The organism is Mycobacterium europaeum, assembly GCF_002102155.1.
GTDB classification, from domain to species: domain Bacteria; phylum Actinomycetota; class Actinomycetes; order Mycobacteriales; family Mycobacteriaceae; genus Mycobacterium; species Mycobacterium europaeum.
Genome location: NZ_LQOU01000020.1, coordinates 57,672 through 113,949 on the forward strand (window position 1 = coordinate 57,672; position 56,278 = coordinate 113,949).

A 56,278-nucleotide genomic window follows, 5' to 3' on the forward strand; every position below is an offset into this window, starting at 1 on the left:
AGCGCGCCGAGATGCCCGTCCTGGAAGATCCACACCAGCGCACCGAACGCGGCGGTCAGCGACAGCATGTTGCACGCCAGCGCCTTGGCCGGCAGCAGCACGCTGCCGGTGAGCAGGAACAGCAGGGCGAAGGTGATCGCGGCCATCAACCCGAGCACCAGCGGAAGGCGGTCGGTGACCGCGTCCACGCTGTCGCGGTTGACCTGGGCGACGCCGCCCATCGCGACGGACCGGCCCGCGGGCCCGGGCACCTGGTGCAGCCGCTTGAGCTGGGCGTCGCTGGCCGCGGAGAACAGCGGCGCCGTGCTGCTGACGGTCAGGAACGCGCTGCCGTCGGCCAGGCCGGTGGCCCCGGCCGGCGGCCCGGTCCGGTTGCCGCCGACGAACGTCCCGCCGGGGGCCGACACCGCCTCCACGTCGGGCACCCGCGACAGGTCGGCGGCGTAGGAGTCGAGGTCCGCCGGTTTCAGGCCGCGCGCGTCGGGCACGACGACCGGCACGGACGTCGCGGAGTCGTCCGCGAAGTCGTTGCGCAACTGGTCGCCGACCTGGTGCGACGAGGCCGAGCGCGGCAGCACCCGGTCGTCCGGGAAACCCCATTTGACGCCCATGAACGGCAGCCCGAGCAGGAGCAGCAGCGCCACGACGGTCAGGCCGATCGGCGCCCAGCGGCGCATCACCAGCTTGCTCGAGCGGTACCAGAACGTCTCCTCGACCGGCTTGCGCACCGGCTCCGGACGCCGGAACACCCGGCGCAGCAGCCGGCGCACGTCGAGCGCGTCGAGCCGGGGGCCCAGCAGCACGATGGCGGCCGGGGTGAGCACGATCGAGGCGGTCGCGACGAAGGCCACGGTGGCCACGCCGGCGTAGGCGAACGACTTGAGGAAGTACATCGGGAACGCCACCGTCGCCGACATGGACAGCGCCACGGTGACCGCGGAGAACAACACCGTCCGCCCGGAGGTGGCCATGGTCCGGATCAGCGCCTCGTCCCGGTCGCAGCCCTCGGCCAACTCGTCGCGGTACCGGCTGACGATGAGCAGCGTGTAGTCGATGGCCAGCGCCAGGCCCAGCGCGGTGCTCAGATTGAGCGCGAAGATCGACACCTCGGTGGTGAAGGTGATCAGCCGCAGCACCGTCATGGACCCGACGACGGCCAGCGCGCCCAGCGCCATCGGCAACGCCGCCGCCAGCAGCCCACCGAACACCCAGATCAGGATCAGGAAGCTCAGCGGCAGCGCGATCATCTCCATCACCAGCAGGTCCGCCTGGTTCTGGGTGTTGATCTGCGCGTACTGCATGGCCGCGCCGCCGGCGCGAACGGTGACGCCGTCACGGTCGTGGACGAATTGGTCCGCGATGGTCTGGGCGTTGCTCTGCGCGTAGTTCTCGCCGCCCTTGAGGTTCACCACGATCAGCCCCGACTTGCCATCGCGGCTGAGCAGGTCGGCGGCCCCCTGGGGCGGGACCGTCCAGGGTGACGATGCGTTGTACACCAGCGGTGACTTCTGCAGCTGGTTGACCAGGCCGGTGCCTACGGCGCGGGCCTGTGCGCTGTCGCTGCCGCCGGGAGCGGTCACGACGATCAGCATCTGCTGACCGCTCTGGCCGAACTTGTCGGTCAACGCCTGGATCGCGTGGGCGGACTCGGAGTGGGGATCCTGGAAGCCGCCGGGAGACAGGCTCTTGGCGACCGGGATGCCGAAGATCGCGGCGGCGGCGAAAACCAGGACACCGATGGCGATGATGCGGCGGGGCGCCGCGATGGCCATGCGGGCGATCCCCTGCAGCATGTCAAGCCCTTCCGCCGCCGGTGCTGATCGCGCTGGCCGCTGGCGTACCGGCGACAACCTAACAAACGCTAGTTTCCACGCGTCAAACAGATTCACCTTCAAGCACGCGCGGCGCCCACCCCGGGGTTCAACGGGGGCGTTTCAAACCGGGCACACAGTAAGAGTCCGGCCAGAAACTTGGCCGGCGATTAAGCAGGTCATGGGGCTGAACGCCACGGTTGACCGCCCGGAACCTACCCGCCGGTAAATTGCCAACATTTTCCGAATCGTGACTCAAGGATTCCTTAATGGTGGCCCATACGCTCAGTGTCATGTGGATCGACGACACAAGTGCCGACGTCATCAAGGTTGACTTCGAAGCCCTCTACCACGGCGACGTCCTGGTGGAAGGCGAGACCTCCGAGCAGTTCGAAGAACTGCAAGCGGCGAGTTGAGCTGACATGAGTATGCTCGCGCGGCTGTTGATGGCCGAACCCGCTGTCAGTCGATGGTTCCGTCGATAAGGTCTCTCTCCGATACGAAAGCCCCCCGCTTCGCGCGGGGGGCTTTCGTGTTCGGGGGACTCAGCGGGGCGCCATGCGGATGGCGCCGTCCAGCCGGATGACCTCGCCGTTGAGCATCGGGTTTTCGATGATGTGCACCGCGAGCGCGCCGTACTCGTCGGGGTCACCGAGCCGGGCCGGGTGCGGCACCTGCTTGCCCAGCGACTTCTGCGCCTCCTCGGGCAGCGAACCCAGCAGCGGGGTCTTGAACAGCCCGGGCGCGATGGTCACCACGCGGATGAGCTCGCGCGACAGGTCGCGCGCGATCGGCAGCGTCATGCCGACCACGCCGCCCTTGGACGCCGAGTAGGCGGCCTGGCCGATCTGGCCCTCGAACGCGGCGACCGAGGCGGTGTTGATGATGACGCCGCGCTCCTCCCCGATGGGCTCGGTCCTGGCGATGCGCTCGGCGGCCAGCCGCAGCACGTTGAACGTGCCGATCAGGTTGACCCCGACCACCTTCTTGAACGCGTCCAGCGGGAACGGGCCGTCCTTGGACAGCGTCTTGATGGCGTTGCCGATGCCCGCGCAGTTGACGTTGATGCGCAGCGGGCCCATCGACTCGGCGATGTCGAGCGCCTTGCCGACGGCGGCCTCGTCGGTGACGTCGGCCTGCACGAAGCGGGCGCGCTCGCCGAGTTCCTGGACGGCCTCTTCGCCCCGCAGGTCGATCACCACCACCTGCGCGCCGGCGTCCAGCAGCCGCTTGGTGGTGGCCAGGCCCAGGCCCGAGGCGCCCCCGGTGACGACGGCGACGGCGTCCTTGATCTTCATGCGAGTCCTTCCCTGAGAGTCACGTTGCGTCCAGCCAACCAGTTGGTTGGCGACTATACCCAGTCGTTCAACACGGCCGCGACGTCGGGCAGCGGCGCCGCCGGCGGGCGGGGCACGTCGGGCGTGGTGCGCGAGAACCGCGGGGCGGGCAACGGCTGCAGACCGCCGTCCACGTCGTAGAAGGTGTTCCGCTCGGTGATGTGCGGCTCGGTGTGCACCTCGCCGAACGCGAGCACCGGCGTCACGCAGGCGTCGGAATCGGCGAACACCTTCGCCCAATGGTCGCGGTCATGCCCGGCGAAGGCCGCGGTCAGCGCCTCGCGCAACTCGGGCCAGCGGCTGACGTCGTTCTGCGCCGGCAGGTGGGCGGCGTCCAGGCCCAGCCCGGCCAGCATGGCCGCGTAGAACTGCGGCTCGATGGCGCCGACGGCGACATAGCGGCCGTCGGCGCACTCGTAGGTGTCGTAATACGGCGCGCCGCCGTCGAGCATGTTGGTGCCGCGCGCGTCCGACCACATGCCCAGCCCCCGCATGGCCCACATCATCTGGATCAGCACGCTGGAGCCGTCGACCATGGCGGCGTCGATCACCTGTCCCTTGCCGGAGGCCTGCCGCTCCCACAGCGCGGACAGGATCCCGACCAGCAGGAACATCGAGCCGCCGCCGAAGTCGCCGACCAGGTTCAGCGGCGGCACCGGTCGCTCGCCGGCCCGGCCGATGGCGTGCAGGATCCCGTTGAGCGAGATGTAGTTGATGTCGTGGCCCGCCCGCTGACTGCGCGGGCCGGTCTGTCCCCAGCCGGTCATCCGGGCGTAGATCAGCCGCTCGTTGACCGCGGCGCACTGTTCGGGCCCGAGGCCGAGCCGCTCGGTGACGCCGGGGCGGAAGCCCTCGATCAACACGTCGGCCCTGGCGACCAGCTCGAGCACGACGGCTCGGCCCTCGTCGGACTTGAGGTCGACGGCCAGGACGCGCCGGTTGCGCAGCATGGCGTCCTTGGCGACACCGCCGGGACCGCTGGACGGTCGGTCGATGCGCACCACGTCGGCCCCCAGATCGCCCAGGATCATCGCCGCATGCGGCCCCGGCCCGATGCCGGCCAACTCGATGACCCGAAGTCCCTTCAGCGGTCCAGCCACGACCCACCGACCTTTCGTCTACTCTGACGCCCGTTGTTGTTGGCATCTTCGCAGCCGGCCCCAACGGGCGCGCAGCCCGGTCACTTAGGGTGAGCCCATGCCGCAATCCGCGATCGACACCCTGACCCCCGTCGCAGGCCTATCCGTCACGCTGTCCGACGGCGTGCTGGCGGTGACCATCGACCGGCCCGACAGCCTCAATTCGCTGACCGTGCCGGTGATTACCGGGATCGCCGACGCGATGGAACGCGCGGCGACCGACCCGGAGGTGAAGGTGGTGCGCCTCGGCGGTGCGGGCCGCGGCTTCTGCTCCGGCGCGGGGATCAGCGCCGACGACGTGTCCGGGACCACGCTCTCGCCGGACGAGATCGTGTGCGAGATCAACCGGCTGATCCGGGCGATCGCCGCCGTGCCGCACCCCGTGGTCGCCGTGGTCCAGGGACCGGCGGCCGGCGTGGGCGTCTCGCTGGCGCTGGCGTGCGACATCGTATTGGCTTCGGAGAGCGCCTTTTTCATGCTCGCCTTCACCAAGATCGGCTTGATGCCCGACGGCGGCGCGTCGGCGCTGATCGCCGCCGCCGTCGGCCGCATCCGGGCGATGCACATGGCGCTGCTGCCCGAACGCCTCCCGGCCGCCGAGGCGCTGTCCTGGGGGCTGGTCAGCGCCGTCTACCCCGCCGACGAATTCGAGGTCGAGGTGGACAAGGTGATCGCCAGGCTGTCGGCGGGCCCCGTCGCCGCGTTCGGCAAGACCAAGCTCGCGATCAACGCCGCCACGCTCACCCAGCTGGATCCGGCGTTGCAGCGCGAATACGAGGGGCAGGGCGTCCTGCTGCGATCCCACGACTTCGTCGAGGGCACAAAGGCTTTCCAGGAGCGCCGCGCCCCCGAGTTCACCGATCGCTGACGGCGTGGCGCTTACCGGCGGCCGATGCCGGTAATCCTCCCTCGCGTCGGGCCCCGATAATTGGAAGCGACGGACGGAGAATCCATGGCTGGACAGGTGCGGTGTCTGGTGACCGGGGCGACCGGCTACATCGGTGCCCGGCTGGTGCCGCGACTCTTGGACGAAGGCCACCCGGTGCGCGCCCTGGCCCGCAACCCGGCGAAGCTGGCGGACGTGCCGTGGCGGCAGCAGGCGGAGGTGGCGCGCGGCGACCTCGGTGATCTCGATTCCCTGATCGCGGCGTTCGACGGAATCGACGTCGTCTACTACCTGGTGCATTCGATGGGCTCGGCGAAGGATTTCGCCGACGAGGAGGCGCGCGCGGTGCGCAACGTCGTCACCGCGGCCCGTCGCACCGGCGTGCGGCGCATCGTGTATCTGAGTGGGCTGCATCCCGAGGGCCGCAAGCTCTCGCCGCACCTCGAGTCGCGGGCGGCGGTGGGCGACGCGCTCATCGCCTCGGGCATCGAGACGCTGGTGCTGCAGGCGGGCGTCGTCGTCGGCTCTGGGTCGGCGTCGTTCGAGATGATCCGCCACCTCACCGACCGGTTGCCGGTGATGACCACCCCGAAGTGGGTGCACAACAAGATTCAGCCGATCGCGGTGCGCGACGTGCTCTACTACCTGGTCGCCGCGGCGACGGCGGCGGTGCCGGCCTCGCGCACCTGGGACATCGGCGGACCCGACGTCTTGGAGTACGGCGACATGATGCGCGTCTACGCCGACGTCGCGGGGCTGGGCAAGCGCTATCTGATCGTGCTGCCGTTCCTGACGCCCACGATCGCCAGCCTCTGGGTCGGTACGGTGACGCCGATCCCGCCGGGCTTGGCGCGCCCCCTGATCGAGTCGCTGGAATGCGACGCGGTGATGCGCGACCACGACGTCGACAGCGTCATCGCGCCCCCGCCGGGCGGTCTGACCGACTACCGCCGGGCCGTCGAGCTGGCGCTCGCGCGCGCCGCGCGGGGTGTCCCGGAACCCTCGTGGTCGTCGTTGCGGTCCGAGCCGGCCGAGGCGCTGCCCAGCGACCCGGAGTGGGCGGGGGAAATCGTCTACACCGATGCGCGCACCGCCCACAGCCCCGCCGAACCCGCCGCGGTCTGGAAAGCGGCGGAGGACGCCGTGACCTCGCGGACGGGCTGGAAGCTCGAGGAGCGTGCCCCGGGGACACTGTTGCGGCTGCGCTCCACGAAGCGGGCGCCGGGACGGGAATGGCTCGAGATCACGGTCACGCCGCAAGACGGCCGCGGCAGCCGCTACTCTCAGCGGTCCATCTTTTTGCCGAGGGGCATCCCGGGGCGGGTGTACTGGTTGTTCGCGCGGCCGGTTCACGCCGCCCGGATGCGTGCGCTGGCCCGCGAGGTCGTCGGCCCGGCCCGATAACCGCCGTCAGACCCCAAACATCGGGGGCAGCACGAGGACCATGATCAGCCCCCACACCAGGTGGGTGAGCATCGGCGCCAGGACGCCGCCGGTCGCCCGGCGCTCGAATGCGCATACCGTCCCCAGGATGACCGCGGCGAAGCCGAGCATGGGGTTGCCGCTGGCCAGCGTCGCGCCGGTGTAGAGGACGGTCGAGATCAGGACGGGGTGATAGCGCCCCAGGGCGTTGTAGAGGGCGCCGCGAAAGAACACTTCCTCGGCGACGCCGTTGACCAGGGTGATCGCCACGATCACCGGATACCACCCGTGGTGGGCGTATTCCAGCACCCGGGTGATCAACTCCGCCACCGGCGTGATCTCCCGGGCGATCAGCCCGCCCGCCACGAAGACCGCGCCGAGCAGGAGGCCGATGGTCGTCCCGGTGATGACCGGGCGTTGATTGCGGCCGCGCCAGCAGATGCCGCCGAGGTGCAGCGGGCCGGAGATGAGCCCGCCGGCGAACCACACCCCCGCCAGCGCCAGGGTCAGCCAGTAGAAGCTCGACTCCCCCGGGTGGCGCCGCAGCGAGAACCCGAGCATCGCGGCGCCGATGACCAGCGTGACCGTCACGATGACGCGCCGGCGTCGCACGACGGCGGGCGATTCGTGGTGGGGCACAGCGACTTTGGTGAGCGCGCGCCACCACTCGGACAGCACGCCGGTGTTGGACGGGGCGGTTGACTGGCTCATGCGGGATGCACCTTCGGGGTCAGGGCGATCAGGAGGTCGAGGCCGGTTCGAAGCGCGCCGGCGAGCGGACCGGGGACCATGCCCACCAGCCCCAGAGCCGGCCGCACGACGGGCGGGGTGAGGCGGCGGGCCAGGTGGCGGATGCGCCGCACGTCACCGCCGGCCCACGCGGGGTCGGTGTCGGCGAGGTGATGGGGATCGGCCAAGGCGTTGACCGGGGACGGGCGATTCGGCTGATCGGCCAAGGCTAGGGCAATGGCCCGGTCCACGCCGAGCAACCCACCGGGCGGGTCGGCCACGCGATCGCGCAGGCCGCGCTTGGACGCCACCATCGGATGATCGAGCGATTCGACGAGATCGCCGGCCAGCCCCGGCGGTACGGGCAGGGCGACGCCGGTGATCAGCGACGCCAACGCCGTGTCGACCCGGCCCACCGGCACCCCGGCGTGCCACCGGCCGGAGATGCGCGTATACGCCTTGAGCAGCTCGCGGTAGGACGTCGTGTCCGGGCCGCAGATGTCGTACGCGCCCGCCGGCACCAGGCCGGGGTCGGCGGCGGCGACCAGGTAGTGCAGGACATCGCGGATCGAGATCGGGTCGATCGGGTTGTCCATCCAGCTCGGTATCGGGATGAGCGGAAAACGGTCACCGACGTAGCGCATCATCTCGAACGAGGTCGATCCCGCGCCGATGATCATCGCCGCGCCCAGCCACACCACCTCCGGCCCGCCCGGAACCGTCAGCGCCGCGGCCACCTCGGCCCTGCTCGTCAGGTGCTCGGACAGCACCTCGTCGGCGGGCACGAATCCGCCCAGGTAGACGATGCGCCGCACACCGGTGTCCCTGGCCGCCGCCGCCACGTTCGCGGCCGCGGCGTTGTCGGCGTCCCGGAAGCCCGGCTGCCCGATGGCGTGCACCAGGTAATACACCACGTCAACGGGCCCGCATTCGGCGAAGGCCGCGCGGGTGGCGGCGGGATCAGCGGCGTCGAGCGTCACCGGTGTGATCTCGCCGAACCATCCGAACCGGCTGAGGCGCGCGGGGTTCCGGGTGGCGGCCAGGACGTGGTGGCGGTCCGCCAGCAGCGCCGTGACCAGCCGCGACCCGACATAGCCGGTGGCGCCTGTGACCAGGATCCGCATACCTTCGACACTAGCCCGGCGACGATGCGCGTAAACCTCGCGGGCGCGGGGCCTCTCCGCGCGCGCGTAACGCCACGGCGGCGTTCGGCCCGGAATTTCGCCCTGTCGTTACGCTCGCACGCGGGAGGTGCCCACAGCTCGCGGCGTTGAACCCCCGTGTCGGCGGCACCGTGGGTACAAGGAATCCTCGTCAAGAGATAGTGGAGACATGTATTACCTGTTGGTCCTGGCGGTCGGCATCGAACGCGTCGCCGAACTGGTGGTGTCCAACCGGAACGCGCAGTGGTCTTTTGCCCAGGGCGCCAAGGAATTTGGTCGCCCGCATTACCCGGTGATGGTGCTCGTCCATACCGCGCTGCTGGTCGGCTGCATCGTCGAGCCGTGGGCGCTGCACCGGCCGTTCATCGGATGGCTGGGCTGGCCGATGCTGGCGGTGGTGGCGCTCAGCCAGGGCCTGCGCTGGTGGTGCATCGCCACACTGGGCCGGCGGTGGAACACCCGGGTGATCGTGCTGCCGAACGCCCCCCTGGTGCGGCAGGGCCCCTACCGGTGGCTGCACCATCCCAACTACGTTGCAGTGGTGGCTGAGGGGTTGGCGCTGCCGTTGGTGCACACGGCGTGGCTGACCGCCGCGCTGTTCACGCTGGCCAACGCGGCGTTGCTCAGGGTGCGGCTGCGGGTGGAGAACTCGGCTCTGGGCTACACGTGAGCGAGTACGACACCGATCTGTTGGTCGTCGGCGGCGGACCGGGTGGTCTGGCCGCCGCACTGCACGCCCGCCGGCATGGGCTCTCGGTGATCGTCGCCGACCCGCGCGAGGGTCTCATCGACAAGGCGTGCGGTGAGGGCCTGATGCCCGGCGGCCTCGCCGAGCTGATATCCCTCGGCGTCGACCCGGCCGGCATGCCCTTTCACGGAATCGCCTACGTCAGCGAACACCGCCGGGCGCAGGCGCGGTTTCACCGCGGGCCCGGCCGCGGGGTGCGACGGACCACGCTGCACGCGGCGCTGGCCGCACGCGCGAAAGAGCAAGACACCGAACGGCTTCGGGCGCGGGTGACCACCGTGCAGCAGGACGCTCGTGGGGTGACGGCCGCCGGTGTGCGCGCGAAATGGATGGTCGCGGCCGACGGACTGCACTCACAGGTCAGGCGGTCCGTCGGGATCGCGGCGACGGCCGGAACACCGCGGCGCTACGGCGTGCGCTGGCATTACCGGATTCCGGCCTGGTCGGAATTCGTCGAGGTGCACTGGTCGCGGTGGGGCGAGGCGTATGTGACGCCGGTGGAGCCGGATCTGGTCGGCGTGGCGATCCTCTCCCGCGGCCGGCCCGACCTCGCCTGGTTCCCCGGGCTGGCCCGGCGATTGGCGGGCGCGGCCCGCGGGCCGGCCCGGGGATGCGGCCCGCTGCGGCAGGTGGTGTCCCGCCGGGTCGCGGGGCGGGTGCTCCTGGTGGGCGATGCGGCCGGCTACGAGGACGCGCTGACCGGCGAGGGCATCAGCCTGGCGGTCAAGCAAGCGGCCGCCGCCGTCGCCGCGATCGTCGACGAAGCGCCGGAGTCGTATGAGCCTGCGTGGCAACGGATCACCCGCAGCTATCGACTGCTCACCCGCGGGCTGGTGCTGGCCAGCACCCCGCCGGCGGCCCGCCGCGCCATCGTGCCGGTCTGCACGCTGCTGCCCGGCGCGTTCCAGCGTGGGGTGAACGTCCTGGCGGGCTAGTCCTGATGGTGGCGACCCGCTTCGCCCGGCTTCGCTGATTGTGGCGACCCGCTTCGCCCGGCTTCGCCGCGCTCGCAATCACCACGGCCGCGCTCGCAATCGCCACGGCCGCGCTCGTGATCGCCACTAAAGCGCCTTCCAGACCGGCTCGCGCTTCTCGGCGAACGCCAGCGGCCCCTCCTTGGCGTCCTCCGACCGGAGCAGGTCGCGCACCTCGTTCATGGTGCGCGCCCAACCGGCTTCCTCGTCGGTGACGACGCCGTCGTCGACCCCGTAGGCGATGCGCTTGCTGGCCTGCACCGACAGCGGCGCGTTGACGGTGACCCGCGCGGCCAGGGCCAGTGCGGCCTCCAGCACCGTGCCCTCCTCGACGACCTGGTTGATCCCGCCCCATTCGAAGGCGTCGGCGGCGGTGATCGGCTCGCCGGTCAACAGCAGCTCCATCGCCACTTTGCGCGGCAGCTGCTGCACGATCCGGAAGACGCCGCCGGCGGCCGCGATGAGCCCGCGTTTGACCTCCGGCAGGCCGAACTGGGCCCGCTCGTCGGCCACCACCAGGTCACTGGCCAGGGCCAGCTCGGTGCCCCCGCCGAACGCGGTGCCGTTGACCGCCGCGATCGTGGGCTTGTCGATGAAGTGGTGCACGTAGCCGGCGAAACCCCACTCGCCGTGGTCGGGGTGATACAGGTTCTCCCGGCGGGAGATCGCCTTGAGGTCGGCGCCGGCGCAGAACGACTTGTCGCCGGCGCCGGTGATCACCACGGCCCGCACCTCGGGGTCGTGCTGCGCCTCGTCGAGCGCGTCGCCGACACCGACGCTCACAGCGCCGTTGACCGCGTTGCGGGCCTCGGGCCGGTTGATCGTGATCACCATGACGTTGCCGCGGCGTTCGACCAGCACCGCCGGCTGGTCGGCCGGGGCGTCCGTCACAGGAGCTCCACGATGGTGGCGTTGGCCTGGCCGCCACCCTCGCACATGGTCTGCAGGCCGTAGCGAATTCCCTTGTCCCGCATGTGGTAGAGCAGCGTGGTCATCAACCGCGCACCAGAACCACCGAGCGGGTGGCCCAGCGCGATGGCACCGCCGTTGGGGTTGAGCTTGTTCTCGTCGGCGCCGATGTCCTTCAGCCACGCCAGCGGAACGGGCGCGAACGCCTCGTTGACCTCGTAGGCGCCGATGTCGCCGATGGAGAGGCCGGACTTCTTCAGCGCCTTCTGGGTCGCCGGGATGGGCGCCGTCAGCATGATCACTGGGTCGGCGCCGGCCAGTACCGCGGTGTGCACCTTGGCGATCGGCTTGAGGCCGAGTTCCTTGGCCTTCTCGGCGGACATGAACAGCAGGGCGGCCGAACCGTCGGTGATCTGCGAGGAGTTTCCGGCGTGGATGACGCCGTCTTCCTTGAACGCCGGCTTCAGCGACGCCATCTTCTCCATCGGGGTGCCGCGGCGGATGCCCTCGTCCTTGAGGACTGTTGTTTTTTCGTGGCCATCGGCCACTTTGATGCCGACGATCTGGTCGTCGAACGCACCGGAATCCTGTGCCGCGGCGGCCTTTTCGTGTGATCCGAGCGAGAACTCATCGAGGGCGAGTCGGTCGAAGCCCCACTGCTCGGCGATCATTTCCGCACCGATGCCCTGGTTCGGCGTCCGGTGGTAGCGGTCCTTGAAAGCCTGGGGGTACGGGTTGCCGCCGTTGGCCAGCGACGATCCCATCGGCGTCCGTGACATCGACTCGACACCGCCGGCGACGACGACGTCGTAATGTCCGGCGACCACGCCGGCCGCGGCGAAGTGGATGGACTGCTGGCTCGACCCGCACTGGCGGTCGACGGTCACGCCGGGCACGGTCTCGGGCCAACCGGCGGCCAGCAGCGCGGTGCGGCCGATGTCGAGGGCCTGCTCACCGGCCTGCATCACGCAGCCCCAGATGACGTCGTCGACGATTCCCGGGTCGATACCCGCCTTGTCGACCAGCCCGTTGAGGACCTGCGCCGACAGGTCGGCCGGGTGCACCCCGGCCAGTCCGCCGTTGCGCTTCCCGAGCGGTGAGCGAACTGCCTCGACGATGACGGCTTCGGCCATGCTTGTGTCTCCTTTGACGCGTGGAATTCAGACGAAGATCTTCCGTCGATTGTCAACCAACGCGTTGGACGGTCACCTGCCGGGGTCGCTCCTGCGGGAATGCGGCGGGTGCATGCCGCCCCACGCGGGACCGGTGCAGGAGGCTCGGCCGGGACTCAATGGGTGTAGGGCACGGGGCGGGCGTTCGCGTAGCCATCCCACCACCCGAACAAGCTATTCAGGTCCTGACCGCCGTGGACGTTGAGGAGCAACAGTTCCTGATCCCGTGTCCACTCGATATCGGGGGCGCCTTTGAAGGTGCCGCAGGAAATCTGGCCAGCGGTCTCGCCGGGGCTCGCCGTGTAGTGCCACTGCCCCGGCGAGCCGTCCACACCCGGGCACGGCACCGGCGCGTAGTCAGCCCCACGGCTGGCCAGGTCATTCTGGAAAGCACTGTTCATCGAGTCCAGGTCGGCAAATCGCGTGAAGCGCCCGACCGTCGGAGCCCGGAGTCCGGCATTTTGGTCGCAGTCCAGACTGGCCACCGACCCGGGGGGCGCGTTGCTGGCCGGTTTGCACGCATTGCCCGTGAATCCGAAGGGCAACTCGTCGACGATTCGTTGCTCTTCGGGACTGAACGGAAGGGCGCCTGCGGGCGCAGCGCCGACGTGCGTGGTGAGACTCAAACCGCCGAGGAGAGTCAGCACGCCGAAGGCGCTACGTGCGACCTGCCATGAAACCGGCGGCCGGTGGGAGCGTGCCCATGAGAGCGCGAAACCGAATCGTGGACTATTCATGGGTGTATTGGACCACTTGACCCGAAGGCTCGCACTAGGAACCGAAGCCGTCTCTGCCAGGACGTTGGGCATTTCCGGATGCGGGCCGCGTCCGTCACGTCGCCACCGTCTGACATCCCAGCAGGCGCACCACTCGGGGTGGTCAGACCGGGCATCGTTCAGGCGGTCCAGCGGGCATGCAATCTCGGGCCGCTGGTCGGCGAGGGCAGCGAACACGAATGGGCGGCCCGCACGCAATGCCAGAACGTATTGACTTGCCCCACCGTTCCTTACCTCACCCGGCGGGGTAGGCCACCGACTTGATCTCGGTGTACTGGTCGAACCCGGCGACGCCGTTCTGGCGTCCCACGCCGCTGTACTTGTAGCCGCCGAAGGGTGTGTCGGCGCCATACGGTGCGCCGCCGTTGACACCCATGAAGCCGGCCCGGATCCGCCGCGCCACGGCCAGCGAGCGCTCCAGCGACCCCGACATCACGTTGCCCGCCAATCCGTACTTGCTGTCGTTGGCGATCCGGATCGCGTCCTCCTCGTCGTCGAACGGGATGACGCACAGCACGGGCCCGAAGATCTCCTCCTGGGCGATCGTCATGGAGTTGTCGACGTCGGTGAAAAGCGTTGGCCGGACGAAGAATCCCTTGTCGAAACCGGTGGGTGCGTCGGGGCCGCCGACCAGCGCCGTCGCGCCCTCCTCCACGCCCTTGCGGATGTAGCCCATCACGCGGTTGCGCTGCACCTCGGAAATCACCGGGCCGCACAGCGTTCCGGGGTCCTGCGGGTCGCCGCACGTGACGTTCTCGTAGATGCTCTTGAGAATCTCCACGCCCTCGTCGTAGCGCGACCGCGGCAGCAGCATCCGGGTGGGGTTCGCACAGCCCTGCCCGGCGTGCATGCACGGCGCGATGCCGATCGCGCAGGCCATCCCGAAATCGGCGTCCTCGAGCACGATGGTGGCCGACTTGCCGCCGAGCTCCAGGAACAGCCGCTTCATGGTCGCGGCGCCCTTCTCCATGATCCGCTGGCCGACCACCGTCGAGCCGGTGAACGAGATCAGGTCGACCTTGGGTGAGAGCGTGAGCTCTTCGCCGACAAAGTGATCCGATGCGGTGACGACGTTGACGACGCCCGCGGGAATGTCGGTCTTCTCGGCGATCAGCCGGCCGAGCCGGGTCGCGTTGAACGGCGTGTTGGGCGCCGGCTTCAGCACGACGGTGTTGCCGGTGCCCAGCGCCTGTCCGAGCTTGTTGAGCGTGACCTCGAACGGGAAGTTCCACGGCACGATCGCGCCGACCACGCCCACCGGCTCGCGCCAGACCTTGCGGGTGGTCAGCGTGCCGGTCAGGCTGATCACCTTGTCGCCCAGGTCGGTCTCCCAGGCGTATTCGTCGATCAGCCTGGCGGGGTAGCGCAGCCCGTCTTCCAGTGGGGCGTCCAGCTGGGGGCCGAACGTGATCGCCCGGGGCGAGCCCACCTCCAGGATGAGCTCCTCGCGCAGCTCTTCCTTCTCCGATTCGATCGCCTCGTGCAGCTGCAGCAGGCAGCGCTTGCGCAGCTCGCGGTTGGTCGACCAGTCGGTCTCGTCGAAGGCCCGCCGGGCGGCGTCGATCGCCCGGTGCATGTCCTCCCTGGAGGCGTCGGCGACCTCGCCGAGCGGCTCCTCGGTCGCCGGGTTGATGTTGGTGAAGGTGCCGGCTTGGCCGTCGACGAGCTTGCCGTCGATCATCATCTTCGGCTCGAAACGAACCTTTACAGCCTCGGTCATAACTGTCACTCTCTTTGAATCGCGAAGGGGCTACGGAGAGCCTTACCGGAAACTAGCCGATTGGCAAGCTGCAACCTCTGCGGGGCTGGTCATCGGGGGTCGAAAAGCACCGGCACTGACGTCGGCGAGCGGAAGACCTGCCCGCGGATGTGTGGGTCGTCCGCGTCGGGGTCCAGCCGCAGGTTCGGCAGCCGGTCCAGCAAAAGGTTGACGGCGGTGCGCATTTCCAGCCGCGCCAGGTGCATGCCGAGGCAGACGTGCACGCCGTGCCCCCAGCCCAGGTGCGCCCTGGGCGAGCGGAAGATGTCGAACGTGTCCGGATCGGGGTAGCGGTCTTCCTGCCGGTTGGCCGCACCCAGCATCGGCATGACGGTCGAGCCGGCCGGGATCGCCACCCCGGCGAGTTCGGTGTCGCGGCTGGCCACCCTGGTGATGGTGAGCAGCGGCGGTTCCCACCGCACACCCTCCTCGATGGCCTGCGGCAGCAGCGACCGGTCCGCGCGGATGGCGGCCAGCTGCGCGGGATCCGACAGCAGCGCCAACAGCAGGCTGCCCAGCGACCGGTAGGTCGTCTCCACCCCGGCGGGCAGCAGCAAGCGCAGGAACGAGTAGATCTCCTCGTCGTCGAGCTTCTCGCCGTCGATCTCGGCCTGGGCCAGCGCGCTGATCAGATCGTCCTTGGGTTCGGCCCGCCTGGCCCGCAGGATCGGCGCGAAGTACTCGCACAGCGCCGCCGAGGCGGCAAGGCCGCGTTCGGGATTCAGGATCCAGCTGAGCAACGAGATGGACCATCGTTGGAACTGGGGATAGTCCTCCTCCGGCAGGCCCAGCAGGCCCGCGATGATCCGGCTCGGGTAGTCGAAGGTGAATTCCTTGACCAGGTCGGCCTTGCCGTTCGCCGCGAACCGGTCGATCAGACTGTTTCCCACGCGGCCGACCAACTCGTCCTCCCAGCGCGCCAAAGCCTTCTGCGAGAACGCCTTTGACACCAGCGAACGCAACCGGCCGTGCACCGGCTCGTCCATGCCGAGCATCACGCGCTCCCCCAGCACGGGGCCGAACGCCGCGATGACCGCCGCCGACGAGAACGTCTCGTTGTCGCGCAGCATCTGCTGCGCTTCCTCGAAGCGGTAGACGATGAAGACCGGTTTGGACTCCTCGTGCGGCATCCCGGAAACATCCAGGCGCTGAACGGGCTCCTCGCGCCGCAACCGCGCCAGCTCGGTGTACGGGTCGCGGACGTCGCCGGAGACGGCGTCGTCGAAGGCGCCGAAGTCGTCCAGGTCGTCGAAAAGCTGTTCCATCAATGCTCCCTCACTTCGCTTTTCGGGCCGCCAGGCGCTGCAGGATCGGCTGCGGCACAATCCGCGCGACGAACACCATCGCCTTTTGACCCGTTGTCAACGGCCACGCCCCATCCCGCATCGAACCCTGCCTCGGTATGCCCAGCACGATCCGCGACACGTGGTGCATGCCGGATGCCGGAAGAATCCTGTTGGCGGCCAGCAACATCGAGGCGTCCGGTCCTACACCGCGGCGGCGGAACGGCGCGTGGTCATCCAGCGCCTTGAGCAGACCGTCGGTGAACCGCTCGGGTGGCCGGGCCAGTTTCATCGCAAAGCGCCCGCGGCTGTTCATGGTGTGGTGCAGCCGCGCGTACGGGCCGCCGAAATCGCGATTGTCGGTGGTGCCCGCGTCGGTGATGATCTCGGTGTCATACGTGCCGGCGACCAACACGGTGACACCCAAACCGAAGGGCGCTATCTCGCACGCCATCGATTCCCCCCACCGCTCCAGCGCGCCCTTGGCCGCCGAGTACGGCGCGGTGGCCGGCTGCCCGCGCACCCCCGCCGCGCTCGACACCAGGACGATGCGTCCCCGTCCCGCCGCCCGCATCGACGGCAGCAGCGCCTGGGTGAACGCGACGGGGCCCAGGACACTGGTGGCAAACATGCTCTGCCACAACGCCATGTCGGTCTCCTCGACCATCCCGGCGGCCGAGATCCCGGCGTTGTGCACCAGCCCGACGGGTGCGCCGGCGGCTTCCCCGATGGCCTTGGCCGCCGCCGCGATCGACGCCGGGTCCAACAGGTCGAGCTGCACGCCGATCAGCCGGTCGTCGCCTTCCTCGGCGCCCGTAGCCTCCCGGAGCAACGGGAGGCCGCGGTCGGGGGTCCGCATCGCCGCGACCACCCGCCAGCCTTCGCGGTACAGGCGCACGGTCGAGGCAAACCCCAGACCGCGGGAGGCACCCGTGATGACGGCGGTGCGCGGCTCAGCCATGCGCGCCCGCGGTTGCGCAGGGGCCACTGCCCGGCGGCGGCGGATCCACCTGGGGCCGCCCGTTTGGCTCCCCGCTCGCCCAGGTCGACCAGATGCCGACCGAGTACGGGCCCTGGGCGCCGGCCTTCTCGTAATAGCCCTGCGGGTCATACACTTTGGCCTCCGGGTAGGGCCACGGGCAGGCCACCGAGGTCGCCGCGTGGCTGACCTTGATGACCCAGAACCACGCCCCGTAGGCGAAATAGGACACGTTGATGATGGCGAACATCACCAGGAAGGTGCCGAGCACCGGACGGGTCGGGAAGATCCTGGCCTTGGCGGCCAGTTTCTCGGCCACCGATTTACCGGTGTCGTCGCGGTAGCACAGTATCGCCGCGGGCACCATCACGAAGGTCACCGAGAACGACTCCCAGATCAGCGGGAACTGGAACGTCGTGCCGGTGAACACCGAACCCCACGGAATCACCTGGGAGTAGATGTACATGCCCATGTGCACGAGCTGGATCTCCAGCCACGCGTCGAAGACGAAGCCGATCGCACAGGTCAGCAGGCCCAAGCTGATCAGCGGATGCCGCGACACGAAAGCCTCGGGCCCGTTGCGCGCCTGCAGTTTGCGCAGGATCCAGACCGCCGGGAAGTACGGACCGAAATAGAAGGTGACGTAACCGAATACGACGAACGGCTCGACGGTCGGCGACAGCGACACCAGCGGCCAGGATTCCGGCCAGTGGATGAGGTCGGGGTTGTACACCGCGAACGGGGCCCAATTCATGATCGGGTCCTGCCACACGATCAGCGTGGTGCACAGGAACATCAGCATCACCGGGCTGCCCGGGTTGCGGCGCCAGCCCCTGACGAACACCACGAGCAGGACGAGCAGCATGATGACGGTGGAGATGTGCAGGAAGGTGATGTAGTCCAGGCCGAAGATGAACTTCACCGGGCGGGGGCGGCCGTGCACGTTCGGGTTGGCGACACGCGGGTCCAGGGCCACGCGGCAGTTCGCGATGAAGAACAGCGCGAACGCCGCCAGGGCGGCGCCGGCGACCCAGCCGCGTCGCTCGCCCGCGCGCGGCCGCGCCGGGTCGCGTTGCGCGGCAAACGGTGTGGATTGATCAGTGCTCATGGCGTCGGCGCCCTCACTCTCCGAAGCGATCGACCAGGCGGGAGTTGACGCCGTCGGCGTCCAGCGTGCGGGCCACCAGGTACCCCGCGCCCATCCACGCGCGACGAGTCCATTTCCCGAAGGAGACGCGGGTGCCGGGGGCGCCCGATGCGGCGGGCATCATCTTCACCCGCTCCAGCGCCTCTTTGACCCCGCGCGGGCTCAGCGGGTGCGCGTCGGTGAACGCGCGGACCAGCGTGGCGGCGACGTCGTGGTTGACCACGGGCACGCAGTACTCGGGGCGCCTGCCGCCATACTTGTGCGCGTACCGGTCCAGGAACTCCTGGCCGAGCCGGTTCTCCTCGTCGTACTGGTCGACACCGACCCAGCCCATGAACGCGTTCCACATGATGGGGTTCACCCAGGCGTTCTGGAACGCGGTGGTGGTGAATCGCGGCGGGTCCCAGTCGGCGGCCTGCAGCGCGGGGTTGATGAACACGATGCCGAAGCCGAAGCCCAGGTGCACGATCGCCTCCGCCTTGGCGTCGTGCAGCGTCCGGACGGCCTCGTTGATGTCTTGCGCGGTCTGGGCGATCGCCGCTTCGGCGACGATGCGAACGCCGTTGCGGCGGCACGCGGTTCGCAGGTTCTTCAGGTAGCTCTCGCCGATCAGGTTCTGCTCGACGAGGACGCCGATGTCGGTGAGCCCGCGTTTGGCGACGAGGTCGGCGATGAAGATCGGCTCGTCGGTCATCGATCCCTGGGGGAAGGCGAATGTCCATTCCCCCAACCAGTCGTCGGTGCCGGTGACGCTGATCGCGGGTACCTTGAACCGCTCCTCGATCGCCTCGCGGGTCGGGACGCAGTTGTCGGTGATGTGCGGTCCGAACACCACCAGGCAGCCTTCGTCGACGAGCTCGCCGAACGCGTCGATCACGGCCTTGACGGACCCCTTGGGCAGGCCCTCGACCTCGCGGTAGATCATCTGCACCGTGCGATCGATCACGCCCTGTTCGTGGGCTTCTTGGAAGATGAGGTCGAAGCACCGGGTGAAGTCGGCCTTCATCTTCTCGGGAAACCCCGGCGGCAGCGTGAAGTCCATCAGGTAACCGACCTTGATCGGCTCAGCGCTGCTTTCGTAGGACATCCGACCTCCCGGTGAGACACTCGCGCCGACAGTTCATTTCGTCGCCCCGCCCAGATAGATCTCGATCATCTCGGTCAGGGCCCTGCCCACCGCCGCGTCGTCGGTGAGCGGGCCGGCGATCGCCGCCCCGGCCGCATCCGCCATGGTCAGCCCCTCTGCGACGAGCCTGCCCGCCGCGATCAGCACGCGGGTCGACGCGACCTCGCGCAGGCCGCCGGTTTCCAGCCGGCGGATGGCTTGCCCGAACCGCACCAGCTCCGCGGCGGTGGTGCCGTCCACGCCCGCCTCGTGCGCGACGATCCCCTCCTCGACATCGGCTGGGGGAAAGTCGAATTCGATGGCGACCATCCGCTGCCGGGTCGAGTCCTTGAGGTCCTTCAGCACGCTTTGATAACCGGGGTTGTAGGACACCACCAGCCCGAACCCCGGCGCCGCGTCCAGCGTGACGCCGAGACGCTCGATCGGCAGCTGCCGCCGGTGATCCGCGAGCGGATGCAGCACCACGGTGGTGTCCTGCCTGGCCTCCACCACCTCGTCCAGATAGCAGATCGCCCCCTCGCGCACCGCCCGCGTCAGCGGGCCGTCCACCCACACGGTCTCGTCGCCCTGTAGCAGGTACCGGCCGACGAGGTCGGCCGTGGTGAGGTCGTCATGGCAGGCGACGGTGATCAGCGGGCGGCCGAGATCGTGGGCCATCGCCTCGACGAATCGGGTCTTGCCACAACCCGTCGGCCCCTTCAGGACGAGCGCCAGGCCCTGGCGGTAGGCCGCCTTGAAGACGGCCTCCTCGCCGCCGATCGCCCGATAGTAGGGCCGCACCCCCTCCGCCTCGGGGATCGCGCCGTTCCGGCACGCAAGCCCGGACTCGTTGGCCATAGCTTCCCTTCTGCCCCCACGGTGAAATGGAGCCTATCGCGGAACAGATGTTTGTTTCAAGAGCTCTGACTTGCGTGTTTGGGCTTCGTATCTGAAACACGCGGGTGCCGAGGCATCGTGCGACCAACCTCCGCCGAGCGCAGTGCGGAGCGGAACAGCGGCCCGATCACGGCGGCGAGTTGGTCGGGGCGCGCGACCGTGGCGTGCGCGGCGCTGCCGAACACCCGGCGCACCGACGGCGCGTCGGTCCCGGCGCCGATGGTCAGGCAGGCGCAGCCGATGCCGCGCCGGCGGGCCTCGGCCAGGGCGCGGCGCGCGTCGGCGGCGCCATAGGCCCGCTCATATCCGTGGTCGTAGGCGAGCCCGTCGGAGAGCACCACCAGCAGCCGCCGTGTCGTGCCCCCGCGGGCATCCAGCACGGCCGACCCGTGCCGGATGGCCGCGCCGAGCCGGGAGTACCCGCCGGGCTCAAGGCTGTTGAGCCGCTTCATGACCCGGGTGTCGAGGTGCTCGTCGAACCGCTTGACCGGCACCACGCTGACCGCGCCCCGGCCCTGCGAGTAATAGGCGTAGAGCGCGACCCGGTCACCCAGGTCGTGCAGCGCAACCGCGAGGTTGGCGGCTGCCGCGCGTTGTTGCTCGTGCACCGTTCGCCCCACCGTGCCGGGCTCCGCCGCCGACCCCGAAACGTCGAGCAGCAGCAGCACCGACAAATCACGCCTGCGGCGCAGGCTGTCCAGGTACACCGCCTCGTCGGGCATCGAACCGGCCAAGACTTCGACGTGGGCCTCGACCGCCGCGTCGATGTCGATGTCGTCGCCCTGCGGCTGCCGGCGGTGTCGGTGCAGCCCCATGCCCAGCCGCGACAGCGGGCGGCCAACGCCGACGGCCGCTTCGATCGCATGCGTCGCTGACGCCTTGAGCGTCGGCTTGACCTCGCGGACGGTGCACCACTCGGGCCGGTATTTCCCGTGCGCGACATCCCATTCCGGGTACTTCAGGCCGTCCGCGGCCGTCGGGGCCCGCCGCTCTGCCCCATCCTCGCCCGACGTGGCGGCCAGCGATGTCACCGCGTGCGATCCGCGCTTGGCACTGTTGGTCCGGTGCGTCGGCGTGTCGGCGCCGGGTGGCCCGCCGCCGCTGCCGGTCTTGCGCGCGGAAGACAGCATCTTCTTCAGCCACTTGCCGATGAAGCCGCCGCCGCCCACCGGGCTGGTGAACATATCGGGCTCATCGGCATCGTCGATCGCGCCGTCCTCGAGTTCATCCAGTCTGCCCGCCGGGCCCCTGGGGGCGTGTCCGTGCTCGTGGCCACCCCGTTGTTCCGCCGCGCGAGCGGACGCGGCCAGTACCTTCGCGGGGCGAATGACGCCGAATTCCGGTGCGGGGTCGTCGATCGTCGCGCGCCTTCGGGCGATTCGCAGCGAAGCGGCGGGCGAATCGCTGCGCTTCGCGGTGTCCCGGTCGGCCAGGGACGCCAGGACGCCCGGCAGCAGGTGGCCATTCGCGACGACCGCCCGGTGCCCCTCCACCGCCAGGTAGCGCCTGGCCAGCCGGGGGTGGCGCAGCAGGCGGCGCATGACGCCCGGGTCCAGGCTGCCGGCCGCGATCATCGAGGCTTGCACGGCAACGGCTTCGAGCCGCTCGCGGGCGCTCGCGCCGGCGTCGACGTGGATGATCTGGCCGTCGGTCCACGACGGCTCCCCCGGCCGTAGCTCGGCCACCGCCATCGCGCGGCCCGCCAGCGCGGCCGCGAGCATGCCGAGCCCCGGCAGCCGGTCGCCGCGAACGTCGGTGGACACGCTCATCTCCGCACGGTTTGGACTGCGTTGACCAAATATCTGTTCCACCGTAGAGTCCGGGGCCACCGCAGTCAATCGGGGCAAGGAGCATGTGGTGATCGACTTCACCGGCCAGGTCGCCGTGGTCACCGGCGCCGGCCGTGGACTCGGCCGGTTGTACGCGCTGGACCTGGCGCGCCGGGGCGCCGCGGTGGTGGTCAACGATGTCGGCGGCTCGATGCGCGGCGAGGGCGCCGACTCCGGCGTCGCCGACGATGTGGTCGAGGAGATCACGAAGGCCGGCGGCAGCGCCATCGCCTCCTACGACTCGGTCGCCAATCCCGCGGGCGGCCAGGCGATCATCGACGCGGCGTTGGACGCATTCGGGCGGCTGGACGCGGTGATCAGCAACGCCGGCATCTTCGGCAGCGCGCCCTTCGAGGACCTCTCGCTCGACGACTGGGCCCGCATGCTTCGTGTTCATCTCGACGGCGGCTTTCAGCTGTCTCAGCCCGCATACCGCGTGATGAAGGACAACGGGGGCGGGCGGTTCGTGTTCATCTCCTCGTCGGCCGGGGTCTTCGGCCAGCCGATGGAAGCCCACTACGCCGCGGCGAAGGCCGGCCTGGTGGGGCTGACGAACGTGATCGCGATCGAGGGCGAGGCACACGGCATCGTCGCGAATTCCGTTATGCCGACCGGCTTCTCGCGAATGGTAACCGAGACCGTCGGCGACGAGAAATTCCTCGCCGAATCCGGATTCATGCAGGCCATCAGGCCAGAACTCGTGGTGCCGCTGGTGACCTTCCTCGCCAGTAGCGCGTGCACCTTCACCCACCGCAATTATTCGGCCGCCGCCGGCCGCTACGCGCGCGTGTTCGTCGGCCTGGGCGAAGGATGGCTCGCGGACGCCCGGAGCCAACCCACGGCCGAAGACATCCAGGCGCACCTCGAGGAGATCTCGTCGACGGAGAAGTTCTTGGTGCCCGCCTCGATCGTGGACGAGGTGCTCGAGGTGTGTGGGCGCCGCGGCGTCAGCGCCATGCCCGGTGACGGCGATGTCGCCTTCCCCGAGCCACGGCGGAGCTGACGCTGCGCGCCGCCGTTGTTGACCGGCTATCCGCTCAACCGTAAAGTCCGGCTAGGTGCCAAATTCACCAGGGAACCAAGGAAAAGTGGACTTTTCATACCCCGCGGAAGTGGAGCAGTTCCGCGTCGAGCTGCGCGACTGGCTATCGAAGAACCTGACCGACGAGCTGATGGCCGCCCGCCGGCCCTCCGGACGCGATGACGCCGCTTTCGAGATGCTGCGCGCGTGGAGCGCGACGATGGCCGACGCGGGCTGGGCCGCGGTCTCGTGGCCGCGCGAGTACGGCGGCCGCGGCGCGACGGTTCTCGAGCAACTGGTCTACACGGAGGAAACCACGCGGGCCCGAGCCCCGATGCCGCTCAACGTTATTGGGCTGAACAACATCGCACCGGCCATCATGCAATACGGGACCGAGTCACAGAAGCGCACGCTGCTCCCCCGCATGATGCGGGCCGACGACATCTGGTGCCAAGGGATGTCGGAACCCGAAGCGGGTTCCGACCTCGCCGCACTGCGGACCCGCGCCGTGCGCGACGGCGACGACTTCGTCGTCAACGGCCAGAAGATCTGGACCTCGCTCGGGCATCGGGCCCACTGGTGCCAGCTCTACGTGCGCACCGACCCCGAAGCGCCCAAACACAAGGGCATCTCCTGCCTGATCGTCGACATGACACTGCCGGGCATCGAAGTCCGTCCGCTGGTGACGCTCAACGGCGACGCCGATTTCGCCGAGGTCTTCTTTCACGACGTGCGCGTGCCGGCGGACGCGCTGCTCGGTCCACTGAACGCGGGCTGGCAGGTGGCCACCACCACCCTCAGTCATGAGCGGGCCGGGGCGGCCCGGCTGTACGCCGAAATGCAGGTCCGGCTGGAAGAACTGGTCGACGACATCGCCGCGCACACCGATGCGCTTGAAGATCCCGTAACGCTGCGCCGCCTCGGCGAAATCGCGCTGCGCATCAAGTATTTGGAGGTCCTGTGCCAACGATCGATCTCGGCGACGCTGCATGGCGGTGACGCCTTCGGATCGGCGAGCCTCGCCAAGACGGTGTGGGGTGAGATCGGGCAGGACATGGCCGCCCTCGCCTTCGACGTGTTGGGCGCCCGCGGTGCCGGTGCGCCGTGGGCCAACTACCGTCTGACGTCGCGGTCGCTGACCATCGCGGGCGGCACCAGCCAGATCAACAAGAACATCACCGCCCAGCGGGTGCTCGGGTTGCCACGCAAATGAACCTCGAACTCACCGACGAGCAGACGGCGCTGCGGGACACCACCCGGCGCTTTCTGGCCGAGAAGGCGCCGGTCTCAGGTCATGTGCGCCCGCTGCTCGACGACCCGACCGGCACCACCGAGGCGGTGTGGCGCGGCCTCGCCGGCCTCGGGACAACCGGTCTGCTGGTTCCGGAGCACGTCGGCGGCGCCGGCATGACGATGGTCGAGGCCGGCATCGTTGCCGAAGAGCTCGGCGCCGCACTGCATCCGGGGCCGTGGTTGTCGAGCGCGGTCGCCGCCCCCCGGGCGCTGACGCGGCTCGGTGCGGCAGATGCCGCAATCGAGCTGTTGAGCACGATCGCCGATGGCACCACGATCGCCACCGTCTGCTTCCTGGCTGACACTCCGGTCGCCGCGAGCCGGGAGGACTCCGAGCGCATCGTCTTGCGGGGCGAGATCACCGCCGTCCCCGACGCCGCCGCCGCGGGCGTGCTGTTGACGCTCGCCGAGGATGACGGGGGTCAAGGTCTATTCGCGGTACGCAGCGACTCGCCGGGTGTTTCGGTCGCGCCCGAGCGTGGTATCGACCAGACCCGCAAGCAATTCCGGGTCACGCTCGACTCGGCGCCCGGGCAGCGACTGGCCGCGGCGTCCCCGGAGGACGTCGCCGCGGTGCTCGACGATGTGCTGATCGCGACGGCCGCCGACGCTCTGGGCGCCGCGCGAGCCGTCATGGAGATGGCCGTTGCATACGCCAAAACCAGAACACAATTCGGGCAGCCGATCGGCTCGTTCCAGGCGGTCCAGCATCTGTGCGTCGACATGTTCGAGACCCTGGAGTTGGCACGCAGCGGCGTTATCCACGCGCTCTGGGCGGCCGACAACGCCGACCCTGACGAGCGGCACCTGGCCGCGCTGCGGGCGAAGGCGTTCGCCGGCCGCTTGGCCACGGTGGGCGACACGGCCATCCAGGTGTTCGGCGGGATCGGCTACACCTGGGAGCACGACGCCCACCTGTACCTCAAGCGCCTGCTCAGCTGGAGCGCGTTCCTGGCCGGTCCCGATCGATGTCTCACCGAACTCGGTGCGCGCCTTGCGAAGAGCGGCACGCCGTGATGGATGTCGAGTACCTGCTCACCGCCACCCGTTCGGCGCGCAAGGCGCTCGACCTCGACGCACCGGTCGACCTCGCCGACATCCGGGAGTGCTTGCGCATCGGTTTGCAGGCGGCCAACGGCTCCAATCAGCAGTCGTGGCGCTGGCTGGTGATCGCCGACCCGGCGTTGCGTGCCGAGATCGCCGAGCTGTATCGCGCGGCGTACCTACTGCGGGTCGGTGGCCAGCTGATCGCCGACCTGGTGCCGGCCGGAACGCCGGAAGGCCGGATCATGTCGTCGACGGAATGGCTCGTCGAGAACATGTCGAGGGTTCCGCTGCTGGTGATCCCCTGCTATCAGCCATACCTGCCCCGCATCGAGGGCGACGAATCGTTTCATCAGGCCACGCTGTACGGCTCGATCTTCCCGGCGGTCTGGAACTTTCAGCTGGCGCTGCACACCCGGGGATACGGGACCTGTATCACCACCCTGCACCTGCATCGCGAGGTGGAGGTTCGGCGGCTGCTCGGGATTCCCGAAAGCTACGTCCAGGGCTGTCTGCTTCCGGTCGGCCGGCTGCGTGCCGGTCAGACATTCCGGCCCGCCCGGCGACGGCCGGTCGGCGAGGTGGTCGCGCGCGACGGTTGGGCCGGGCCGGCGCTTTAGAATGGTCCCGAGAATGGTCCGGCACCGCCGTTATGCAGCGCATTCGTTTGCGCGCGCTCTGATAGCCTTCAACAAAGATTTGGTTCGTTGAGAGGGACGAATGCGAATGTATGCCGGTCCGCAGTCGTCCGGGCGTGCGCACCGCTGATCATGCCGAGAGCGGAGTCGTTGAAGCCAAGTCTCCCAGCCGATTTCGGTACCCGCCGGACGGAGATCCTCACCACGGCGGCCACGTTGATCGCACAGTCGGGATTGCGGACGTCGCTGCAGGAGATCGCGGACGCGGCCGGCATTCTTCCCGGTAGCCTCTATCACCACTTCGAGTCCAAAGAGGCGATCCTCATCGAGCTGATCCGCCGGTATCAGGACGACCTGGATCGTATCGGGCGTGCCGCGCAGGCCGAGCTGGACGAGCCGGACCCCCGCCCGGTCCCCGAGCGGATCGTCGAGCTGGGCTCGGCGATCGCGGACTGTGCCGTGCGGCATCGCGCCGCGCTGCAGATGTCGTTCTACGAGGGACCGAGCACCGACCCGGAATTGATGAAGCTGACGCAGCAGCGGCCCGTGGCGATCCAGGAGGCGATGCTGCAGACGCTGCGCGCGGGCCGGTGGAGCGGTTACATCAAACCCGACATCGATCTGCCCACGTTGGCCGACCGCATCTGCCAGACCATGCTGCAGGTCGGCCTCGATGTCATGCGCCACAAGTCGCCCCCCGACCAGGTCGCCGCGCTGCTTTGCCGAATCATGTTGCAAGGGTTGGCGACGCGGCCGCCCACCGACGCGGCGCTCGACAGGTCCGATGCCTTCACCGCGGCAAGGAGGGTCATCGACACCTGGTCGGACGACAGCGACGCCGACCCCAGCGACAAAGCGGCCCACGTGCGCGCGGTGGCGCGAACGGAATTCGGCCGCAAGGGCTACGAAGCCACCACCATCAGGGACATCGCGTCCGCAACCGGCCTCGGCACCGGAACCGTCTATCGGGTGATCGGCTCGAAGGATGAGCTTCTCGCGTCGATCATGGAATCGTTCGGCAGGAAGGTCGAGGCGGGCTGGGTCGGGGTGCTGCGCTCGAACGCCACACCCGTCGAGAAACTGGACGCGCTGAGCTGGGTGAACGTCAACGCGCTCGATCGGTTCTCCGACGAGTTCCGGATTCAGCTCGCCTGGATGCGTCAGTCGCCGCCGGACACTCCCAACCCCGGCTGGTTGTACGCCACCCGGCTCCGGCAGATGAAAACGCTTCTTGGCGAGGGCATCCGCTCGGGGGAGATCACCGTCGACGCCGCGTCCACCGCGATGCTGGCGCGGTGCGTCATCGGCTTGCAGTGGATACCGGAGAACATCCTGGCCGAGGTCGGCACACGCGCGGCGCTGGTGCACGTCCGCGACACGGTGCTGCGTGGCGTCGGGGTTCGCCCCAAGTAGGTATTGAACCAAAAAACTGTTACCCATACAGTTGGGCGATTAGAACCGCGTTAGCAGTGAACGAGAAGGGGATTTCCATGACTGTTGTCGATCGGTTGCGCTACGACGGCAAGCGGGCTCTCGTCGTCGGCGGCGCCACCGGCATGGGCGCGGCGGCGGCCGAGTCGGCGGCCGAACTCGGCGCCGAGGTGATCGTGATGGACTACGCGCCGGTGAACTACGACGTCGCCAAGGCCATTCAGGTGGACCTGCGCGACCCCGCATCGATCGACTCCGCGCTCGAGCAGCTGGACGGCCCGGTCCACGCCGTCTTCTCGGCCGCCGGCATCGCCGACGGGACCACCGATCTGATGGCGATCAACTTCATCGGCCACCGCCACCTGATCGACCGCCTGCTCGAGAAGAACCAGCTTCCCCCGGGCTCGGCGATCTGCTTCATCTCCTCGGTCGCCGGGATGGGCTGGGAGAACGACCTGGAGCTGCTGACGGAGTTCCTCGCCACGCCGGACTTCGCGTCCGCTCAGGAATGGGTCAAGGCGCACGAATCCGAAGGCATCATTCACTACGGCTTCTCCAAGAAGGTGGTCAACGCCTACGTCGCGACCCAGGGCTACCCGCTGCTGAAGAAGGGCATCCGGATCAACGCGATCTGCCCGGGACCCACCGACACCCCCCTCGCCCAGGCCAACGCCGACCTCTGGCTCACCTTCGCGCAGGACTACCGCGACGAGACGGGCTCGAAGGTGCACACCCCCGAACAAATGGGTGACGTCATGGCGTTCCTCAACAGCGCCGCCGCCTTCGGCATCAGCGGGATCACGCTGCTGGTGGACTACGGGCACACCATGGCGTCGCTCACCGGCGCGTACCCGCCCGGGAAGCCGATCATCGATCTGATCATGGGACGCGTGAAGCTCTAGCGGGTCGCGAGCGCCCGGCCGGGGCACCGGGGAAGTCTCCCGGGCCGACGTCGCGCTGGTGCTGGCCGCCGCGCTCGCGGACGATTCGACCGTCGGCCGAACGATCGACTTCAACAACGGTGAGACACCGATCGCCGAAGCGCTGGCGGGCTGATTCGGCCGGCCGGGGTAAGCTCCGCTACGCAGCTGGTCTGCCGTCGCCGCAAGGCAACGGCATCGAGCGAAGCACGTTAGTCATGCTTCGCGAGAGGGAACCCGGTGAGAGCCCGGGACTGTCCCGCAGCGGTATGCAGGAACGACCGCCGTCAACCAAGCACTGGTCGCAAGACCGGGAAGCGACGGCCAGTAGGAACACCGACAGGTGTGCGCCTGCGAGTCCGAAGACCTGCCAGCCGTGCCGGGCGCGCCGCGTCCGGCGGCTCATCGCCTCGTGGAATGGGCGTCTGGCTGAAGGCGTTGCGGTTGTGCACAGGGTGCACGCCGCGGCGGATCGGCTGCGCGTCCGCTGGCGGTGACCACCCCGCTGACCGATAGGACCGTACCGTGACCGTTCAACCATTCGCCGCCACCGTCATCGGCTCGCCACGCATCGGGCCCAAGCGCGAACTCAAGCGCGCCACCGAGGGCTACTGGGCCGGGCGAACCAGCCGGGCCGAGCTCGAGAAGGTCGCCGCCACCTTGCGCCGCGACATGTGGAAGGGGCTGGCCGATGCCGGCCTGGACTCGGTTCCGGTGAACACCTTCTCCTACTACGACCAGATGCTGGACACGGCGGTGATGCTCGGCGCCCTGCCGGCTCGCGCCGCACGGGTCGCCGACGATCTGGACCGCTACTTCGCCGCCGCGCGCGGCAACTCCGAGGTCGCACCGCTGGAGATGACCAAGTGGTTCGACACGAACTACCACTACCTGGTCCCGGAGATCGAGCCCGCGACCACGTTCTCACTCAACCCGGACAAGGTGCTGTCCGAGCTGAAAGAGGCTCTTGCGCAAGGAATTCCGGCCCGTCCGGTGGTCATCGGGCCGATCACGTTCCTGCTGCTGAGCAAGGGCGTCAAAGGCTCGGCCGCCCCCATCGAGCGGCTCGAGGAGCTGGTGGGAATCTACGCGGAGCTGTTGTCCCTGCTCGCCGACCCGTCCGTTGGGGGCGCGCGGTGGGTGCAGTTCGACGAGCCGGCGCTGGTCACCGACATCTCCCCCGACGCGCCCGCGCTGGCCGAAGCCGCGTACAACGCGCTGGGCAAGGTCGGCAACCGGCCGGCCATCTTCATCGCGACCTACTTCGGTGACCCCGGCGCCGCCCTGGCCGGGCTGGCCCGCACGCCGGTCGAGGCGATCGGCATCGACCTGGTTTACGGTGCCGGCACGGCGGTGGCGGGCATACCCGAGTTGTCCGGCAAGACCGTGGTGGCCGGCGTCGTCGACGGGCGCAACGTCTGGCGCACCGACCTGGAGTCGGCGCTGGGCAAACTGGCCGCCCTGCGGGATTCGGCGGCCACGGTGGCGGTTTCGACCTCGTGCTCGACGATGCACGTGCCCTACTCGCTGGAACCGGAAACCGGGCTCGACGACGCGCTGCGCAGCTGGCTGGCCTTCGGGCGGGAGAAGGTCGCCGAGGTGGTGACGCTCGCGCGCGCACTGCGCGACGGACGCGACGCCGTCGCCGGCGAGATCGCGGCGTCCAATGCCGTGGTGGCCTCGCGCAGGAGCGATCCGCGGCTGCACAACGACCGGGTACGCGCCCGCATCGACTCGATCGTCGCGTCGGGCACGCACCGGGGCGACGCGGCGGCGCGCCGCGCCAGCCAGGAGGAGCGGCTGCACCTGCCGCCGCTGCCGACGACCACCATCGGCTCCTACCCGCAGACCTCCGCGATCCGCAAGGCCCGCGCCGCGCTGCGGGCCGGCGAGATCGACCAGGCGGAGTACGAGAAGCGGATGCGCAAGGAGATCGCCGACGTCATCAAGCTGCAGGAGGAGCTCGGGCTCGACGTGCTGGTGCACGGTGAGCCGGAGCGCAACGACATGGTGCAGTACTTCGCCGAACAGCTGGAGGGCTTCTTCGCGACGCAGAACGGCTGGGTGCAGTCCTACGGCAGTCGCTGCGTGCGCCCGCCGATCCTGTACGGCGACGTCGTCCGCACGCAGCCGATGACCGTCGAGTGGATCAGCTATGCGCAGTCGTTGACCGACAAGCCGGTGAAGGGCATGCTGACCGGCCCGGTCACCATCCTGGCGTGGTCGTTCGTCCGCGACGACCAGCCGCTGGCCGACACCGCTAACCAGGTGGCGCTGGCCATCCGGGACGAGACCGTGGACCTGCAATCCGCCGGCATCGCGGTGATCCAGGTCGACGAGCCGGCGCTGCGGGAGTTGCTGCCGCTGCGCCGCGCCGACCAGGACGACTACTTGCGTTGGGCCGTAGGGTCTTTCCGGTTGGCCACCTCCGGCGTCGCGGACTCCACGCAGATCCACACCCATCTGTGCTATTCGGAGTTCGGCGAGGTGATCGGGGCCATCGCCGACCTGGACGCCGACGTGACGTCCATCGAGGCGGCACGCTCGCACATGGAGGTGCTCGACGACCTCAACGCGGCGGGCTTCTCCAACAGCGTCGGCCCGGGCGTCTACGACATCCACTCGCCGCGGGTGCCGGGCACGGGCGAGATGGCCGAGGCGTTGCGCGCGGCACTGAGAGCCGTTCCCCCGGAACGGCTCTGGGTCAACCCCGACTGCGGGCTGAAGACCCGCAACCCCGATGAGGTGACCGCGTCGTTGAAGAACATGGTCGCCGCGGCCCAGGAGGTCCGGGCGGGCGCCTGAGCCTGGCGAGCAGACGCAGAATCGCACGATCCGGGCCTCCGGAGTGCGATTCTGCGTCTGCTCGCGCTATTCGGACACCACCTCGACGGGCAGGTCGTCGGCCCACGGCTGCCGCGTCACCATGTCCGCGACCCGGACGATGCCGCGCTCGAACTCGCCCGTCGCCGCGTCGACCAGCCGGTAGGCCTGAGTCTGCTTGTGAATCGGCTGGGCGTCGAGCAGGACCACGCGCACCTCGCCCGGCTCGAAGTGGCAGCGTTCCTGCAGCGCGGCGATCAGCTGCTCGTTGTGCATGTGGCCGTCACCGAAATTCCAGCCGATGGCGGTGCTGCAGATGCGCTCACCGTCGATGAGGATGTAGTCGTCCTCGTTCTGGCCCGCCATCGCGCGGTGCGCCAGGGTGAACAGCGCGCGGCCATGAGTGTTGAACCCGCGGAACGCATATCCCATGTAGATCGGGATCTGGGCGGCCTCCGGGCTGCCGTAGAACCGCTCCAGCTGGGCCTGCGGCATGCTCGCGATCGCCACGATGCCCCGGGTGATCTTGTCGTTGCCCGAGGGCTTGATGCACCACAGCGTGGTGTCCCAGTTTCCGGCGTAGTACCGCATTCCGGGCAGGAACGAGATCTTGCGTGGAAACAGGTTGCCCAACACCACGATTCCCGCGACGACGACGAACAGGATCGCCACCGCCACGGGGTGTCTCAGGTCGCGTAGCCCCAGGCGGGCGTGCGCCACGAACAGCGCGAGCACGCCGTAGATCATGAAGACGTTCCACTCCAGCGGCACGCCCATGGGGATCGACACGAGGATCCCCAGGTGGAAGCAGACCATCACGATCGCGGCCACCGTGATGGGCCAGCCGCTGTGGCAGAAGAACAACGGCAGCGGCACCAGCATCTCGATGGCGGTGCTCACGTGCGCCAGCAATCGCGACAACCGCCCGGGCCGCAGATCGTCCGGGAAGTTCTCGAAGAACCGCCGCTTCAGCCAGCGGGGCCGCACCAGCGGGTTGTTCGACATCATCGTGGAGATCACGAACGGAAAGTGCTTGTTGAGCTTCGAGGTCGCGGCGCCCATCCAGATGATCAGGAACACCACCTTGGACCCGACGATCATGTCGGCGCCGCCGAACAGGAAGGTCACCGCCATGGTCGCGTAGACCTCGCCGCGGGCGGCCAGGAAAATCACTTTGTCGCGCAACCCGAGCACGCCCAGCAGCAGCAGGATCAGCACGACTTTCCAGCTCGGCAGCAACCCGACCGTCGTGCCCAGCTCGGGGATCGGCCCGGTGCCGTCGGCGAACAGCGCGCTCAGCGTCACCAGCAGGAACAGCGCGTACAGCGCGACGTCGATCGGCTTGCGCTTGGTGCCCCTGGTCAGGGGGACCCGGTCGGGCCACGGTGGCAGCCGGATGGTGCCGAACCGCATCCAGTACAGGATCGAGCCCATGGGCGGGAAGAACCGGTTGTTCAACGGCCCGAAGCCGCAACCCAGCCCGATCACCTCGAACAGCATCGTGTAGAGCACGACCTTCTCGAAGGCGATGGGTTCCGACCACCACGACGCGACGTTGGTGAAGCCGCCGAAGCCTCTGGTCGCCGAGGCGAACACCCAGGCGCCGAGGATGTAGAGCAGGATCTTGACGACGTAGAACAGGTGCAGCGCGACCGGCGTGCCGAAGCCCACTTCGGCCCAGTGCTTGGCCATCGGCCGGATCTTTTCGCTGCGGGTGCCCTTGTTCCACTCGGCCATGTCGAGCTGCGGCAGCTCAGGCTTGAGAAATCCCATGGTGGTCAGATTAGAACGTGTTCTAGGCGCGCGGCACGTAAGCGGGGCAAGAAACCTTTGCCACCGAGGAGGCACCACGATGACCGGCACCCGCGATCTGGTGTGGCGGTACGGCGGCCCGGGCTGAGCCGCGCGCACTCCCGAGTGTGAGGTGAGGGCTTTCGGTGTGCGCTCAGGACGAGAAATCCGCGCAGTTCCCGCCCTGGACACACACTCAAAGCCGTGAGCGCACACGCGTTTTCACTCACCAAAGATCCCGGGAGTGATCACCGGCGCCCGCTCGAGCGCCCGCGGATCGACCATGACATTGAGCGCGTCGAGGTCACCCGCGGGCAGATCCGCCAGCGCGTCCACCGTGGACAGAAACCTGTCCCGCTCCGCCGGTGCGACGAGGCCGCCGGCGAGCTCGGTGAACTTCTGCACGTACTGCGGCCTTCGGAACGGCCGCGCGCCCAACGGCTGGGCGTCCGCCACGGCCAGTTCGTCGACGATCACTTCGCCACTCTTCAGCGTGACCTCGGCGCGCGCCCCGAACGCCCGCTCCGCCGGGTCCGTCGCGTGGTAGCGCCGGGTCCACTCCGGGTCCTCGACCGTGCAGACCTTGCGCCACAGTTCGACGGTGTCGGGCCGGTGGGCCCGCTCCGGGGCGTAGGAGCGATCGTGATGCCAGCTGCCGTCCTGCAGCGCGACGGCGAAGATGTAGGGCAGCGAGTGGTCGAGCGTCTCCCGTGACGCGTCGGGGTCGAACTTCTGCGGATCCCCCGAGCCCGTTCCGATCACGACGTGGGTGTGGTGGCTGGTATGCAGCACTATCGTGGCCACCTCATCGAGGTCACCGATGCGTGCCCGCAGCCGCCGCGCCAGGTCGATGGGGGCCTGGCTCTGATACTCCGCCGAGTGCTCCTTGGTATAGCTGTCCAGGATGGCGCGCTTGGGCTCGCCGGGAGCGGGCAGCGGCACGCGGTATTCGCGTTCGGGTCCGCCCAGCAGCCAGGCGATCACGCCGTCCTCCCCTTCCCAGATGGGCGCCGGCGACCCCTCACCGCGCATCGCGCGGTCCACGGCCTCGATGGCGACCTTGCCGGCGTGCGCGGGGGCGAACGCCTTCCAGCTGGAGATCAGACCCTTGCGGGATTGGCGGGTGCTGGTGGTGAGGTGCAGCGCCTGCCCGATCGCCTGGTAGATGGTCTCGGTGTCCAGGCGCAGCATGGTTCCGATGCCCGCCGCCACCGACGGTCCCAGATGCGCGACGTGGTCGATCTTGTGCTCGTGCAGGCAGATTCCGCGGGACAGGTCGATCTGGATCTCGTAGGCGGTGGCCAGTCCGCGGAGCAGGTCGGCGCCGGGCAACCCCAGCTGCTGGGCGACCGCGACCAGCGGGGGGATATTGTCGCCGGGGTGGGAGTACTCGGCGGCCAAAAACGTGTCGTGGAAGTCGAGTTCGCGCACCGCGACGCTGTTGGCCCACGCCGCCCACTCGGCCGAATAGGTTCCCGCGACCCCGAAAACCCTTGCCCCGCGCGGCGCGGGATGGGCCAGCGCCTGCCGGCGCGCCACGGTGACCGGCCGGCGCAACACGGCGGCCGCACTGACCGCCGCGTTGTCGATGATCCGATTGGCCACCATCTCCGCGGTTTCCGGCTCGACCGCGACCGGGTCGGCGGCGACCGCCGCGATTTTCGCCGCCAGGTGTTCGGCGCGGGGAAAGTCGTCGGAGCTGCGCCGCGTCCGCACCGTATGCACCAACACAAACCCGCAGCCTATGGGCGGCGAGAACGCCTGCGGAAATCTCCGTGAACCCGCCGCCGCCGCGCCGGCCGAGGTGTAGTTTGCTGCTGGGGCGCTGCCCAGATTGAGGAGCCAGCCGTGTCAGAGGTCGATTATTGCGTGGTCGGAGCGGGATTCGCGGGCTTGACGGCCGCCCTGCGGTTGAAACAGGCGGGCCACTCGGTGGCCTTGCTGGAGGCGCGTGACAGGGTCGGTGGCCGCACCTTCACCGAGTACCTGCCCGACGGGACGTGGATCGATCGCGGCGGCGCGTGGATCGGGCCGGGACAGGACCGGATCTACGCGCTGATGGACGAGTTCGGCGTGTCCGAGTACAAGCAACACCACGACGGCGACGCGATGATGATCGTCGACGGCAAGAAGCACCGCTACGGCGGCACCATCCCCTGGACGATGAGCCCGTGGGCGGTCGCCAACCTCGGGGTCGGCCTGCTGTCGATCGAGAAGATGGCCAAATCCCTTCCGCGCGAGGCACCTTGGGACGCCAAGCAGGCCGACGAGTGGGATCGCATCAGCGTGGGCGAATGGATCGAGCAGAGCACCATGTCCAAGGCTGCCCGCGAGATGCTGGACATGGCGCTGGCCGGCACCTACACCTCGGCGGGATCGGAGACGTCGCTGCTGTGGTGCCTGGCGCAGATGGGCTCCGGCGGCGGCCCCACCTTCGTCATCTCCGGCAAGGGCGGCGCCCAGGATGCCCGCCCGGTCGGCGGGATGGGCGCCATCTACGGTCGCATCGTGGCCGAACTGGGCGAGTCCCTGCACCTTTCGCAGCCGGTGCGGCAGATCGCCCAGGACGCGGACGGCGTGACGGTCGGCGCGGCCGACCTGACCGTGCGCGCCCGGCGGGCCATCGTGGCGGTCCCGCTGGCGATCGCGTCTTCGATCGTCTACGAGCCGATGCTGCCGGTGGATCGGGCGCTGCTGCACCAGCGCATGCCGAGCGGGGCGGTCATCAAGACGTCGATCGTCTACGACGAGCCCTTCTGGCGCAGCGATGGGCTGTCCGGCCAGTCGGCCGCACCGGGAACCCCGGCCACGCTGACGATCGACGCCTGCACCGACACCGGAGAGCCCGGCATCATGTGCGTCATCACCGAAGGGCCCGCGGCGCGCCGGCTGACCAAGCTCAACGAAGCAGAGCGCAGGGCCACGCTCGTCGGCGAACTGGTCGACCGGTTCGGCGAGAAGGCCAGAACGCCGCGGGAGTACCACGAACAGAACTGGACGACCGAGCGTTACTCCGGCGGCGGGATGATCAGCCACGCCCCCACCGGCGTGCTCACCGAATTCGGATACACCCTGCGCGAGCCGTGTGGCCGCGTGCACTGGGCCGGGACGGAGAGCTCGGCCGTCATGTGCGGCTGGATCGACGGCGCCATCCGCTCCGGTGAGCGCGCCGCGATGGAAGTCCGGGAGGCCGAGACCGCCGCGGTGGTCTGATCGCGGTCGCCTAGCCAAATCACTTGAGCCACTTTTGTTTCAGCAGTCTCAGCGCAGCCCTTCTTGTCGGTGGGAAGTCATAATATTCGAACATGCGTTCGAGTGATCGTGAGCAGATCGCGCCCGACTATGCCGCGCTGCACGAGGTGGTCTCACGCATCGCCGAGCACTCCTACGATGCGCTGACCACCCCCGAGCGCTTCGCCTACCTCGAATCGCTCGAACGCGAGATGCGGCGACTGCCCGTGGCCGGCCACGCGTTGATCAACCAGATCGATTGCCAAGCCACGCCGGCAGAACTCGGCGGCAAGTTCGCGCACGTATTGGCCGACCGACTGCGCATCACCCGCGGCGAAGCCACTCGCCGGATCACCGACGCTCGCACGCTGGGCACGCGGCAGGCGCTGACCGGGGAGCCGCTGGCCCCGCGGTACGAGGCCACCGCGGCCGCCCAGCGCGCCGGGCTCGTCGGCGCATCGCACCTCGCGATCATCCACCGCTTCTTCGATGAGCTGCCCTGCTGGGTCGACGCCCCCACCCGGCAAGCCGCCGAGCTCGACCTGGCCCGCTGGGCCAGCGCTCATCGCCCAGAAAGTCTGCGCAAAGTGGCCGAGCGCATCACTTGCTACCTCAATCCCGACGGACAGTTCACCGACCAGGACCGTGCTCGGCGTCGCAGCCTGACCCTAGGGACCCAAGATTCCGATGGCATGTCGCGCCTCAGTGGCTGGCTGACCCCCGAAGCCCGCGCCACCTGGGAGGCGGTGTTGGCCAAGCTGGCCGCGCCCGGTATGTGCAACCCGGACGACGACACCCCGGTGGTCGACGGCGCACCGCCCGAAGATGCGGCGCAGCGCGACACCCGCACAGCATCTCAGCGGAACCACGACGGCCTCAACGCCGGCCTGCGCGCGATGCTTTGCAGCGGGAACCTCGGCCAGCACAACGGGCTGCCGGCGGCCATCGTCGTGACCACCACCCTCGCCGACCTGGAAGCCGCCGCGGGCAAGGGCTTGACCGGCGGGGGCACCATCTTGCCGATGTCCGACGTCATCCGCCTGGCCCGCCACGCTCACCACTATCTGGCCGTCTTCGACAAAGGCAAACCGGTGGCGCTGTATCACGGCAAGCGCCTGGCCTCACCCGGCCAGCGCATTGTGTTGTACGCCAAGGACCGCGGCTGCTCGGCACCGGGCTGTGACGTCGCCGGCTATTACTGCGAGGTCCACCACGTCGAAGACTGGGCCGACACGCACCGGACCGACATCGAGCAGCTCACCCTGACCTGCGGACCGCACCACCGGCTCCTCGAGCAGGGCTGGACCACCCGAAAAAGCGCCAACGGCGACACCGAATGGATCCCGCCGCCCCACCTGGACCGCGGGCAACGCCGCACCAACTCCTTCCACCACCCCGAAAAGCTGATGGCCGAGGAGGACGACGACGACCCCTAGCTAACCAGCCTGCTTAGCGGGCGGGCGGTAGAAGATCACCAGCTGGCCGATCGCACCGGCGAGGCCGAGCACGACCGAGATCAGCAGACCCCGCCAGCCGTCCATCCAGTTGTGCCCGAAGACCACGTAATCCAGGCTGAACTTTCCGGCGCCCAGGGTGGCCACTGCGATGGCGCTGACCGCCAGGACGAGGTTGTATTCCCAGCCTTCCTTGACGATGAAGAAGCCGTTGGCCCGGTGCACGGTCCAGGCCGCGACCAGCATCAACGATACGAATCCCGCGGCGGGGATCGGTGTGAGCAACCCCGCGGCCAGACCCAGCCCGGCGGCCATCTCGGTCGTGGCGGCCACCGTCGCGTGGAACTTCCCGGGCTTCATGCCGATGCTCTCGAACCAGCGCGCGGTGCCGGGGATGCGGCCGCCGCCGAAGAATTTGTTGTAGCCATGCGCGGCCAACGTCACGCCCAACACCAGCCGCAGGATCAGTAGTCCGACGTCGTAGGGAGTCATACCTGCAAACCTAGAGCATGGCACGGACGGCATAACAGGAGCGGCGCGCAGCTAACTGCACTGATTCATGTGGGAACATTGCGGGCGTTCCGACGTTGGCCGATCAGCAGCAGATCACGAGGGGGTGCACCACGGCGCGTATCGCACGAGGCAGCGGCGCCCCCCGTGACGCGTCTGGGGCCGCTTCTGACGGGCAATCCGTGGTGTTACTCGACGGCACAGCAAGTCACCCCCGGGAGTTGCTGGGCAACAAGGGCCACGGCATCGAGGTGATGCGCCGGCACGACCTGCCGGTGCCGCCCGCGTTCTGCATCACCACCGAGGTGGGCCTGCGCTACCTCGCCGATCCCCGGGCGGCGATGGACGCGATCTGGGACGACGTCCTCGACCGGATCGGCTGGCTGGAGGCACACACCTCGCGCACGTTCGGCCGCGGCCCGCGCCCCTTGCTGGTCAGCGTGCGCTCGGGGGCCACCCAATCGATGCCGGGCATGATGGACACGATCTTGGACCTCGGCATGAACGACGACGTCGAGCAGGCGCTGACCGCCGCCGGCGCCGCCGCGTTCGCGCGGGACACCCGCCGGCGGTTCGAGGGCATGTACCGGCGCATCGTCGGGATCGACGCGCGCCGGCCGGTGCCCGCCGACCCGTACACGCAGCTACGCGCCGGCATCGAGGCGGTGTTCGCCTCGTGGAACTCGCCGCGCGCGGTCGCCTACCGCGCCCATTCCGGCGGCGACGATCGCAGCGGCACCGCGGTCGTCGTCCAGGCGATGGTATTCGGCAATATCGGCCCCGATTCCGGTGCGGGGGTTCTCATTTCGCGTAACCCCATCACGGGCGACAACGCGCCGTTCGGCGAATGGCTGCCCGGCGGGCAGGGCGACGACGTGGTCTCGGGTTCGGTGGACGTGGAACCGATCACCGCGCTGCGCGACGAGCAGCCGGCCGTCTACGACGAGTTGATGGACGCCGCCCGCAGGTTGGAGCGACTCGGCTCCGACGTTCAAGAGATCGAGTTCACCGTCGAGCACGGCAAGCTGTGGCTGCTGCAGACACGCGACGCGGAGCGGTCGGCGCAGGCCGCGGTGCGACTGGCGCTACAGCTACGGCATGAGGGACTCATCGACGACGCCGAGACGTTGCGCCGGGTGACCCCCGCCCACGTGCGGACGCTGCTGCAGCCCGCCCTGCAGCCCGAAATACGTTTGGCCGCAAAGCTCTTGGCCAAGGGCTTACCGGCCTGCCCGGGGGTGGCGTCGGGCAAGGCATACACCGACGTCGACGAGGCGCTCGATGCGGCGGACCGCGGCGAGTCGGTGATCCTGGTCCGCGACCACACCAGGCCGGAGGACGTCTCCGGCATGCTGGCCGCCCAGGGCATCGTCACCGAAGTCGGCGGCGCCGCCAGCCACGCGGCGGTGGTCAGTCGCGAGCTCGGACGGGTGGCCGTGGTCGGGTGCGGCCACGGAGTCGCCGCGTCGCTGGCCGGCAAGTTGATCACCGTCGACGGCGCCGAAGGCGAAGTGCGCGCGGGCAATCTGAGCCTGTCCGCATGGTCGGAAAGCGACACGCCCGAACTGCGGGAGCTGGCCGACATCGCACGGCGGATCAGCCCGCTGCGCGCCCACACCTCCGGTGACCACCTGCGACTGGAAGACGCCACCGAGGCCACGGTGGCCTCCGCCATGAACGACGGGCACACCGACGTCGTCTCGGGCACCCCGCTGATCGTCATGCTGACCGCGCTGCGCCTGGCGAGCGGGACCACCTCATGACCGAATTAGCGGTGCTGCAGGCGGTTCGGCTGAAGGGCCGGGTGCGTCCCGCCGACCTGGCCGCGACCTTGGACGCCGAGCTCGCCCAGGTGACGGGCGTCGTCGAGGAGCTCACCGCGGCGGGCCTGCTGGCCGACGGCGCGACGCTGCGGATCACCGCCGCCGGTCGGGACCGCCTCGCGTCACTGCTCGACGAGGAACGCCGGGGCGCCGACCGGGCCGCGCTGGCGGCCGCCTACGCGGACTTTCGCTCCGTCAACGCCGATTTGAAATCGGTGGTCACGGATTGGCAGCTCAGGGGTGGCCCGCAGGGCGCCCCCAACCCGCACGACGACGCGGAGTACGACGCCGCGGTCCTGGCCCGGCTCGACGATGTGCACGCGCGGGTCCTGCCGATCGTCGATGCGGCCGCGGCCCAGCTGCCGCGGTTGGCCGGCTACGCAACGAAACTGGCTGCGGCGCTGGCGAAAGCGCACGACGGCGATACCGCCTGGCTGACCAGGCCGCTCATCGACTCCTACCACACCGTGTGGTTCGAGCTGCACGAGGAGCTGATCTCCGCCGTGGGCCTGACGCGGGAGGAAGCGGCCAGGTCCGGCGACGCGCATTAGTCACAGCGCCGCGTCCAGTAGCCTCACGTAGGCGTCGATGTCGGGAACGGCCGACTCGGCCGCATGCACGCTGATCGCGATGGTGTCGCCGACGCCGTGCACGCCGTGCGTCAGGCCCATCACCGGCGACAAGGCCGGGTAGCCGGCCGTCAGCACCACCCGGGCGCCTCCGAAGCCAAGGTCGGCCGCGCCGCGGTGCACGCTGGACACCACGGTGTTGCCGGAAACCTGCGTCGGCCGGGTGTCGGCGTCGAACTGGGCTATGCCCCAACGCAAGAGCGGCGCGGGCACGCCCGCGAATGCCCGGTCGGCGTAGCGCGTGGCCGGATGCGCGAAGCGACGCCGCCCATTGGCCAGCTCCGCCGCGATCCGCTCGGCGCGTGCGTCCGGTCCCAGCTTCGGGTACAGCCCGACCGCGATGTTGCCGAAGTGGTTATTCGCATACGCCACACCGGGTTTGGCCATGGGAACCTCGGCGCCCAGCGTATCGACGACGTCGCCGAGCAGGTCGGACAGCGCGGTGGAGACCGCGCTCAGCACGCCCACGGTGACCGTGGGACCGCGCAACTCCCCGCGGCGTCGCACCAGCGTGCGCACCGAGCGGACCGGCCCGGGACGCGCGTTGGTCGGCAGCAGGGGGCGGGTACCGGGCCCGGGGTTCAGGAGCCCGGCACGGGTGTCGCGCTGCAGCTTTCGGTGGGCGCGGGCCGCCTGGGCCGCTCGCCACGGCAAAAACCCGCTCCGCAGCCGTCGCACCGCGGGCACGGGAGCGGGCCGGCCGAACAGCCAGGCCGCCATCGCCGACGCCCGCGCCCCGTCGGCCAGCGCGTGTGCGACCTGCATGACCGCCACGCTGCCCGACCCGGTCACGCCGGGGATGCCCCGCACCGGGGTGAAGAAGTGCAGCCGCCAGGGTGCGCGGCGGGCGTCGAGCGGGTTGTCGGCGAGCGCGACGACGGCCGCCAGGCACCCGGCCCACGTCTGGTCGTCAAGGTCGTGGCGGATCACCCGCTCGGGCGTGACGGTCGCCGGCACCCACTGCGGGTAGGCCAACCATCCGCGCTCTCGCACCCGCGTCGTCAGCTCCGGGCAGGCGTTGGCCCGACGGCAGACCTGCTCGACGGCGGCTTCGTAGTCCGCCGGTTCGCCGTCGAATGCGTACAGCAGGAACTGGTCGCCGGGGATCTTGGCCGACATCCAATAGAACTGCGCATCGACGGCGGCCATCCGCTGCGCGGTCATTCAGCCGGGAGAGCCGATGAACCCGAGCATCAGGTCGGCGACCTTGTCGGGCTGTTCGAGCTGCAGGAAGTGCCCCGCGTGCTCGACGATGGCCACCTCGCTGCCCGGCGGCAACACCTTCTCCGCCCAGCGGGCGAAAGCCGGTGTCATGCAGCCGTCGTCACGGCCATGCAGGTACAGGCACGGCCACACGGGCTCCTGGGTCCAGAGCTCGTTGAGTTCGGCGTACTGCGCGGGCGGCCGGGTGTTGCGGATCGTGGCACGGTAGGGGCCCAGCGCCGCCCGCCAGCTCTCCGGTGTCCCGATCGCCGCGTCGACGTGGCGCAGGTCCTCGTCGGCGCGGTACCCCGGCGACCACCGCCGCCACAGCAGCGGCAACACCCAGGACGCGGAATGCTCCGGCAGCCAGGGCAATTGGAAGTACATGATGTACCAGCTGCGCAGCAATTGACGCGCCAGGTGGGCGGCCAGTCGCCCCCGCTCGGCGGCGCCGGCCTTGCGACGGAAGGACGCCGAGGGCGGCACCGACATGATCACCGCTTTGGTGAACGGGCTGTCGGGCATGGCGGCCAGTCCGGTGGTGGCGATCGCCCCCCAGTCGTGGCCGATCACGACGTCGCGGTCGGTGCCGCCCGCCGCCGAGCGCGCCCGCAGGGCGTCGTCCATCATCGCGCCGACGTGGTAACTGCCGTCGGCGGGAATCGACGACGGCGCGTACCCGCGCATGAAGGGCGCCACCACCCGCCATCCCGCCCCGACGAGCCGCGGAGCGATCTTGCGAAATCCGTAGGGGGTGTCGGGGAAGCCGTGCAGGCACAAGGCGATGGGGGCATCGCGTGGCCCCCAGGTGAGTGCCTTGAGGTCCCCAGCCGGGCTGGGCACGTCGATCCAGCCTGGTTCACCCATATTGACTCCCTGCTCGGCGCGTCCGCACGGACCAACCTAACGCGTACGGCCCCAAGACGCACCGACCGCATGCCACAAGCGGTCAGATTGCCGCTGCGGCAGGGAGTTTCGCTATACCCGCGCGGCGGCTTCGTCCAACTCGGCGATGACGATCTTTCGCATGCCATACATCGCCTGGGTGGCCGCCGCGGCGCGGGCCCGATCGGGGTCGCCGACGAGCTCGTAGAGCCGGTCCGGGATGATCTGCCAGCTCAGGCCGAACCGGTCTTTGCACCAGCCGCATTGCGACTCCTCGCCGCCGTCGGTCAACCGCTCCCAGTAGTAGTCGACCTCGTCCTGGTCCCTGCAGTGGATGGTGAAGGACACCGCTTCGTCGAACTGGAAGTGCGGGCCGCCGTTGATCCCGATGAACCGGGTCCCGTCCAGCACGAAACTGCCGGACAGCACCGTGCCCGGTTCGCCGGGTCCGGCCTCCGTGGTCCGGTTGAAGCCCTCGATGTGCGAGTTCGGGAAGATCGAGGTGTAGAACCTCGCCGCCTCCTCCAAGTCGTGGTCGAACCACAACGACGGGGTGATCGATGGCATGGGCCGCGGCCTCCTAATCGGCTCGGTTGATCGCGTTGGTGTTGTCACTGGATAGACCGCATCGGACGCCGAAACTCACCGCGCCGTCGACCCGCGGAAAGGTGCTTGGACGCCCTATGTAACGTCAGGTCGCATGAGCGCCGTCAGTAGCGTCCCTCGGACGGTTGAGTATTCCGGGGCCGGCGGGATCACCCTGGTTGCCGACGAATGGAATGGCGGGACCGGCGGCGCGGGCCGGCCCAGCGTCCTGATGCTGCACGGCGGCGGCCAGAACCGGCATTCCTGGAAGAACACCGGCCAAACCCTCGCCGACGAGGGCCTGCACGTCGTGGCGCTCGACAGCCGCGGCCACGGCGACAGCGATCGCGCGCCCAACGCCGACTACGACGTCGAGACCCTGACGGCCGACGTCCTGCAGGTGATCGCCGCGATCGGCAGGCCGGTGATGATCATCGGGGCGAGCATGGGCGGGTTGACCGGCATCCTCGCCGCCCACCGGGCGGGGCCGGCGGAGGTGACCCGACTGGTTCTCGTCGACGTGGTGCCCCGATTCGAGAAGGGCGGCAGCGCCCGCATCCGCGATTTCATGATCAGCGGGCTCGACGGTTTCGACTCGCTGGAGGAGGCCGCCGACGCGGTGGCCGCCTACCTCCCGTACCGGGACAAGCCGCGCAGCCCCGAGGGGCTGAAGAAGAACCTGCGCCTGCGCGACGGCCGCTGGTACTGGCACTGGGACCCGGCGTTCATGACCAAGCCCGGGGACGATCCGGAGCTGCGCACCGAGAAGTTCGAGCAGGCCGCCAAGCACCTGTCGATTCCCGTGCTGTTGATCCGCGGGAAGTTGTCCGACGTCGTCAGCCCCGAAGGTGTCCGGCATTTCCTGGCCAGCGTTCCGCGCGCGGAGTTCGTCGAACTGCCCAAAGCCGGGCACACCGCGGCCGGTGACGACAACGACGCGTTCAGCGACGCGGTGGTGAAGTTCGTCAAACGCCACTAGGTCGACGGTGGCGACCCGCTTCGCCCGGCTCGGCCGCGCTCGCGATCGCCACTGATCCCGACGGTGGCGACCCGCTTCGCCCGGCTCGGCCGCGCTCGCGATCGCCACTGATCCCGGTGGTGGCGACCCTAGTTCGCGGGCTTCTCGGCGTGCCCGCCGAACTGCTTGCGCATCGCCGAGAGCGCCTTGTTGGCGAAGTCGTCGAGGGAACGCGAGGCGAACCGGGACTGCAACGCGGTCGTCAGCACCGGTGACGGGACGCCCTCGTCGATCGCCGCGATGGCGGTCCAGCGGCCCTCCCCGGAGTCCGAGACCCGTCCGGAGAACTCCTTGAGGTCGGGCGAGTCGTGCAGCGCGATCGCGGTCAGATCCAGCAGCCACGAACCGATGACGCTGCCCCGCCGCCACACCTCGGCGACATCGGGGATGTCGAAGTCGTATTGATAGAACTCCGGATTCGACAGCGGCGCCGTTTCGGCGTCACCCTCCTGCACGTGCTTGCCGATGTCGGCGTTGCGCAGGATGTTGAGCCCCTCGGCGAGCGAGGCCATCATTCCGTACTCGATGCCGTTGTGCACCATCTTGACGAAGTGCCCGGCGCCCGATGGCCCGCAGTGCAGGTAGCCCTTCTCCGCTTGCCCGACCTCACCGTCGCGGCCCGGCGTGCGGGGGGCGGCGTCCACGCCAGGAGCGACGCTGGCGAAGATCGGCTCGGCGCGTTCGAAGGCCTCGTCGTGGCCGCCGATCATCAGGCAGTAGCCGCGTTCGCGGCCCCACACGCCGCCGCTGGTGCCGCAGTCGAGTAGATGGATTCCTTTGTCCGACAGGGTCTTTGCGTGGCTGATGTCGTCGCGGTAGTACGAGTTGCCGCCGTCGATGACGATGTCGCCGGGCTCCAGCGTCTTGGCCAGCTGCTCGATGACCCCCGTCGTGATGGTCCCGGCGGGCACCATCACCCAGACGACCCGGGGAGCGGTCAGCTTCTCGGCGAGCTCTTTCACCGACGACACTCCGGTGGTCCGCTCCTCCCCCGCCATCGCCTTGACCGCGTCGGGGTTGTGGTCGTAGACCACGCATTCGTGTCCGTCCTTGGCGACGCGGCGGACGATGTTGGCGCCCATCCGGCCGAGGCCGATCATCCCGAGCTGCATCTCTTCCTGTTCTCCTTACTGTGACGACGTCTGCTTGGGCAGCCACGGCTCCTGCCAACTGCGGTGACCGTGCAGCAGCGACTGCGCGGCCTCGGGCCCCCAGGAACCCGGATCGTAATGATGGATCCGGCCCGGCCGGTCCAGCACGGGCTGCACGATCCGCCACGTCTCCTCGATGGCGTCCTCCCGGGCGAACAGCTGACGGTCCCCGGTGAGCGCGGCGTACAGCAGCCGCTCGTAGGGCCGCACGGGCTCGCCGAGATCCTCGGCGAACGAGGAGTCCAGGTGGACGTCGTGCCAGTGGTCGCCGGCTTGGGCGGACATCTGCAGCCGCATCCCCGGATCGGGGTCGATGCGCAGCACGATCTGGTTGGGTTCGGGCGGCCGGCGGTTGGGCAGGAACGAGAACCCCGGAACGTGGTGGAGGAACATCCGGACCTCGGTGACCTTCTCCGGCAGTGCCTTGCCGGCGCGCAGGAAGATCGGCACGCCGGCCCAGCGCCAGTTGTCGATCTCGGTCCGCAGCGCGATATAGGTCTCGGTTTGCGAATCCCTGGCCACCCCGCCGACGTCGGTGTAGCCGCGGTACTGGCCCCGCACGCAGCGCTCAGGATCAAGCGCCGGCATCGCCCGGAACACCTCGGCCTTCTTGTCGTTCAGGTCATCGGCGCTGGGGCCGACGGGCGGCTCCATCGCGACCAGCGCGAGCACCTGCAGCAGATGGTTTTGCACGACGTCGCGCAGCGCGCCCACGGCGTCGTAGAACTTGCCGCGGTCCTCGATACCGAAATCCTCGGCCATGGTGATGTGGATTTCGGAGATGCTGTCGCGGTCCCACAGCTTGGCCAGGGCGTTGTTCGCGAAGCGCAGGTACTGCAGTTCCTCGACGGGCTGCTTGCCCAGGAAGTGGTCGACCCGCAGGATCTGGTCCTCGTCGAGCACCGCGCGCAACCGGGCGTTGAGGTCGCGCGCCGAGGCCAAGTCGTGGCCGAACGGCTTTTCCACGGCGACGCGTGCGCACTCCAAGAGGTCGGCCTTGGCGAGGTTTTCGACGATCGGCGCAAACAGCGACGGCGGCATCTCCAGGTAGTACAGCGGCCGGCAATCCGGGCCTATCTCCTTGGCGAGCCGGCCGTAGAGCTCGTCGTCGGTGACGTCGCCGTGCAGATACGACAGCCGGTCCGCGAGCCGGCCGAACACCGCGTCGTCGAACTTCTCGCCCGACGCCTTGATGGCCTCGCGGGCCCGATCGACCAGCTTCTCGAGGGGGATGTCGTCGCTGGCCACGCCGATGATCGGGACGTCCAGCAAGTCGCGCGCTTCGAGGCGGTACAGGGCGCGGTAGGTCATCTTGCGCGCGAGGTCGCCGGTGATGCCGAATATCACCAGCTTGTTCGAGGAATTCTCACCGCCATCGGCCAAGTCCGCACCTCCGAAAGTCATCCGTTTGGCTATAGAGACTCACTACCCGCGGCGGTCGGACCTAACACTAGACACCGCGCACAGGCCCGACAACCTCGAGCCGCCACGGCCTTGGCAGGATGCTTGCGTGGGTGATGCGCTGCATGTCACGGTCTACGTCCTGGCCGGCGTCGCCGCGATCGAGGCCGTCGCCCTCGCCGTGCTGGCGCGGCTGCTCGTGCGCAGCCGCCAGGAGATCGACGAATTGCGGCACCGGACCGACACCCGCAATCAGCTGCTGTCGGGCGGGCGCGAGGCCGTCAAGAGGGTGTGGAACACGGCAAACCTGCTGCGCAAGGAGGGCTTCGGCGCCGCCGTCCGCAGTTCGATCGAAGACCTCGCCGACTGGGCGGAGGTGGAGCGACCCGACCTGGCGCGCGTCACGCCCGACGGCCGGGTGGTGATCCTGTTCTCCGACATCGAGGAATCCACCGCCCTCAACGAACGCATCGGCGACCGGGCCTGGGTCAAGCTCATCGCGGCGCACGACAAACTCGTGTCCGACCTCGTGCAGCGGAGGTCCGGGCACGTGGTGAAGAGCCAGGGTGACGGCTTCATGATCGCCTTCGCCCGCGCCGACCAGGCGGTGCGGTGTGGCATCGACCTGCAGCGCGCGCTACACAAGAACGCAAAACGCAAGCGGCACGAAGAGATTCGGGTGCGAATCGGCATCCACATGGGCCGCTCGGTGCGCCGCGGAGACGATCTGTTCGGCCGCAACGTCGCGATGGCGGCGCGGGTGGCGGCGCAGGCCACGGGCGGCGAGATCCTGGTGAGTCAACCGGTGCGAGACGCCCTGTCCGACTGCGACGACATCCACTTCGACGGCGGGCGCGACGCCGAGCTCAAGGGCTTTTCGGGCAGCTACCGGTTGTTCGCGGTCGAGGCCCCGGCCGATCCCGATCGCGACTGAAAGCCGTCCTCGTCGTACTCGGCCAGCCGCTGATGCAGGCGGGACCGGACCTCGTCGGCCGTGTACGCGCGTCGTTTCCGTTCGTCGCGAACCACCAGCGCGCCCCCGGCGACGACACCGGCGACGCCGGCCAGCCCTAGCCACTTCCACACACTGCGCATGCCCACAGAGTATTCGCGCTGTGGTTAACTGGTGTGCTCTTGCCGCTGTGGAAAACCTGCTCGAACGGGCGCGAACGCATGCAGACCCCTCGCGACGAAGTCGCAGTCATCACCGTGGCGGCCGATGACATCGGCCGCGTGATCGGGTACGCGCTTGCCTCCCAGCAACTTTCGCATCGCCCCCCCGTGGGCGGGAGTCGCCTGCCGGATCCCCTGCGGGCCCCGATTGAAAGGCAGACCGAATGGCTGACCCTCGCACCGAAGGCCTGAACGTGTTCCGGGACATGCTGCCCGGCCTGGTCCCGGACGACGCCACCACACTGCGCGACGGCGGCATCGCCGACGAACTCATCGACTTGGGCGTCGACCACGTCTTCGGGGCCCTGTGGGCCCGGCCCGGGCTCGATCGGCGCTCGCGCAGCCTGGCGACGATCGGCGCCCTGATCGCCCTGCGCGCCACCGACGAGTTGAAATCCCACTTCCGGATCGCGCTGCGCAACGGGCTGAGCATCACCGAGATCGAAGAGGTGATCTACCACATGGCCGGCTACGCCGGCTATCCCGCCGCCAACGCGGCGCAGAAAGCCGCACGAGAAGCACTTGCCGATTCGTAATGCTGACCCTCCATCAAGCGTTGAACGAAACGCGCACGGGCGACCTCTGGCTGTTTCGCGGCCGCTCGCGGCCCGACCGCGCGATTCAGACGTTGACGAACGCACCGGTGAATCACGTGGGCATGACGGTGGCCATCGACGACCTGCCGCCGCTGATCTGGCACGCCGAACTGGGCGACAAGCTCGTCGACATGTGGACCGGGACCAACCACCGCGGCGTGCAGCTCAACGATCTGCACCAGGCCGTCCTGCAGTGGACGCAGCGCTACGACCAACGGTGTTGGCTACGTCAGCTGACGCCCAATCCGACCCGCGAGCAGGAGAACAGGCTGCTGCGGGTGATCGCACGGATGGACGGCACCGCGTTTCCCACCACCGCTCGGTTGACGGGACGCTGGTTCCGCGGCCGGCTCCCGACCATCAATGACTGGGTGCGGGGAATTCCCGTGGTGGACAAGAAGGTTCGTGAACAGACCCGACGCCGGCGTGAGGAGCGCAAGATGAGCCTTTCGACGGCCTATTGCGCGGAGACGGTGGCCATCACCTATGAGGAGATGGGGTTGCTCGACACGGACAAGGACGCGTACTGGTTCGATCCGGGCAAGTTCTGGAGCGGTGACACGCTTCCGCTGGCCCAGGGGTATCAGCTGGGCCACGAAATCGCGGTCACGGTAAGCGAAGTCGGTTAGTCGACCGACATCTCCCCCATCTCCGACCAGCCGGACGCGTCGATCGTCTGGTTGATGATCTTGGGGGTCGACTTCAGGGCCTGCGGGAGTTCCCGCATTGCCCGCTTGAAGTGATCGCTGTTGACGTGGGTGCCGCCCGCCTCCGCATCGCGGAACGCCTCCACCAAGACATACTCCGCCGGATTGTCGAGGCTGCGCGACCACTCGAACCACAGGTTGCCGTCCTCGGCGCGGGTGGCGGCCGTGAACGAGGCGACGAGTTCTGGCCAGCGCTCCGTCCACTCGGGCTTGGTCTCGAACTTGACGACGATGAAGATCATTGCCGGTTCGCTCCTGAAGGTTGGGCCCGCACCATCCCCGGCGAGCAGCGCCAGCATATCCGCCAACCCACCGACCCGGGACGCGGCCTGAGCTCCAGCAAAGTGTGCCCCGGATATCTTGTTCGACATCCGGGGCACACTTTCGCCTCGCTTCCGCGCGGATCGGAACCCGCTCACTCAGGGCGCGAAGTGGCCTACCTCACAAACCCCGCGCGGACCGTGCTATTTCACCTGGTGGCAGACACCGCGCTATTCGCGTGTCCTATACGCGTCAAATAGCGGCGCAATAGATTGAGGCCTCCGCGAATTCTTTTTGTTAGGGATTCGCAATTCCAGGATCGCCGGGCGGCGGCAATTCTGGCGCCGGCGGGGCCGGCGGCGCGGGCGGGGCGGGGGCCGTGGCGTCGACCAGCACGGGCTGCGCGTCCGGGGCCGGCGGCAGGGCGTCCGGGGCCGGCGGCGGCGCGTCCGGCGGTGGGGGCGGCGCGTCCGGCGGCGGGGGAAGCGCACCCTCGCCATCCGGTGGCATCGGCAGGAACATGTGGTGCGTGAAGCCGGCCTGGTAGGCGCCCGCGCCGCCGACGTGCACACCACCGCGCTCACCACTGGACACCGGCGTCCCGTCGGGCAGCGTCGCGGCGGTGTGGCCGCCGTTCCACCCGATCACGAGCGCATTGGGGGCGGTTCCGTATTGAAACCCGCGCGCCAACAAGGCCGCCTCTTCATTTCCGGTGTTGAACCGGTTGCCGAAAACCGGCCTGTCGGACGCCGCATTGGCAACCCACGAAACGAGGCCCGAACAATCCGTCCCGGCGGGAGAATCTCCACCCGGAATATAGGGCGTCCCGGAGACCTGATTGATCAATGAGATCAATGTTGTAAGAACTACCATGGGCGGCGACGCTAGCAATAGCGGTTATTGTCCGCAAAAATTTGTGGCGCACGTCATTCGCAAGCCGGATAATGGCCTTCGCCGCATTCTCAGCAAATGCACCGGAGCGATAGCTCCGGCCACCAGCAAACGTCTAGCCGGCTCAGTTGCAGTCGAGGCCGCGCTCGGTTTCCGCTGTTTCCCGGTCGATGCTGCGGCCACGACTCACTTGGGCGCCGCCACGGCCCGCCGCGCGAGTGCCCACCTGCGCTTCAGCGCCAGGGGCGTAACCCGGCAGAGGTTGTCTTGCCCCTACGCCACGGTGTTACCGGGATCCGTTGCCAGAACGTCACATTCCGAACTTGGCGCGGGCCTCCGCGGTGACGGGTGTGAACAGGTTGACGAGGTTGCCATCCGGATCCCGCAGCAGCAGCGCGCGATTGCCCCACGGCATGGTGGTCGGCGTTGTCACGACCTCCGGCACGCGCTCGTGCAACCGCTCGTATTGCGCGTCGACGTCGTCGACCAAGAACTCCACGATCACGCTGCGATTGGCAGCGGGTTCGGCGGATCCGGCCGCGAACAGGGGCACCGTCTTGTCGCTGCCGATCGCCAGCGTGCCCACCGGCGTCGGAATCTCGGCGAAAAGTTCGTTGCCCCATACCGCGGGAACCTCGGTGACCGTCTCATAGAAATCGACGAGCCGGTTGACGTCGGCGGTGATGATGCGGGTGGAAACGAAGTTCATGGCGCCCTCCTGACTACCGTGGCGTGCACGCTCGTGCGACGAGGGCATGCTACGGAGCCCCTCCGACAAGAAGGTGCCAGTCGAGCCGGTCTAGACCGGAGTCCAGATCCCGTGGTTCCAGAATCCCCAGTTGCCGGGGCCGGTCGGGTTCCACATCAGCTGGGCCCCGGGGGCCCAGGCCGGTGGAGGCGGTGCCGGCGGCGCCCACGCCGGCGGGGGTCCCCACGGGCCCGCGCCCGCCGGGAAACTCTGCCCCGCGTGACCCTGCCAGTCGTGGCACTGATTCCAGTCCCAGTTGTAGACCGTGCCCCAGCTCGGGTCCCACGCACTGCCCGGACACCAATGGGAGGTGGGCGCCGGCACCGCGTGGGCGACTCCCCCCGTCAGCCCGAAGGCGGACAACGCCACTCCGCAACCCGCCAGGATCCCGGCGGACCGCCGTACCCACGGTTTCCTGTGTTCGACCGTCGCCATCTGTCCAGCATGGTCGAGTGATGATCCGTTCGCTAGACGTTGAACCGGAACTCGACCACGTCGCCGTCGGCCATGACGTAGTCCTTGCCCTCCATGCGGACCTTGCCCGCCGCCTTGGCCGCCGCCATCGAGCCGGCGGCGATCAGGTCGTCGAAGGACACGATCTCGGCCTTGATGAAGCCCTTCTCGAAATCGGTGTGGATCACCCCGGCGGCCTTCGGCGCGGTATCGCCCTGGTGAATCACCCACGCGCGCGCCTCCTTTGGGCCCGCCGTGAGGAACGTCTGCAGCTTGAGGGTGTGGAAGCCGGCGCGGGCGAGCGCGTCGAGGCCGCGTTCGCTCTGGCCGATCGACTCCAGCAATTCGGCCGCCGACTCGTCGTCGAGCTCGTTCAGCTCGGCTTCGATGGCCGCGTCCAGGAACACCGCGTCGGCCGGCGCCACCAGCTGCCGCAGCTCCGCGACCCGCGCCGTGTCGGTCAGCACGGCCTCGTCGGCGTTGAAGACGTACAGAAAAGGCTTGGTGGTCAACAGGTTCAGCTCCCGCAGCAGCGACGCGTCCACCCCGGCACCGAACAGCGTCTTGCCGCCGTTCAAGGTCTCCTGGGCGGCGACGGCCGCGTCGTACACCGGCCTGCGCTCCTTGTTGGTGCGGGCCTCCTTCTCCAACCGCGGCAGGGCGCGCTCCAGCGTCTGCAGGTCGGCCAGGATCAGCTCGGTCTCGACGACCTCTATATCCGACCTGGGGTCCACCTCACCGGCCACGTGGGTCACGTCGTCGTCGGAGAACACCCGGACCACCTGACAGATGGCGTCGCATTCGCGGATGTGGGCCAGGAACTTGTTCCCCAGCCCCGCCCCCTCGGACGCGCCCTTGACCAGGCCCGCGATGTCGACGAACGTCACCGGCGCCGGGACGGTGCGCTCGGAGCCGAAAAGCTCGGCCAGCTTGTCCAGTCGAGGATCGGGCAGCGGGACGACGCCCTCGTTCGGTTCGATCGTCGCGAACGGATAGTTGGCCGCGACCACGTCGTTGTGGGTCAGCGCGTTGAACAGAGTCGACTTACCGACGTTGGGCAGACCCACGATTCCCAGGCTCAGGCTCACAGGGACCCAAGTCTAGGGGTCGGCGCCGGCGCGGGCCGCCATGGACCGTTCCCCGCGCCGCTCACGGGTCCGGGGCATGGCACGCCCGGCATCCCTATGAGGTATTTACGGGGCTTTCGGCCCATTGCCGGTACGGTCTACATGTGTCAGGACAGCGGCCGACGTCGACGGTGGAGCCATCCCACCGCTCGATCCACCCGAATATCCCCGGTATCCCGTGGTATGCCGCCCTGCTCCTCGCCGTTACCGCCACCGCGATCGGTTACGGAATCGACTCCGGCCACAAGGAGCTGACCCATGTCTTCGCCGGCTTCTATATAGCCGGCTGCGTGGCGGCGGTGCTGGCGGTGCGCCAGGACGGGCTGTTCACCGCGATCATCCAGCCCCCGCTGATACTTTTCTGCGCGGTGCCCGGCGCCTACTGGTTGTTCCACGACGCCAAAATCGGCCATCTCAAGGACCTGCTGATCAACTGCGGCTACCCGCTGATCGAACGCTTTCCGCTGATGCTGGGAACCGCCGGCATCGTGCTGCTGATCGGGCTGGTCAGGTGGTACTTCGGCCAGTCGCAGCGGGCGACCTCGGCGGCCGACGCCTCCGACGACGGGGAGTCCGCCGACATCGGGTCCGTCGTCGGCGGCTTCGTCGCCAAAGCGGTCGCCAAACTGCAGGCAATCGTGCGGGCGGAATCCGGTGACGACGACGCCGACGAGGCGGCCCCGGCGAGGGCGCGCCGCGACCGCGGGACCGGTAGCGCATCCCGGGCCCGCCGGACGGCGCGCAGTGACCGGTCCGCCGCCCGTTCCGCCCGGGCCCGTTCCCGGCATACCCGGGAACCGCTGGACGCCGCGGCCGAACCGGGCGAGCGGCGCTCGAGCCGGAGAGGGTCGGCGACCGCCCGCGACTACGACGCCGCGGAACGGCGGTCGCGACGCCGCCCCAGGCCGGACGCCGATGCGGACCCGCGCGGCCAGTCGGCCCGGGACGGCCGGCGCGAGCCGCGCACCCGACGCAACCCCTACGAGCGGCCCTACGACGAGCCCTACGAGCGGCCCGCGCCGCGGAGCAGCCGTTTCGACGGGTACGACAGGTACGAACCGCCCGGTGCGCCGGAGCACTTCGGTCGCTATGACAGCTATGAACCGACCTACGAGCCAAGGCGCCGCCGCCCCGCCACCAACGGCAACAATGGCACGCATCATCCGATCTCGCAGGTCCGCTATCGGGGGGCCGACGAGCCCGCCGAGCCGCGCCCGGAGCGCCGGAACCGTTCACGGACATCCGGCCGGCCGCAGCGGCCCCCGACGGAATCCTGGGAATACGACGCCTGAGCTCCGCCCGGCCCGTCTTTACAGCAGTGACCGGATCTCGCGCGGCAGCGCGAACACCAGGGTTTCCTGGGCCGTGGTGACCGGCTGCACCACATCGAAGCCGTGATCGGCGAGCCGCTCGAGCACACCGCGCACCAAGACCTCGGGGACGGACGCGCCGGAAGTCACGCCCACGGTGGTCACCCCGTCCAACCAGGCGGGATCGATGTCGTCGGCCCAGTCCACCAGGTGGGCGGCCGCCGCGCCGCCGCCCAGGGCCACCTCGACCAGCCGCACCGAGTTCGACGAGTTCTGCGAGCCGACGACGATCACCAGCTGGCACTCGGGGGCCATCGCCTTGACCGCGACCTGCCGGTTCTGGGTCGCATAACAGATGTCGTCGCTGGGCGGGTCCTGCAACTTCGGGAACCGTTGCCGCAGCCGCTCGACGATCTCCATGGTCTCGTCGACCGACAGCGTGGTCTGCGACAACCAGACCACCTTGTTCTCGTCCCGGACCGTCACGCTGTCGACGGCGGCCACCCCGTCCACCAGCTGCACGTGGTCGGGCGCCTCCCCGGAGGTCCCGATGACCTCTTCGTGGCCCTCGTGCCCGATCAGCAGGATGTCGTAGTCGTTGCGGGCGAATCGCCGGGCCTCGTTGTGCACCTTGGTCACCAGCGGGCAGGTGGCGTCGATGGTCTGCAGGTTGCGTTCGGCGGCCGCCGCGTACACCGTCGGCGCCACCCCGTGCGCGGAGAACACCACGATGGACCCCTCGGGCACCTCGTCGGTCTCCTCGACGAACACGGCGCCGGCCTTTTCCAGCGTGTTCACCACGTGCCGGTTGTGCACGATCTCGTGCCGCACGTACACCGGCGCCCCGTGCTTCTCCAGCGCGCGTTCGACCGTCTCGACGGCCCTATCCACGCCCGCGCAATAGCCACGCGGCTCGGCCAGAAGCACTCGCTTGCGGGCTGGATCGCTGGCTACCGAGCTGGACGCGCCGGGAATTCCCATGTCGACAGTCGGCGGCATGACACCCAGGGTACGTTCTGCCGGCACGGGCTTGCCAGCTCGCGCCGGTGGGCTTGGAGTTAGCCGTCGCTTAGGGCAATCTTGGACCCATGGCTACTGCACCGTATGGAGTTCGGCTACTGGTCGGCGCGGCGACAGTCGCCGTCGAGGAGACCATGAAGCTGCCGAAGACCATCCTGATGTACCCCATGACATTAGCCAGTCAGGCGGCGCACATTGTGATGCGATTTCAGCAGAACCTCGCCGAGCTGGCGATCAAGGGTGACAGCACGCTCGAAAGCATCTTCCCGCCCAAGGACGAGCAGCCGGAGTGGGCGACCTTCGACGAGGACCTGCCCGACGCGGTCGAAACGGCCGGCGGCGCCGAGGCGGGCGAAGGCGATCGCCGAACCGAGGGCCGGTTCGCGTTGTACTCGCTCGCCGACGCCGCCTCCGATGCGGCCCCGTTGAAGCAGGGCAGGAAATCCGCGGACGCGCCGGCGGTTCCGCAACCGTCGGTGGTGAGCGAGCTGGACTACGCGACGCTGACACTGGCGCAGCTGCGGGCGCGCCTGCAGTCGCTGAGCGTCGACGAACTGGAAGCCCTGCTGGCCTACGAGCAGGCCACCAAGGCCCGCGCTCCGTTCCAGACCCTGCTGGCCAACAGGATCACCCGCGCGAACGCGAAGTGACCCCAGCCGCACATTCCGAACCCAACTCCGCCGAGAACCCGTTTCCGGTGCGCGCGGTGGCCATTCGCGTCGCGGGCTGGATCGACAAACTCGGCACGGTGTGGGTCGAGGGACAACTGGCCCAGATCAGCGCGCGGCCCGACTCCAAGACGGTGTTCATGGTGTTGCGCGACCCCGCCGCCGACATGTCGCTGAGCGTGACCTGTTCGCGCGACCTGGTGGCCAACGCGCCGGTGAAGCTGGCCGAGGGCACCCAGGTGGTGGTCTGCGGCAAGCCGTCGTTCTACACCGGCCGGGGCACATTCTCGTTGCGGCTCAGCGAGATTCGTGCCGTCGGCGTGGGCGAGCTGCTGGCGCGCATCGACCGGCTGCGCCGGCTGCTGGACGCCGAAGGCCTCTTCGACCCCCGTCTCAAGCGGCCAATCC

Annotated in this window: 54 protein-coding genes, 1 pseudogene and 1 riboswitch (2 of these 56 only partly in view); of the genes and pseudogenes, 25 read left to right on the plus strand and 30 right to left on the minus strand. The window is 69.0% G+C overall.

What is annotated here, in order from left to right:
• Positions 1–1,793 carry the 5' portion of an MMPL family transporter gene (locus AWC03_RS10295; RefSeq protein WP_085240394.1) on the minus strand. The gene continues 529 nt to the left of window position 1, outside the view, so the window shows 1,793 of its 2,322 coding nt (coding positions 1–1,793); it begins with the start codon at positions 1,791–1,793; its stop codon lies beyond the left edge, outside the window.
• A gap of 287 nt (positions 1,794–2,080) precedes the next feature.
• On the opposite strand from AWC03_RS10295, the gene AWC03_RS26860 reads away from it, so the two are divergent.
• A complete protein-coding gene (locus AWC03_RS26860) occupies positions 2,081–2,227 on the plus strand; it encodes a hypothetical protein (protein ID WP_007169068.1) in 147 nt (48 codons plus the stop codon).
• Between the two features lie 129 nt (positions 2,228–2,356).
• Here the strand turns inward: AWC03_RS26860 and AWC03_RS10300 are convergent, their stop codons facing one another.
• Both AWC03_RS10300 and AWC03_RS10305 read right to left on the minus strand, forming a co-directional pair.
• Positions 2,357–3,109, minus strand: coding sequence for a 3-hydroxyacyl-CoA dehydrogenase (locus AWC03_RS10300; RefSeq protein WP_085240395.1), 753 nt, complete (start codon positions 3,107–3,109; stop codon positions 2,357–2,359).
• A gap of 53 nt (positions 3,110–3,162) precedes the next feature.
• Positions 3,163–4,248, minus strand: coding sequence for a CaiB/BaiF CoA transferase family protein (locus AWC03_RS10305; protein ID WP_085240396.1), 1,086 nt, complete (start codon positions 4,246–4,248; stop codon positions 3,163–3,165).
• Between the two features lie 97 nt (positions 4,249–4,345).
• Here AWC03_RS10305 and AWC03_RS10310 point away from each other — a divergent pair, with 97 nt between their 5' ends.
• Together AWC03_RS10310 and AWC03_RS10315 are read left to right on the plus strand one after the other, a co-directional pair.
• A complete protein-coding gene (locus AWC03_RS10310; RefSeq protein ID WP_085240397.1) occupies positions 4,346–5,155 on the plus strand; it encodes an enoyl-CoA hydratase in 810 nt (269 codons plus the stop codon).
• A gap of 84 nt (positions 5,156–5,239) precedes the next feature.
• The gene (locus AWC03_RS10315; RefSeq protein WP_085240398.1) at positions 5,240–6,577 is read left to right on the plus strand and encodes a DUF2867 domain-containing protein; all 1,338 of its coding nucleotides are present in this window, start codon (positions 5,240–5,242) and stop codon (positions 6,575–6,577) included.
• Positions 6,578–6,583: 6 nt separating this feature from the next.
• Here the strand turns inward: AWC03_RS10315 and AWC03_RS10320 are convergent, their stop codons facing one another.
• The gene (locus AWC03_RS10320) at positions 6,584–7,306 is read right to left on the minus strand and encodes a CPBP family intramembrane glutamic endopeptidase (protein ID WP_085240399.1); all 723 of its coding nucleotides are present in this window, start codon (positions 7,304–7,306) and stop codon (positions 6,584–6,586) included.
• On the minus strand, positions 7,303–8,448 hold the full coding sequence (locus tag AWC03_RS10325) for an NAD(P)H-binding protein (protein WP_085240400.1): 1,146 nt from the start codon (positions 8,446–8,448) through the stop codon (positions 7,303–7,305). The genes AWC03_RS10320 and AWC03_RS10325 overlap by 4 nt, the downstream gene beginning before the upstream one ends.
• Before the next feature lie 208 nt (positions 8,449–8,656).
• On the opposite strand from AWC03_RS10325, the gene AWC03_RS10330 reads away from it, so the two are divergent.
• Together AWC03_RS10330 and AWC03_RS10335 are read left to right on the plus strand one after the other, a co-directional pair.
• Positions 8,657–9,157, plus strand: a complete 501-nt coding sequence (locus AWC03_RS10330; RefSeq protein WP_085240401.1) for an isoprenylcysteine carboxyl methyltransferase family protein — start codon at positions 8,657–8,659, stop codon at positions 9,155–9,157.
• A complete protein-coding gene (locus tag AWC03_RS10335) occupies positions 9,154–10,170 on the plus strand; it encodes an NAD(P)/FAD-dependent oxidoreductase (RefSeq protein WP_085240402.1) in 1,017 nt (338 codons plus the stop codon). The genes AWC03_RS10330 and AWC03_RS10335 overlap by 4 nt, the downstream gene beginning before the upstream one ends.
• Positions 10,171–10,296: 126 nt before the next feature.
• On the opposite strand, the gene AWC03_RS10340 is transcribed toward AWC03_RS10335, so the two are convergent.
• From AWC03_RS10340 to AWC03_RS10385, 10 genes are all read right to left on the minus strand, one after another.
• Entirely contained in the window at positions 10,297–11,100 is an 804-nt protein-coding gene (locus AWC03_RS10340; protein ID WP_085240403.1) for a crotonase/enoyl-CoA hydratase family protein, read from the minus strand.
• The gene (locus AWC03_RS10345; RefSeq protein WP_085240404.1) at positions 11,097–12,251 is read right to left on the minus strand and encodes a thiolase family protein; all 1,155 of its coding nucleotides are present in this window, start codon (positions 12,249–12,251) and stop codon (positions 11,097–11,099) included. The genes AWC03_RS10340 and AWC03_RS10345 overlap by 4 nt, the downstream gene beginning before the upstream one ends.
• Before the next feature lie 155 nt (positions 12,252–12,406).
• On the minus strand, positions 12,407–12,937 hold the full coding sequence (locus AWC03_RS10350; RefSeq protein ID WP_085240405.1) for a hypothetical protein: 531 nt from the start codon (positions 12,935–12,937) through the stop codon (positions 12,407–12,409).
• Between the two features lie 364 nt (positions 12,938–13,301).
• Positions 13,302–14,786, minus strand: a complete 1,485-nt coding sequence (locus AWC03_RS10355; protein WP_085240406.1) for an aldehyde dehydrogenase family protein — start codon at positions 14,784–14,786, stop codon at positions 13,302–13,304.
• An 89-nt stretch (positions 14,787–14,875) separates the two neighbouring features.
• Positions 14,876–16,090 (minus strand): cytochrome P450, encoded by a 1,215-nt coding sequence (locus AWC03_RS10360; RefSeq protein ID WP_085240407.1) that lies wholly within the window; start codon positions 16,088–16,090, stop codon positions 14,876–14,878.
• 10 nt (positions 16,091–16,100) lie between these two features.
• Complete coding sequence (locus AWC03_RS10365) at positions 16,101–17,069, minus strand: SDR family NAD(P)-dependent oxidoreductase (RefSeq protein ID WP_085240408.1); 969 nt, start codon at positions 17,067–17,069, stop codon at positions 16,101–16,103.
• Positions 17,062–18,195 carry a spirocyclase AveC family protein gene (locus AWC03_RS10370; RefSeq protein WP_085240409.1) on the minus strand — a complete coding sequence of 378 codons (1,134 nt, stop codon included), beginning with the start codon at positions 18,193–18,195 and terminating at the stop codon, positions 17,062–17,064. The genes AWC03_RS10365 and AWC03_RS10370 overlap by 8 nt, the downstream gene beginning before the upstream one ends.
• Before the next feature lie 13 nt (positions 18,196–18,208).
• The gene (locus tag AWC03_RS10375) at positions 18,209–19,321 is read right to left on the minus strand and encodes an ABC transporter substrate-binding protein (RefSeq protein ID WP_085240410.1); all 1,113 of its coding nucleotides are present in this window, start codon (positions 19,319–19,321) and stop codon (positions 18,209–18,211) included.
• Positions 19,322–19,354: 33 nt separating this feature from the next.
• Positions 19,355–20,197: a CbbQ/NirQ/NorQ/GpvN family protein gene (locus AWC03_RS10380; RefSeq protein ID WP_085240411.1), complete on the minus strand. Its 843-nt coding sequence runs from the start codon at positions 20,195–20,197 to the stop codon at positions 19,355–19,357.
• A 56-nt stretch (positions 20,198–20,253) separates the two neighbouring features.
• Positions 20,254–21,999: a nitric oxide reductase activation protein NorD gene (locus AWC03_RS10385; protein ID WP_085240466.1), complete on the minus strand. Its 1,746-nt coding sequence runs from the start codon at positions 21,997–21,999 to the stop codon at positions 20,254–20,256.
• A gap of 94 nt (positions 22,000–22,093) precedes the next feature.
• Here AWC03_RS10385 and AWC03_RS10390 point away from each other — a divergent pair, with 94 nt between their 5' ends.
• From AWC03_RS10390 to metE, 8 genes and pseudogenes are all read left to right on the plus strand, one after another.
• Positions 22,094–23,068, plus strand: coding sequence for an SDR family NAD(P)-dependent oxidoreductase (locus AWC03_RS10390; protein ID WP_085240467.1), 975 nt, complete (start codon positions 22,094–22,096; stop codon positions 23,066–23,068).
• Between the two features lie 85 nt (positions 23,069–23,153).
• Positions 23,154–24,299 carry an acyl-CoA dehydrogenase family protein gene (locus AWC03_RS10395; protein WP_085240412.1) on the plus strand — a complete coding sequence of 382 codons (1,146 nt, stop codon included), beginning with the start codon at positions 23,154–23,156 and terminating at the stop codon, positions 24,297–24,299.
• Complete coding sequence (locus AWC03_RS10400) at positions 24,296–25,396, plus strand: acyl-CoA dehydrogenase family protein (RefSeq protein WP_085240413.1); 1,101 nt, start codon at positions 24,296–24,298, stop codon at positions 25,394–25,396. The genes AWC03_RS10395 and AWC03_RS10400 overlap by 4 nt, the downstream gene beginning before the upstream one ends.
• Positions 25,396–26,043, plus strand: a complete 648-nt coding sequence (locus AWC03_RS10405; RefSeq protein WP_085240468.1) for a nitroreductase family protein — start codon at positions 25,396–25,398, stop codon at positions 26,041–26,043. The genes AWC03_RS10400 and AWC03_RS10405 overlap by 1 nt, the downstream gene beginning before the upstream one ends.
• Before the next feature lie 150 nt (positions 26,044–26,193).
• Positions 26,194–27,474, plus strand: coding sequence for a TetR/AcrR family transcriptional regulator (locus tag AWC03_RS10410; RefSeq protein WP_085240414.1), 1,281 nt, complete (start codon positions 26,194–26,196; stop codon positions 27,472–27,474).
• Between the two features lie 77 nt (positions 27,475–27,551).
• On the plus strand, positions 27,552–28,394 hold the full coding sequence (locus AWC03_RS10415; RefSeq protein ID WP_085240469.1) for an SDR family oxidoreductase: 843 nt from the start codon (positions 27,552–27,554) through the stop codon (positions 28,392–28,394).
• A pseudogene (locus tag AWC03_RS26865) lies at positions 28,393–28,548 on the plus strand (NAD-dependent dehydratase); the annotation flags it as partial. The gene AWC03_RS10415 and the pseudogene AWC03_RS26865, both read left to right, overlap by 2 nt.
• Positions 28,549–28,575: 27 nt before the next feature.
• Positions 28,576–28,791, plus strand: a riboswitch (cobalamin riboswitch).
• Positions 28,792–28,937: 146 nt separating this feature from the next.
• Positions 28,938–31,217: a 5-methyltetrahydropteroyltriglutamate--homocysteine S-methyltransferase gene (metE, locus tag AWC03_RS10420; RefSeq protein ID WP_085240415.1), complete on the plus strand. Its 2,280-nt coding sequence runs from the start codon at positions 28,938–28,940 to the stop codon at positions 31,215–31,217.
• A 66-nt stretch (positions 31,218–31,283) separates the two neighbouring features.
• Here the strand turns inward: metE and AWC03_RS10425 are convergent, their stop codons facing one another.
• Together AWC03_RS10425 and prpD are read right to left on the minus strand one after the other, a co-directional pair.
• A complete protein-coding gene (locus AWC03_RS10425) occupies positions 31,284–33,008 on the minus strand; it encodes a DUF3556 domain-containing protein (RefSeq protein WP_085240416.1) in 1,725 nt (574 codons plus the stop codon).
• A gap of 240 nt (positions 33,009–33,248) precedes the next feature.
• Positions 33,249–34,757, minus strand: a complete 1,509-nt coding sequence (gene prpD / locus AWC03_RS10430) for a 2-methylcitrate dehydratase PrpD (RefSeq protein ID WP_085240417.1) — start codon at positions 34,755–34,757, stop codon at positions 33,249–33,251.
• A gap of 117 nt (positions 34,758–34,874) precedes the next feature.
• On the opposite strand from prpD, the gene AWC03_RS10435 reads away from it, so the two are divergent.
• Positions 34,875–36,239, plus strand: a complete 1,365-nt coding sequence (locus tag AWC03_RS10435) for a flavin monoamine oxidase family protein (RefSeq protein WP_085240418.1) — start codon at positions 34,875–34,877, stop codon at positions 36,237–36,239.
• A 92-nt stretch (positions 36,240–36,331) separates the two neighbouring features.
• Positions 36,332–37,693, plus strand: coding sequence for an HNH endonuclease signature motif containing protein (locus tag AWC03_RS10440; protein WP_085240419.1), 1,362 nt, complete (start codon positions 36,332–36,334; stop codon positions 37,691–37,693).
• Here AWC03_RS10440 and AWC03_RS10445 read toward each other — a convergent pair whose 3' ends face one another.
• Positions 37,694–38,203, minus strand: coding sequence for a DoxX family protein (locus tag AWC03_RS10445; RefSeq protein ID WP_085240420.1), 510 nt, complete (start codon positions 38,201–38,203; stop codon positions 37,694–37,696).
• Between the two features lie 140 nt (positions 38,204–38,343).
• On the opposite strand from AWC03_RS10445, the gene AWC03_RS10450 reads away from it, so the two are divergent.
• Both AWC03_RS10450 and AWC03_RS10455 read left to right on the plus strand, forming a co-directional pair.
• Complete coding sequence (locus AWC03_RS10450) at positions 38,344–39,984, plus strand: pyruvate, phosphate dikinase (RefSeq protein ID WP_249025859.1); 1,641 nt, start codon at positions 38,344–38,346, stop codon at positions 39,982–39,984.
• Positions 39,981–40,595: a winged helix DNA-binding protein gene (locus AWC03_RS10455; RefSeq protein WP_085240422.1), complete on the plus strand. Its 615-nt coding sequence runs from the start codon at positions 39,981–39,983 to the stop codon at positions 40,593–40,595. Before AWC03_RS10450 ends, AWC03_RS10455 begins: the two co-directional genes overlap by 4 nt.
• Here the strand turns inward: AWC03_RS10455 and AWC03_RS10460 are convergent, their stop codons facing one another.
• The 3 genes from AWC03_RS10460 to AWC03_RS10470 form a co-directional block, all read right to left on the minus strand.
• The gene (locus AWC03_RS10460; RefSeq protein WP_085240423.1) at positions 40,596–41,837 is read right to left on the minus strand and encodes a WS/DGAT domain-containing protein; all 1,242 of its coding nucleotides are present in this window, start codon (positions 41,835–41,837) and stop codon (positions 40,596–40,598) included. It abuts the gene before it with no gap.
• Positions 41,838–42,743: an alpha/beta fold hydrolase gene (locus AWC03_RS10465; RefSeq protein WP_085240424.1), complete on the minus strand. Its 906-nt coding sequence runs from the start codon at positions 42,741–42,743 to the stop codon at positions 41,838–41,840.
• Positions 42,744–42,854: 111 nt separating this feature from the next.
• Positions 42,855–43,328, minus strand: coding sequence for a VOC family protein (locus AWC03_RS10470; RefSeq protein WP_085240425.1), 474 nt, complete (start codon positions 43,326–43,328; stop codon positions 42,855–42,857).
• Between the two features lie 133 nt (positions 43,329–43,461).
• Here AWC03_RS10470 and AWC03_RS10475 point away from each other — a divergent pair, with 133 nt between their 5' ends.
• Complete coding sequence (locus AWC03_RS10475) at positions 43,462–44,325, plus strand: alpha/beta fold hydrolase (protein WP_085240426.1); 864 nt, start codon at positions 43,462–43,464, stop codon at positions 44,323–44,325.
• 128 nt (positions 44,326–44,453) lie between these two features.
• On the opposite strand, the gene gnd is transcribed toward AWC03_RS10475, so the two are convergent.
• Both gnd and AWC03_RS10485 read right to left on the minus strand, forming a co-directional pair.
• A complete protein-coding gene (gene gnd / locus AWC03_RS10480) occupies positions 44,454–45,476 on the minus strand; it encodes a phosphogluconate dehydrogenase (NAD(+)-dependent, decarboxylating) (RefSeq protein WP_085240427.1) in 1,023 nt (340 codons plus the stop codon).
• 15 nt (positions 45,477–45,491) lie between these two features.
• The gene (locus AWC03_RS10485) at positions 45,492–46,898 is read right to left on the minus strand and encodes a glucose-6-phosphate dehydrogenase (protein ID WP_085240470.1); all 1,407 of its coding nucleotides are present in this window, start codon (positions 46,896–46,898) and stop codon (positions 45,492–45,494) included.
• Between the two features lie 127 nt (positions 46,899–47,025).
• Here AWC03_RS10485 and AWC03_RS10490 point away from each other — a divergent pair, with 127 nt between their 5' ends.
• Positions 47,026–47,850, plus strand: coding sequence for an adenylate/guanylate cyclase domain-containing protein (locus tag AWC03_RS10490; RefSeq protein ID WP_085240428.1), 825 nt, complete (start codon positions 47,026–47,028; stop codon positions 47,848–47,850).
• On the opposite strand, the gene AWC03_RS10495 is transcribed toward AWC03_RS10490, so the two are convergent.
• Positions 47,802–48,011 (minus strand): hypothetical protein, encoded by a 210-nt coding sequence (locus tag AWC03_RS10495; RefSeq protein WP_085240429.1) that lies wholly within the window; start codon positions 48,009–48,011, stop codon positions 47,802–47,804. The genes AWC03_RS10490 and AWC03_RS10495 overlap by 49 nt on opposite strands.
• Positions 48,012–48,044: 33 nt before the next feature.
• On the opposite strand from AWC03_RS10495, the gene AWC03_RS26870 reads away from it, so the two are divergent.
• From AWC03_RS26870 to AWC03_RS10505, 3 genes are read left to right on the plus strand one after another with little or no spacing between them, the layout of a single operon-like run.
• Complete coding sequence (locus tag AWC03_RS26870) at positions 48,045–48,281, plus strand: hypothetical protein (RefSeq protein ID WP_142278369.1); 237 nt, start codon at positions 48,045–48,047, stop codon at positions 48,279–48,281.
• A complete protein-coding gene (locus tag AWC03_RS10500) occupies positions 48,254–48,625 on the plus strand; it encodes a carboxymuconolactone decarboxylase family protein (protein WP_085240430.1) in 372 nt (123 codons plus the stop codon). Before AWC03_RS26870 ends, AWC03_RS10500 begins: the two co-directional genes overlap by 28 nt.
• Complete coding sequence (locus AWC03_RS10505) at positions 48,625–49,314, plus strand: guanylate cyclase (RefSeq protein WP_085240431.1); 690 nt, start codon at positions 48,625–48,627, stop codon at positions 49,312–49,314. Before AWC03_RS10500 ends, AWC03_RS10505 begins: the two co-directional genes overlap by 1 nt.
• On the opposite strand, the gene AWC03_RS10510 is transcribed toward AWC03_RS10505, so the two are convergent.
• The 5 genes from AWC03_RS10510 to ychF all read right to left on the minus strand — a co-directional run bounded on the left by AWC03_RS10510 (position 49,311) and on the right by ychF (position 52,833).
• Positions 49,311–49,634 carry a putative quinol monooxygenase gene (locus AWC03_RS10510; RefSeq protein WP_085240471.1) on the minus strand — a complete coding sequence of 108 codons (324 nt, stop codon included), beginning with the start codon at positions 49,632–49,634 and terminating at the stop codon, positions 49,311–49,313. The two genes, AWC03_RS10505 and AWC03_RS10510, sit on opposite strands and share 4 nt — an antisense overlap.
• Before the next feature lie 316 nt (positions 49,635–49,950).
• Positions 49,951–50,526 (minus strand): glycoside hydrolase, encoded by a 576-nt coding sequence (locus AWC03_RS10515; RefSeq protein WP_085240432.1) that lies wholly within the window; start codon positions 50,524–50,526, stop codon positions 49,951–49,953.
• Between the two features lie 328 nt (positions 50,527–50,854).
• Positions 50,855–51,253: a VOC family protein gene (locus AWC03_RS10520; protein ID WP_085240433.1), complete on the minus strand. Its 399-nt coding sequence runs from the start codon at positions 51,251–51,253 to the stop codon at positions 50,855–50,857.
• A gap of 90 nt (positions 51,254–51,343) precedes the next feature.
• Positions 51,344–51,727, minus strand: a complete 384-nt coding sequence (locus AWC03_RS10525; protein WP_208859357.1) for an Mtp family mycobacterial-type pilin — start codon at positions 51,725–51,727, stop codon at positions 51,344–51,346.
• A 32-nt stretch (positions 51,728–51,759) separates the two neighbouring features.
• Entirely contained in the window at positions 51,760–52,833 is a 1,074-nt protein-coding gene (gene ychF / locus AWC03_RS10530; RefSeq protein ID WP_085240434.1) for a redox-regulated ATPase YchF, read from the minus strand.
• 143 nt (positions 52,834–52,976) lie between these two features.
• On the opposite strand from ychF, the gene AWC03_RS10535 reads away from it, so the two are divergent.
• Positions 52,977–54,164: a DUF6542 domain-containing protein gene (locus tag AWC03_RS10535; protein ID WP_211279221.1), complete on the plus strand. Its 1,188-nt coding sequence runs from the start codon at positions 52,977–52,979 to the stop codon at positions 54,162–54,164.
• Between the two features lie 18 nt (positions 54,165–54,182).
• On the opposite strand, the gene AWC03_RS10540 is transcribed toward AWC03_RS10535, so the two are convergent.
• Positions 54,183–55,181, minus strand: coding sequence for a 4-hydroxy-3-methylbut-2-enyl diphosphate reductase (locus AWC03_RS10540; RefSeq protein WP_085240436.1), 999 nt, complete (start codon positions 55,179–55,181; stop codon positions 54,183–54,185).
• An 89-nt stretch (positions 55,182–55,270) separates the two neighbouring features.
• On the opposite strand from AWC03_RS10540, the gene AWC03_RS10545 reads away from it, so the two are divergent.
• Together AWC03_RS10545 and xseA are read left to right on the plus strand one after the other, a co-directional pair.
• Entirely contained in the window at positions 55,271–55,852 is a 582-nt protein-coding gene (locus AWC03_RS10545; RefSeq protein WP_085240437.1) for a lipid droplet-associated protein, read from the plus strand.
• Positions 55,849–56,278 carry the 5' portion of an exodeoxyribonuclease VII large subunit gene (gene xseA, locus AWC03_RS10550; RefSeq protein ID WP_085240438.1) on the plus strand. The gene runs 821 nt beyond the window's last position, so the window shows 430 of its 1,251 coding nt (coding positions 1–430); its start codon is at positions 55,849–55,851; its stop codon lies beyond the right edge, outside the window. The genes AWC03_RS10545 and xseA overlap by 4 nt, the downstream gene beginning before the upstream one ends.

Bases quoted from the DNA above. Each gene is read 5' to 3' on its own strand.
- AWC03_RS26860 (WP_007169068.1), top strand. From the start codon at position 2,081: ATGGTGGCCCATACGCTCAGTGTCATGTGGATCGACGACACAAGTGCC.
- AWC03_RS10300 (WP_085240395.1), bottom strand. From the start codon at position 3,109: ATGAAGATCAAGGACGCCGTCGCCGTCGTCACCGGGGGCGCCTCGGGC.
- AWC03_RS10310 (WP_085240397.1), top strand. From the start codon at position 4,346: ATGCCGCAATCCGCGATCGACACCCTGACCCCCGTCGCAGGCCTATCC.
- AWC03_RS10315 (WP_085240398.1), top strand. From the start codon at position 5,240: ATGGCTGGACAGGTGCGGTGTCTGGTGACCGGGGCGACCGGCTACATC.
- AWC03_RS10320 (WP_085240399.1), bottom strand. From the start codon at position 7,306: ATGAGCCAGTCAACCGCCCCGTCCAACACCGGCGTGCTGTCCGAGTGG.
- AWC03_RS10325 (WP_085240400.1), bottom strand. From the start codon at position 8,448: ATGCGGATCCTGGTCACAGGCGCCACCGGCTATGTCGGGTCGCGGCTG.
- AWC03_RS10330 (WP_085240401.1), top strand. From the start codon at position 8,657: ATGTATTACCTGTTGGTCCTGGCGGTCGGCATCGAACGCGTCGCCGAA.
- AWC03_RS10345 (WP_085240404.1), bottom strand. From the start codon at position 12,251: ATGGCCGAAGCCGTCATCGTCGAGGCAGTTCGCTCACCGCTCGGGAAG.
- AWC03_RS10355 (WP_085240406.1), bottom strand. From the start codon at position 14,786: ATGACCGAGGCTGTAAAGGTTCGTTTCGAGCCGAAGATGATGATCGAC.
- AWC03_RS10360 (WP_085240407.1), bottom strand. From the start codon at position 16,090: ATGGAACAGCTTTTCGACGACCTGGACGACTTCGGCGCCTTCGACGAC.
- AWC03_RS10365 (WP_085240408.1), bottom strand. From the start codon at position 17,069: ATGGCTGAGCCGCGCACCGCCGTCATCACGGGTGCCTCCCGCGGTCTG.
- AWC03_RS10370 (WP_085240409.1), bottom strand. From the start codon at position 18,195: ATGAGCACTGATCAATCCACACCGTTTGCCGCGCAACGCGACCCGGCG.
- AWC03_RS10375 (WP_085240410.1), bottom strand. From the start codon at position 19,321: ATGTCCTACGAAAGCAGCGCTGAGCCGATCAAGGTCGGTTACCTGATG.
- AWC03_RS10380 (WP_085240411.1), bottom strand. From the start codon at position 20,197: ATGGCCAACGAGTCCGGGCTTGCGTGCCGGAACGGCGCGATCCCCGAG.
- AWC03_RS10400 (WP_085240413.1), top strand. From the start codon at position 24,296: ATGAACCTCGAACTCACCGACGAGCAGACGGCGCTGCGGGACACCACC.
- AWC03_RS10405 (WP_085240468.1), top strand. From the start codon at position 25,396: ATGGATGTCGAGTACCTGCTCACCGCCACCCGTTCGGCGCGCAAGGCG.
- AWC03_RS10410 (WP_085240414.1), top strand. From the start codon at position 26,194: ATGCCGAGAGCGGAGTCGTTGAAGCCAAGTCTCCCAGCCGATTTCGGT.
- AWC03_RS10415 (WP_085240469.1), top strand. From the start codon at position 27,552: ATGACTGTTGTCGATCGGTTGCGCTACGACGGCAAGCGGGCTCTCGTC.
- AWC03_RS10425 (WP_085240416.1), bottom strand. From the start codon at position 33,008: ATGGGATTTCTCAAGCCTGAGCTGCCGCAGCTCGACATGGCCGAGTGG.
- AWC03_RS10440 (WP_085240419.1), top strand. From the start codon at position 36,332: ATGCGTTCGAGTGATCGTGAGCAGATCGCGCCCGACTATGCCGCGCTG.
- AWC03_RS10445 (WP_085240420.1), bottom strand. From the start codon at position 38,203: ATGACTCCCTACGACGTCGGACTACTGATCCTGCGGCTGGTGTTGGGC.
- AWC03_RS10455 (WP_085240422.1), top strand. From the start codon at position 39,981: ATGACCGAATTAGCGGTGCTGCAGGCGGTTCGGCTGAAGGGCCGGGTG.
- AWC03_RS10460 (WP_085240423.1), bottom strand. From the start codon at position 41,837: ATGACCGCGCAGCGGATGGCCGCCGTCGATGCGCAGTTCTATTGGATG.
- AWC03_RS10465 (WP_085240424.1), bottom strand. From the start codon at position 42,743: ATGGGTGAACCAGGCTGGATCGACGTGCCCAGCCCGGCTGGGGACCTC.
- AWC03_RS10470 (WP_085240425.1), bottom strand. From the start codon at position 43,328: ATGCCATCGATCACCCCGTCGTTGTGGTTCGACCACGACTTGGAGGAG.
- AWC03_RS10475 (WP_085240426.1), top strand. From the start codon at position 43,462: ATGAGCGCCGTCAGTAGCGTCCCTCGGACGGTTGAGTATTCCGGGGCC.
- gnd (WP_085240427.1), bottom strand. From the start codon at position 45,476: ATGCAGCTCGGGATGATCGGCCTCGGCCGGATGGGCGCCAACATCGTC.
- AWC03_RS10495 (WP_085240429.1), bottom strand. From the start codon at position 48,011: ATGCGCAGTGTGTGGAAGTGGCTAGGGCTGGCCGGCGTCGCCGGTGTC.
- AWC03_RS10500 (WP_085240430.1), top strand. From the start codon at position 48,254: ATGGCTGACCCTCGCACCGAAGGCCTGAACGTGTTCCGGGACATGCTG.
- AWC03_RS10505 (WP_085240431.1), top strand. From the start codon at position 48,625: ATGCTGACCCTCCATCAAGCGTTGAACGAAACGCGCACGGGCGACCTC.
- AWC03_RS10510 (WP_085240471.1), bottom strand. From the start codon at position 49,634: ATGATCTTCATCGTCGTCAAGTTCGAGACCAAGCCCGAGTGGACGGAG.
- AWC03_RS10515 (WP_085240432.1), bottom strand. From the start codon at position 50,526: ATGGTAGTTCTTACAACATTGATCTCATTGATCAATCAGGTCTCCGGG.
- AWC03_RS10520 (WP_085240433.1), bottom strand. From the start codon at position 51,253: ATGAACTTCGTTTCCACCCGCATCATCACCGCCGACGTCAACCGGCTC.
- AWC03_RS10525 (WP_208859357.1), bottom strand. From the start codon at position 51,727: ATGGCGACGGTCGAACACAGGAAACCGTGGGTACGGCGGTCCGCCGGG.
- AWC03_RS10540 (WP_085240436.1), bottom strand. From the start codon at position 55,181: ATGCCGCCGACTGTCGACATGGGAATTCCCGGCGCGTCCAGCTCGGTA.
- AWC03_RS10545 (WP_085240437.1), top strand. From the start codon at position 55,271: ATGGCTACTGCACCGTATGGAGTTCGGCTACTGGTCGGCGCGGCGACA.